The organism is Microbispora sp. KK1-11, from assembly GCF_006874435.1.
Lineage (GTDB): Bacteria > Actinomycetota > Actinomycetes > Streptosporangiales > Streptosporangiaceae > Microbispora > Microbispora catharanthi.
Map to the genome: position 1 here is coordinate 1 of NZ_VIRJ01000047.1, position 52013 is coordinate 52013.

At 66.8% G+C, this 52013-nt stretch carries 58 protein-coding genes and 1 tRNA gene; 33 read left to right on the forward strand and 26 right to left on the reverse strand.

The genetic code is table 11. The features are described 5' to 3' along the window. Positions 1 to 234: 234 nt before the first annotated feature. Both FLW16_RS39960 and FLW16_RS39965 read left to right on the forward strand, forming a co-directional pair. Entirely contained in the window at positions 235 to 672 is a 438-nt protein-coding gene (locus FLW16_RS39960; protein WP_142566195.1) for a VOC family protein, read from the forward strand. Between the two features lie 247 nt (positions 673 to 919). Next, positions 920 to 1351 (forward strand): hypothetical protein, encoded by a 432-nt coding sequence (locus tag FLW16_RS39965; RefSeq protein ID WP_142566196.1) that lies wholly within the window; start codon positions 920 to 922, stop codon positions 1349 to 1351. A gap of 100 nt (positions 1352 to 1451) precedes the next feature. On the opposite strand, the gene FLW16_RS39970 is transcribed toward FLW16_RS39965, so the two are convergent. The 4 genes from FLW16_RS39970 to FLW16_RS39985 form a co-directional block, all read right to left on the reverse strand. Continuing rightward, on the reverse strand, positions 1452 to 2264 hold the full coding sequence (locus tag FLW16_RS39970) for a class I SAM-dependent methyltransferase (RefSeq protein ID WP_142566197.1): 813 nt from the start codon (positions 2262 to 2264) through the stop codon (positions 1452 to 1454). Positions 2265 to 2274: 10 nt separating this feature from the next. Continuing rightward, on the reverse strand, positions 2275 to 2730 hold the full coding sequence (locus tag FLW16_RS39975) for a GbsR/MarR family transcriptional regulator (RefSeq protein ID WP_142566198.1): 456 nt from the start codon (positions 2728 to 2730) through the stop codon (positions 2275 to 2277). A 33-nt stretch (positions 2731 to 2763) separates the two neighbouring features. Then, positions 2764 to 3693: an alpha/beta hydrolase gene (locus FLW16_RS39980; RefSeq protein ID WP_221891531.1), complete on the reverse strand. Its 930-nt coding sequence runs from the start codon at positions 3691 to 3693 to the stop codon at positions 2764 to 2766. A gap of 134 nt (positions 3694 to 3827) precedes the next feature. After that, positions 3828 to 4199 carry a hypothetical protein gene (locus FLW16_RS39985; protein ID WP_142566200.1) on the reverse strand — a complete coding sequence of 124 codons (372 nt, stop codon included), beginning with the start codon at positions 4197 to 4199 and terminating at the stop codon, positions 3828 to 3830. A 6-nt stretch (positions 4200 to 4205) separates the two neighbouring features. On the opposite strand from FLW16_RS39985, the gene FLW16_RS44790 reads away from it, so the two are divergent. Both FLW16_RS44790 and FLW16_RS39995 read left to right on the forward strand, forming a co-directional pair. Next, complete coding sequence (locus FLW16_RS44790; protein WP_221891532.1) at positions 4206 to 4838, forward strand: hypothetical protein; 633 nt, start codon at positions 4206 to 4208, stop codon at positions 4836 to 4838. A 299-nt stretch (positions 4839 to 5137) separates the two neighbouring features. After that, entirely contained in the window at positions 5138 to 5728 is a 591-nt protein-coding gene (locus tag FLW16_RS39995; protein ID WP_142566201.1) for a hypothetical protein, read from the forward strand. Here FLW16_RS39995 and FLW16_RS40000 read toward each other — a convergent pair. Then, positions 5703 to 6371 carry a response regulator transcription factor gene (locus tag FLW16_RS40000; protein WP_142566202.1) on the reverse strand — a complete coding sequence of 223 codons (669 nt, stop codon included), beginning with the start codon at positions 6369 to 6371 and terminating at the stop codon, positions 5703 to 5705. The two genes, FLW16_RS39995 and FLW16_RS40000, sit on opposite strands and share 26 nt — an antisense overlap. Continuing rightward, positions 6368 to 7438: a sensor histidine kinase gene (locus FLW16_RS40005; protein ID WP_142566203.1), complete on the reverse strand. Its 1071-nt coding sequence runs from the start codon at positions 7436 to 7438 to the stop codon at positions 6368 to 6370. The genes FLW16_RS40000 and FLW16_RS40005 overlap by 4 nt, the downstream gene beginning before the upstream one ends. 219 nt (positions 7439 to 7657) lie before the next feature. Between FLW16_RS40005 and FLW16_RS40010 the strand changes: the two genes are divergently transcribed. Then, positions 7658 to 8224 carry a hypothetical protein gene (locus FLW16_RS40010; protein ID WP_142566204.1) on the forward strand — a complete coding sequence of 189 codons (567 nt, stop codon included), beginning with the start codon at positions 7658 to 7660 and terminating at the stop codon, positions 8222 to 8224. Positions 8225 to 8317: 93 nt separating this feature from the next. Here the strand turns inward: FLW16_RS40010 and FLW16_RS40015 are convergent, their stop codons facing one another. The 3 genes from FLW16_RS40015 to FLW16_RS40025 all read right to left on the reverse strand — a co-directional run bounded on the left by FLW16_RS40015 (position 8318) and on the right by FLW16_RS40025 (position 11475). Then, positions 8318 to 9160: a carbohydrate ABC transporter permease gene (locus FLW16_RS40015; RefSeq protein ID WP_142566205.1), complete on the reverse strand. Its 843-nt coding sequence runs from the start codon at positions 9158 to 9160 to the stop codon at positions 8318 to 8320. Between the two features lie 9 nt (positions 9161 to 9169). After that, the gene (locus FLW16_RS40020) at positions 9170 to 10126 is read right to left on the reverse strand and encodes a carbohydrate ABC transporter permease (protein WP_142566206.1); all 957 of its coding nucleotides are present in this window, start codon (positions 10124 to 10126) and stop codon (positions 9170 to 9172) included. A 71-nt stretch (positions 10127 to 10197) separates the two neighbouring features. Further along, on the reverse strand, positions 10198 to 11475 hold the full coding sequence (locus tag FLW16_RS40025; protein ID WP_142566207.1) for an ABC transporter substrate-binding protein: 1278 nt from the start codon (positions 11473 to 11475) through the stop codon (positions 10198 to 10200). Positions 11476 to 11879: 404 nt separating this feature from the next. Between FLW16_RS40025 and FLW16_RS40030 the strand changes: the two genes are divergently transcribed. Together FLW16_RS40030 and FLW16_RS45735 are read left to right on the forward strand one after the other, a co-directional pair. After that, the gene (locus FLW16_RS40030) at positions 11880 to 12845 is read left to right on the forward strand and encodes a PaaX family transcriptional regulator C-terminal domain-containing protein (protein ID WP_142566208.1); all 966 of its coding nucleotides are present in this window, start codon (positions 11880 to 11882) and stop codon (positions 12843 to 12845) included. A gap of 520 nt (positions 12846 to 13365) precedes the next feature. Then, positions 13366 to 14664: an RICIN domain-containing protein gene (locus tag FLW16_RS45735; protein WP_142566209.1), complete on the forward strand. Its 1299-nt coding sequence runs from the start codon at positions 13366 to 13368 to the stop codon at positions 14662 to 14664. Between the two features lie 177 nt (positions 14665 to 14841). On the opposite strand, the gene FLW16_RS40040 is transcribed toward FLW16_RS45735, so the two are convergent. Further along, positions 14842 to 15744, reverse strand: coding sequence for a DUF3626 domain-containing protein (locus FLW16_RS40040; protein WP_142566210.1), 903 nt, complete (start codon positions 15742 to 15744; stop codon positions 14842 to 14844). A gap of 309 nt (positions 15745 to 16053) precedes the next feature. Beyond that, on the reverse strand, positions 16054 to 17310 hold the full coding sequence (locus FLW16_RS40045; protein WP_185949803.1) for an MFS transporter: 1257 nt from the start codon (positions 17308 to 17310) through the stop codon (positions 16054 to 16056). 84 nt (positions 17311 to 17394) lie between these two features. Between FLW16_RS40045 and FLW16_RS40050 the strand changes: the two genes are divergently transcribed. Further along, complete coding sequence (locus FLW16_RS40050) at positions 17395 to 18033, forward strand: FCD domain-containing protein (protein ID WP_312847189.1); 639 nt, start codon at positions 17395 to 17397, stop codon at positions 18031 to 18033. A gap of 379 nt (positions 18034 to 18412) precedes the next feature. Here FLW16_RS40050 and FLW16_RS40055 read toward each other — a convergent pair whose 3' ends face one another. The 3 genes from FLW16_RS40055 to FLW16_RS40065 all read right to left on the reverse strand — a co-directional run bounded on the left by FLW16_RS40055 (position 18413) and on the right by FLW16_RS40065 (position 22557). Next, positions 18413 to 20392, reverse strand: a complete 1980-nt coding sequence (locus FLW16_RS40055; RefSeq protein WP_142566213.1) for an alpha/beta fold hydrolase — start codon at positions 20390 to 20392, stop codon at positions 18413 to 18415. 118 nt (positions 20393 to 20510) lie between these two features. Beyond that, complete coding sequence (locus FLW16_RS40060; RefSeq protein WP_142566214.1) at positions 20511 to 21176, reverse strand: response regulator transcription factor; 666 nt, start codon at positions 21174 to 21176, stop codon at positions 20511 to 20513. After that, the gene (locus FLW16_RS40065) at positions 21154 to 22557 is read right to left on the reverse strand and encodes a sensor histidine kinase (protein WP_142566215.1); all 1404 of its coding nucleotides are present in this window, start codon (positions 22555 to 22557) and stop codon (positions 21154 to 21156) included. The genes FLW16_RS40060 and FLW16_RS40065 overlap by 23 nt, the downstream gene beginning before the upstream one ends. 385 nt (positions 22558 to 22942) lie before the next feature. On the opposite strand from FLW16_RS40065, the gene FLW16_RS40070 reads away from it, so the two are divergent. The 4 genes from FLW16_RS40070 (at position 22943) to FLW16_RS40085 (ending at position 26503) form a co-directional block, all read left to right on the forward strand. Beyond that, the gene (locus FLW16_RS40070) at positions 22943 to 23824 is read left to right on the forward strand and encodes a hypothetical protein (protein ID WP_142566216.1); all 882 of its coding nucleotides are present in this window, start codon (positions 22943 to 22945) and stop codon (positions 23822 to 23824) included. Between the two features lie 138 nt (positions 23825 to 23962). Then, positions 23963 to 24322: an Arc family DNA-binding protein gene (locus FLW16_RS40075; RefSeq protein ID WP_185949804.1), complete on the forward strand. Its 360-nt coding sequence runs from the start codon at positions 23963 to 23965 to the stop codon at positions 24320 to 24322. A 477-nt stretch (positions 24323 to 24799) separates the two neighbouring features. Beyond that, the gene (locus FLW16_RS40080) at positions 24800 to 25414 is read left to right on the forward strand and encodes a DUF4433 domain-containing protein (protein ID WP_260616118.1); all 615 of its coding nucleotides are present in this window, start codon (positions 24800 to 24802) and stop codon (positions 25412 to 25414) included. A 12-nt stretch (positions 25415 to 25426) separates the two neighbouring features. Continuing rightward, positions 25427 to 26503: a macro domain-containing protein gene (locus FLW16_RS40085; protein WP_142566219.1), complete on the forward strand. Its 1077-nt coding sequence runs from the start codon at positions 25427 to 25429 to the stop codon at positions 26501 to 26503. A gap of 138 nt (positions 26504 to 26641) precedes the next feature. Here the strand turns inward: FLW16_RS40085 and FLW16_RS40090 are convergent, their stop codons facing one another. Both FLW16_RS40090 and FLW16_RS40095 read right to left on the reverse strand, forming a co-directional pair. After that, positions 26642 to 27469 (reverse strand): DUF4231 domain-containing protein, encoded by an 828-nt coding sequence (locus tag FLW16_RS40090; protein ID WP_142566220.1) that lies wholly within the window; start codon positions 27467 to 27469, stop codon positions 26642 to 26644. Positions 27470 to 28075: 606 nt separating this feature from the next. Further along, complete coding sequence (locus FLW16_RS40095) at positions 28076 to 29008, reverse strand: hypothetical protein (RefSeq protein WP_142566221.1); 933 nt, start codon at positions 29006 to 29008, stop codon at positions 28076 to 28078. Positions 29009 to 29322: 314 nt separating this feature from the next. On the opposite strand from FLW16_RS40095, the gene FLW16_RS40100 reads away from it, so the two are divergent. The 5 genes from FLW16_RS40100 (at position 29323) to FLW16_RS40120 (ending at position 32772) form a co-directional block, all read left to right on the forward strand. After that, positions 29323 to 30165 carry a Scr1 family TA system antitoxin-like transcriptional regulator gene (locus FLW16_RS40100; protein WP_142566222.1) on the forward strand — a complete coding sequence of 281 codons (843 nt, stop codon included), beginning with the start codon at positions 29323 to 29325 and terminating at the stop codon, positions 30163 to 30165. Between the two features lie 96 nt (positions 30166 to 30261). Beyond that, complete coding sequence (locus FLW16_RS40105) at positions 30262 to 30681, forward strand: ATP-binding protein (protein WP_185949805.1); 420 nt, start codon at positions 30262 to 30264, stop codon at positions 30679 to 30681. Then, on the forward strand, positions 30678 to 30953 hold the full coding sequence (locus FLW16_RS40110; RefSeq protein ID WP_142566224.1) for a hypothetical protein: 276 nt from the start codon (positions 30678 to 30680) through the stop codon (positions 30951 to 30953). Before FLW16_RS40105 ends, FLW16_RS40110 begins: the two co-directional genes overlap by 4 nt. A gap of 146 nt (positions 30954 to 31099) precedes the next feature. Beyond that, positions 31100 to 31942, forward strand: a complete 843-nt coding sequence (locus FLW16_RS40115; protein ID WP_260616121.1) for a sigma factor-like helix-turn-helix DNA-binding protein — start codon at positions 31100 to 31102, stop codon at positions 31940 to 31942. After that, entirely contained in the window at positions 31942 to 32772 is an 831-nt protein-coding gene (locus FLW16_RS40120; RefSeq protein ID WP_142566225.1) for a protein phosphatase 2C domain-containing protein, read from the forward strand. The genes FLW16_RS40115 and FLW16_RS40120 overlap by 1 nt, the downstream gene beginning before the upstream one ends. A 41-nt stretch (positions 32773 to 32813) precedes the next feature. Here the strand turns inward: FLW16_RS40120 and FLW16_RS46390 are convergent, their stop codons facing one another. Beyond that, positions 32814 to 33800: an endonuclease VII domain-containing protein gene (locus tag FLW16_RS46390; RefSeq protein ID WP_142566226.1), complete on the reverse strand. Its 987-nt coding sequence runs from the start codon at positions 33798 to 33800 to the stop codon at positions 32814 to 32816. Positions 33801 to 34089: 289 nt separating this feature from the next. Between FLW16_RS46390 and FLW16_RS40130 the strand changes: the two genes are divergently transcribed. The 8 genes from FLW16_RS40130 to xerC all read left to right on the forward strand — a co-directional run bounded on the left by FLW16_RS40130 (position 34090) and on the right by xerC (position 39805). Further along, entirely contained in the window at positions 34090 to 34503 is a 414-nt protein-coding gene (locus FLW16_RS40130; RefSeq protein WP_142566227.1) for a plasmid replication, integration and excision activator, read from the forward strand. Beyond that, the gene (locus FLW16_RS40135; RefSeq protein WP_142566228.1) at positions 34503 to 34772 is read left to right on the forward strand and encodes a hypothetical protein; all 270 of its coding nucleotides are present in this window, start codon (positions 34503 to 34505) and stop codon (positions 34770 to 34772) included. Before FLW16_RS40130 ends, FLW16_RS40135 begins: the two co-directional genes overlap by 1 nt. Then, positions 34772 to 35074 carry a hypothetical protein gene (locus FLW16_RS40140; RefSeq protein WP_142566229.1) on the forward strand — a complete coding sequence of 101 codons (303 nt, stop codon included), beginning with the start codon at positions 34772 to 34774 and terminating at the stop codon, positions 35072 to 35074. Before FLW16_RS40135 ends, FLW16_RS40140 begins: the two co-directional genes overlap by 1 nt. 85 nt (positions 35075 to 35159) lie before the next feature. After that, a complete protein-coding gene (locus tag FLW16_RS40145; RefSeq protein ID WP_142566230.1) occupies positions 35160 to 36587 on the forward strand; it encodes an FtsK/SpoIIIE domain-containing protein in 1428 nt (475 codons plus the stop codon). Then, positions 36584 to 36739: a hypothetical protein gene (locus FLW16_RS44225; protein ID WP_185949807.1), complete on the forward strand. Its 156-nt coding sequence runs from the start codon at positions 36584 to 36586 to the stop codon at positions 36737 to 36739. Before FLW16_RS40145 ends, FLW16_RS44225 begins: the two co-directional genes overlap by 4 nt. An 89-nt stretch (positions 36740 to 36828) precedes the next feature. Beyond that, complete coding sequence (locus FLW16_RS40150; RefSeq protein ID WP_142566246.1) at positions 36829 to 38403, forward strand: replication initiator; 1575 nt, start codon at positions 36829 to 36831, stop codon at positions 38401 to 38403. Beyond that, positions 38400 to 38645, forward strand: coding sequence for an excisionase family DNA-binding protein (locus FLW16_RS40155; protein ID WP_142566231.1), 246 nt, complete (start codon positions 38400 to 38402; stop codon positions 38643 to 38645). The genes FLW16_RS40150 and FLW16_RS40155 overlap by 4 nt, the downstream gene beginning before the upstream one ends. A gap of 92 nt (positions 38646 to 38737) precedes the next feature. Beyond that, the gene (gene xerC, locus FLW16_RS40160) at positions 38738 to 39805 is read left to right on the forward strand and encodes a tyrosine recombinase XerC (protein ID WP_260616122.1); all 1068 of its coding nucleotides are present in this window, start codon (positions 38738 to 38740) and stop codon (positions 39803 to 39805) included. Positions 39806 to 39864: 59 nt separating this feature from the next. Here xerC and FLW16_RS40165 read toward each other — a convergent pair. The 6 genes from FLW16_RS40165 to FLW16_RS40185 form a co-directional block, all read right to left on the reverse strand. Next, positions 39865 to 39937: transfer RNA gene (locus tag FLW16_RS40165), tRNA-Ala, on the reverse strand. Between the two features lie 137 nt (positions 39938 to 40074). Beyond that, complete coding sequence (locus FLW16_RS40170; protein WP_142566233.1) at positions 40075 to 40791, reverse strand: HAD family hydrolase; 717 nt, start codon at positions 40789 to 40791, stop codon at positions 40075 to 40077. A 39-nt stretch (positions 40792 to 40830) separates the two neighbouring features. Continuing rightward, complete coding sequence (locus tag FLW16_RS44230; RefSeq protein WP_208802288.1) at positions 40831 to 40950, reverse strand: DLW-39 family protein; 120 nt, start codon at positions 40948 to 40950, stop codon at positions 40831 to 40833. 304 nt (positions 40951 to 41254) lie between these two features. Then, on the reverse strand, positions 41255 to 41650 hold the full coding sequence (locus FLW16_RS40175; RefSeq protein ID WP_142566234.1) for an ATP-binding protein: 396 nt from the start codon (positions 41648 to 41650) through the stop codon (positions 41255 to 41257). Positions 41651 to 41791: 141 nt separating this feature from the next. Next, on the reverse strand, positions 41792 to 42697 hold the full coding sequence (locus tag FLW16_RS40180; protein WP_142566235.1) for a helix-turn-helix transcriptional regulator: 906 nt from the start codon (positions 42695 to 42697) through the stop codon (positions 41792 to 41794). Between the two features lie 77 nt (positions 42698 to 42774). Then, positions 42775 to 43023 (reverse strand): DUF397 domain-containing protein, encoded by a 249-nt coding sequence (locus tag FLW16_RS40185; protein ID WP_221891533.1) that lies wholly within the window; start codon positions 43021 to 43023, stop codon positions 42775 to 42777. A gap of 295 nt (positions 43024 to 43318) precedes the next feature. Here FLW16_RS40185 and FLW16_RS40190 point away from each other — a divergent pair, with 295 nt between their 5' ends. From FLW16_RS40190 to FLW16_RS44235, 3 genes are all read left to right on the forward strand, one after another. Further along, on the forward strand, positions 43319 to 43723 hold the full coding sequence (locus FLW16_RS40190) for an ATP-binding protein (RefSeq protein WP_260616126.1): 405 nt from the start codon (positions 43319 to 43321) through the stop codon (positions 43721 to 43723). Between the two features lie 141 nt (positions 43724 to 43864). Further along, complete coding sequence (locus tag FLW16_RS40195) at positions 43865 to 44686, forward strand: SAM-dependent methyltransferase (RefSeq protein ID WP_142566238.1); 822 nt, start codon at positions 43865 to 43867, stop codon at positions 44684 to 44686. A 205-nt stretch (positions 44687 to 44891) separates the two neighbouring features. Next, complete coding sequence (locus FLW16_RS44235) at positions 44892 to 45206, forward strand: STAS domain-containing protein (RefSeq protein ID WP_185949809.1); 315 nt, start codon at positions 44892 to 44894, stop codon at positions 45204 to 45206. A gap of 17 nt (positions 45207 to 45223) precedes the next feature. Here FLW16_RS44235 and FLW16_RS40205 read toward each other — a convergent pair whose 3' ends face one another. Genes FLW16_RS40205 through FLW16_RS40215 form a run of 3 tightly spaced genes read right to left on the reverse strand, consistent with a single transcriptional unit; the run spans position 45224 to position 47401 of the window. Beyond that, positions 45224 to 46096 (reverse strand): SRPBCC family protein, encoded by an 873-nt coding sequence (locus tag FLW16_RS40205; protein ID WP_260616127.1) that lies wholly within the window; start codon positions 46094 to 46096, stop codon positions 45224 to 45226. Further along, the gene (locus FLW16_RS40210; protein WP_142566240.1) at positions 46093 to 46419 is read right to left on the reverse strand and encodes a helix-turn-helix transcriptional regulator; all 327 of its coding nucleotides are present in this window, start codon (positions 46417 to 46419) and stop codon (positions 46093 to 46095) included. Before FLW16_RS40210 ends, FLW16_RS40205 begins: the two co-directional genes overlap by 4 nt. 46 nt (positions 46420 to 46465) lie before the next feature. Next, a complete protein-coding gene (locus FLW16_RS40215; RefSeq protein ID WP_221891536.1) occupies positions 46466 to 47401 on the reverse strand; it encodes an aldo/keto reductase in 936 nt (311 codons plus the stop codon). Positions 47402 to 47512: 111 nt separating this feature from the next. On the opposite strand from FLW16_RS40215, the gene FLW16_RS44240 reads away from it, so the two are divergent. From FLW16_RS44240 to FLW16_RS40240, 5 genes are all read left to right on the forward strand, one after another. Then, the gene (locus FLW16_RS44240; protein WP_221891537.1) at positions 47513 to 48844 is read left to right on the forward strand and encodes an NUDIX domain-containing protein; all 1332 of its coding nucleotides are present in this window, start codon (positions 47513 to 47515) and stop codon (positions 48842 to 48844) included. Positions 48845 to 48963: 119 nt separating this feature from the next. Then, positions 48964 to 49401, forward strand: a complete 438-nt coding sequence (locus FLW16_RS40225) for a CBS domain-containing protein (RefSeq protein WP_142566241.1) — start codon at positions 48964 to 48966, stop codon at positions 49399 to 49401. Continuing rightward, entirely contained in the window at positions 49398 to 50684 is a 1287-nt protein-coding gene (locus tag FLW16_RS40230) for an ArsB/NhaD family transporter (protein WP_142566242.1), read from the forward strand. Before FLW16_RS40225 ends, FLW16_RS40230 begins: the two co-directional genes overlap by 4 nt. A 100-nt stretch (positions 50685 to 50784) precedes the next feature. Beyond that, positions 50785 to 50994, forward strand: coding sequence for a heavy-metal-associated domain-containing protein (locus tag FLW16_RS40235; RefSeq protein WP_142566243.1), 210 nt, complete (start codon positions 50785 to 50787; stop codon positions 50992 to 50994). Between the two features lie 126 nt (positions 50995 to 51120). Then, on the forward strand, positions 51121 to 52013 hold an 893-nt coding region (locus tag FLW16_RS40240; protein WP_142566244.1), incomplete at its 3' end, for a cation-translocating P-type ATPase.

The following is a 52013-nucleotide window of genomic DNA, read 5'->3' on the forward strand; positions in this document are numbered from 1 at the left end:
AAGCCCGCCTACGGGTGATCCCCGGCGACACACCGGACCAGGAACAGCTCCCGGACAGCCTCACCGCATAACCTGCAGAAACGGATCACGCGGTGGCAGCTCGTACACCACTTCCCTGGACGTGACCTCAGGCGTTGCTGACGGCGATGAGGAACGCCCGATCCTCATCCAACGCGAGCCCCTCACCGACGGAACAATGCGAGGACGCCGCTCTCGACTGGAAGAGGAAAAGCCGTGGAGACCAGATGGAGTCTGACGATCGACTGCGCGCAACCGGCGAAGCTGGCGAGGTTCTGGGCACTGGCCTTGGGATATGCCGAGAAGCCGGCCCCGGCGGGCTTTGAGAGGTGGGAGGACTGGTTCGCGCATCACGACATCCCGGAGGAGGAGTGGGATGAGGGCGCGTATCTGTCCGATCCCGATGGGGTGGGTCCTGACGTGTCCTTCCTGCGGGTTCCGGAGTCGAAGGTGGTGAAGAACCGGCTGCACCTCGACATACAGGTCGGCGGAGGCCGTAGCACGCCGTGGGAAGTGCGATGGCCGCGTGTGGCCGAGGCGGTCGAGCGGTTGACCGCCTCGGGCGCGACCGTCATTCGCCAGGACGAACTCCAGGGAAGACCTGATCACGTGGTGATGGCCGACCCGGAGGGAAACGAGTTCTGCCTGGTCTGACGCGAGCGGCCGAACTGCCGACGTCTCTTTCCTGTCCCGGGCCCCGGATGTTGCCGTGAATCCATCACGTCGCGTGCTCCGATACGGAGCCGTAGTTCCAGTGCGCCAGGTCCATCAGTTGGACGTGACCCGCTTGACTCGAATGCGCAGGGATTCTTGCCCTGACTTGTCCGAATACGGCAACCACGTCACAATCAGTTTAGCCTTCAACTATTTGTGAAGGGTCACTGTACGGATGAGAAGAGGCATGAAGCGCACCATCTCCGTTCTCGCCGTCACCACCGGCGTCCTCGGCGCCACGCTCACCGGCATCGGTCCCGCGTCCGCAGCCACCCCTGCCGTCGACTGCTCCACGGGCGGATACACACGGGTTCTGACCAGCTACGTCCCCACCAATGTCCAGCGGCCGGCGGTGGACGGTCACAGCTACAACATCGGCGGTCCGTTGGCGTACACATATGAGGTCTGCCTCGACATCCCGGACACCTCGACATTCACCATCGAGGTACGGATCTGGAACAACGGGACACAGACCGTGTTCGTGGACGACCGGCCCGGAGACAAGGTCTTCCGCTACTCGCTCGACCCCAACAGCTTCTGGCAGGTCTACGGCACGATGACCGGGCCCGACAGCACCTACATCTACTACACCTGGAACGAGAAGCAGATCCAGGCCTGACTCTGAATGGGCCGGCCGCCTCGCTGGGCCGAAGTGGCCGGCCCCACCGCTCTCAAGCGGCTCGGTGCGCAACCGCATTCGCAGCTCGGCCTCCCTGGACTCAGAACCGGTAGCGGAGAACGCGCGCTCCTTGTCGCGACAACGTCGTGCTGCGGGCGGTGAGCCGGGTCAGCGCGCGTAGCGGTTGCGGGAACCGGGCTACGTCCGGTGCGCGGGTGAGGATCTGCTCCTCGATCAGTTCGAGGCCCGCACCCCAGGACTCGGGTTCGTGCGCGTCGTCGAATCCCTGGGCGGCTTTGATGCCGAGTGCCTTGATGGTCGGGTGGTACTTCATAGCCCAGGCGGCGAACCGGGTGTAGCCGTTGATCGCAAGCTCGCCCGAGGGGAAATGGCAGGTCAGCTCGCGGGTCATCCTCTGGAAGGAGTCGCCGGGCATGAAGGGGAGCAGCCCTTCGGCGACGATCATCGCCGGCCGGTCACCCGGGAGCGCGGTAAGCCAGCCGGATGTGGTGAGGTCGGCTCCGACCAGGTGGGAACGGCCGGGCAGGTGTTCGGCTCGCAGGTGCACCACTTCGGGGAAGTCGATGTCATACCAGTCGACGTTCGGCGGGGGATCACAGCGCACCATCCTGGTGTCCAGGCCGCAGCCCAGGTCGAGCACCACGCATCCGGGGTGAGCGGCGACGTACGCGCGGACGACGTCGTCAAGTTTCTTGGCGCGCAGAGCGGTGGTGACGACAAGGTTGGGCTTGACCTTCAGCTTCCGGAAGTCGTAGTCGATGGTGTCGGCCAGGTCGGCGGAGTGCGTGTCGCCGAGGATGGGACTGGGCAGCCGGGCGTCCAGGGCTCTGGCGTGGAGAGTGAGCAGCAGCGTTTCCTGGATCAGCCCGAGCTTGGGTTGCCATTGGTGCATGACGGGTTCCTCAACGGCGTAGCGGATGGCGGGTTGCGAGGCCCTGCAGCCAGGTCAGGGAGTCGTGGGCGGCCTTGATGCGCTCGGTGCGGTGCCCCTCGCCGCCGACGATGTCGAGCCCTTCGTCGGCGATCTCGCCGAACGCGCTCAGGCTCTCGAGCTTGCGCTGGATGACCTTCTGCCAAGCGTCGTCTTCGATGCGGTGGTAGGACGTGCGATCACCGGGCCGTCTCACCTTCTTGACCAGGCCGATGGCCGTGAGGAAGCGCATGTTCGAGGTGAGCGAGGCCCTGCTGGCCCCGATGGCCTCCGCGATCTGACCGGCGGACTGCTCAGCCGGATCGCAGATCATGAGCCACCCGAGGATGCGTCCGGTGATGGGCGGCAGCCCCCACTCCTCCACGCAGAAGGCGGCCACCCGCTCCACCCAGCGCAGCAGCCGGGCCTGCTCTTCCTCAGTGCTCATCGTCGCATCCTCCCTTGTTGATCGCGTGCCGGTTCACTGTGTCATGGCGGCCACCGACTCGTAGGTGGGTGTCGGGGTGATGTCCGCGAGCCGGGTCCTGCGCAGGTAGAGGTCGAACCAGTCGATCGCGAGCGCCATCGCCTCCTCCAGGCCCGGGCCGGTGTAGAGGCCGAGCACGTCGTAGGGCAGCACCGAGAGCCGCTTGGGCTCGCCCGCCTTGGCGAAGGCGCTTTGCGCCTCCTCGAGCATGTGGTACGGGTCCCAGCCGCCGTTGGCGATCATCAGCAGCGGCGTCGGCGCGAGCCGGTGGATGAGGTTCTCCGGTGCGAAGGTGAGCAGGTGCTCGGCTGAGTCGAGGGTCTTCTCGTTGCGGTAGGTGGGAAACAGGCGGGTCGACATGTCCGGGGCGTCCTTCACGCTGTCGCCCTCCAGCGTCAGGTGCGGCACGCGAGCGCTCTGCCCGCCTTCGTAGCGCCGCTGCCAGTCCTGCTGCAGTCGGTCGCGCAGCGCGTGGACACCGGCGCGGCCGAGGAGGCGTTCCATGTACCGCCATCCGTTCCACACGCTGGGGCTCTGCACGACGACGCATTTGATGCGCCGATCGAGCACGGCGGCCTGGGCCGCCACCGAACCGCCGATGCTCACCCCCCACACCCCGATCCGCTCCGGCTGCACTTCGGACCGGGTCTGCAGGTAGGACACGGCGCTGCGGAAGTCCTCCACCTGCCGCTCCGGGTAGTCAAGGCCGCGCGGCTCGCCTTCGCTTGAGCCGACAGTGCGGTAGTCGATGGCCAGCACCGCGAACCCGGCTTTGACGAAGTACGGCGCGAAGAACGCCAGCGCCTCTTTGACCATCACCCCGCTGTGCCCGAGCACCAGCCCGGGGACGGGGCCGCTCGTATCGGGGAGGTACAGATCACCCGCGCAGTGGGTGCCGAGGCTGTTGAAGGTGATGTGTTCCATGGACCGACTCCTTGCCATTGCTAGTTATTTCAATCATGACTGAAATAACTAGCAATGGCAAGATAGAGCGGCGACAGGGTTACGCCAGGCGCCAGACCCGGGCTCCGGCCCGGCCTCGGGCTGCGCCCCTTTGATCAGGTCGCTGCCAGCGCGACCACGACTGCCCACCCGATGTACGCGAGGTTGACCGTCAGCCGGGCGGTGACACCCCACGGTCGCAGCAGCACGCTGGGGTGGCCCGGCCTGGCGTGCCGTACGGCGTCGAGGTGGGAGACCAGGTATCCGCTGATGAGGGCGGCGGCGGTCCATGCGCCGAACGTACGGGTGGCGGGCGCCAGGATCAGCGCGGCGACGGCGAGCTCCACCAGCCCCGTCACGGCCACGATCAGGCGGGCGAGGCCGAGCCAGGCCGGCACGAGAGACCGGAAATAGGCGGGGAACAGGAAGTGCGCGACCCCCGCCGTACAGAGGAAGACCGCCAAGCCGACGGCCGAGATGGTATCCATGCCGCGATGCTGTCTCCCGGCCACGCGTGGACGCTTGAACGAAACGATCGCCGGCTGCTCTTCGCCGTCGCCGGCGAGGCGGCGCTGTTCGGCGAGTCGATGGCGTCCCGGGCCAGCCGTCACCGCCACCCGGTCTGGAAGGTGGTGCTGCCCATCGGCGGCCTCGCCTGGATCGCGCACGCCACCCTCGCTCCCACCGCCGCGCCCGGCCTGATCGTGCCTCCGGAACTGGCCCACGCCTGCGCGGCGACGTCCGCCTATGTCGCGTTGTTCCTCGATCCCACACTGGTACACCCGGAGCTGGGGCTGATACGGCTGGACACCGCGGCTGTGAACAGGCTGCACGCGGCTCTGGGTGTGGACGGCGTCGATGGTTCCTGCGCCACGCCCGACATGGCCGCTGCGTACGGCGAGCTTGTCGCCCTCACGGGAGCAGCCGCCTCCATCGACGCCCGAGTGGCGCATGCCGTACGGCACGGCATGAATTCCCACGAGGACACCATCCCCGCCATCGCCGCCGGCGTGGGCCTGTCGGCGCCGCGGCTGCGCACGCTGGTCAGCGCGTCGGTGGGAGTGCCGCTCGTACGGTTGCGGCGATGGGGGCGGTTGCGAGTGGCGATCGCCGTCCTGCCCGGCTGATCGGTAGCCCAGGCCGCGGCGGATGCGGGCTTCGCCGACCAGGCCCACCTGACCAGCACGGCACGCAGCCTGCTGGGGCGGACACCGGTGTCCCTGAGCTGATGACCGCGACCCGGCCATCCGCGCGGCGGCCTGGCTGACCCGGGTGCTCACGGCCCGACAGCCGACCGACGCCCAGCGGGTCGAAGCGAGAGGAACTCACGGCCTTTGTATCTCCCTCGGGCGAGGGAGGTGAGCAGCGCGGTGATCCACGACAGTCGTAAGGCCAGTTCGGATTGTCGCTCGCTGGAGGAACCGCAATGATCGACATGGTGTCCCGGGCCGCCGGGGTCCTCACGCTCGCCGTCGCCACCGTCGCGGGGGGCCTTTCCCCCGCCCTCCCCGCCACTGCCGATACCGTGTCGGCCGCCGGAACCACCACCGCCTCCATCAAGGGAACGGCGCGGATGTACTTCCCGGCCCCTGGCAACGACATCCGGGTCACCGTCGACGCGCACGGTGAGTACACCAAGGAGAGCCCCGTCTTCCCCACTCGCGCCTGGGGCACGTTCCGCATCTATCACGCCGTCGAGGAGCCGGGGAAGCCGCGCCAGGTGAACTGGGGCGAACTCAAGGTCGACTGCCTGACCACCGGCGGCCCCACGGCGACCGTCACGGGAACGCTCGTCCGGGCCACCCCGGGCGGCCCGTGGGAGGACCTGGTGACGCGCAAGGTCCGCATGGGCGTGAGCTTCTACGTCGCCGCCAAGGGCAGGGGCCCCAGCCGGATCGGCCTGTCCGGGGCGACGTCACCGGGAGAACCGCCGCTGACCAGGTGCATGGCCCCCGCCCCCGACGCGCCGGTCATCGGGGGCGGCTACGTCCTCAGGGACAAGGGCCCGCTCCGATGACGCGCCCCTCGGCGCCGGGGAAGACCAGGCCGAATTCGTAGGCGAGGACCGCGGCCTGGGTGCGGTCGCGAGCACCCAGCTTGTCCAGCACGTGGCGTACGTGCGTCTTGATCGTCTCCACGCTCACGTAGAGGGCCGCCGCGATCTCCGCGTTGTTTCGCCCGAGCGCGATGTGCCGCAGCACATCGTGCTCGCGCGGGGTCAGCCCGACCGGCACGCGCGGCCTCGACGCGCCGTGATGCGGCCCGGCGATGCGGCGCAGCGCGTCGGGGAAGAGCACCGCGTCGCGAGAGTGCACCAGCCGGACAGCGTCCACCAGTTGGCCCGCGGGCGCGCGCTTGAGCACGTAACCGGCGGCGCCGGCGCGCAGCGCGCCCCAGACCAGCTGGTCGTTCTCGAACGTGGTGACGACGATGACCCGCGTCGTGGGGGAGCGGCGGGCCAGCTCCCGGCTGGCGGCCAGACCGTCCATCCGGGGCATGCGGATGTCCATGAGCACGACGTCCGCGCCAATGCCGGCCTCGACGGCCTCGTGGCCGTCGGCCGCCTCGCCCACAACCTCGATGTCGTCCTGAAAAGACAACATGGTGGTCCACCCCGTGCGGATCAGCCTCTCGTCATCGGCCAGGACGACCCGGATCACAGCGGCAGCGTCGCCTGAATGCGCCACGTGCCGTCCACCTCCGTTCTCGTGCACGTACCGCCGGCCAGACGGGCCCGCATGCGCATGCCGGCCAGGCCACGCCCTTCTCCGTCAGGGCGCGGGGCGGCGCCGGCCACCTTGTTCTCCACCATGAGGATCAGGTCGGCGCCGGTGGCGACGTCGATCGTGATCGGCCCGTGGCCGTGACGCAGCGCGTTGGTGAGTGCCTCCCTGACGATCGCGAACGCCGCCCGCGAGGTCGGAGCCGGGACGCGGTCGAGGCGGCCGACACTCGCCCGCACGTCGAGGCCGCGGACCAGCGTGGCGAGCGAGTCCAGGGTGGGCGCCTCGGCCGGGTCGCCGTCGTCGAGCACGCGCAGCAGCACGTCGAGCTCCTGCTGAGCGTCCCGGGCGGTGCTCACCAGATGGTCGAGCGATTCGCCGGCCTCGGGCACGCGCGCCTTCCGCAGCGCCGCCTGCGCGGCCATCCCCTGCACCAGGACGACGCTGAGGGCGTGACCCACCGAGTCGTGCAACTCCAGGGCCAGGCTCTGGCGGCGGCCGAGTTCCTCGATCACGCGGGACGGCTCGGCCCGCAGCAGCCGGCGCGCCGCCCACCGCTGGCCGAACCCGGCCGCGACCATCGCGGCCAGCGTGGCCAGCGTGAGGACGCACACCCCAGCCGGCTCGCCGGGAGCCACGCGCCAGCGAGCGACGTCACCCAGCCGGACCAGCCCGGGAGACAGCAGCAGAACGCCCGCGCCCAGGGTGGCGCCGCCGTACAGGTGCAGGCTCGTCAAGGCGACCAGGTAGAGCCGATCGGCCCTCTCAGGCACATCGACGCCGAGCAGTTCGGCCAACGCGGCCACCTCAAGACGTCGCATCGACGGCACCGCGGCGACCAGCACGGAAGCGGGCAGGCAGGCGGCCCACAGCACGAACACGCGGCCCGGAGTCTGCTCCGCCAGGATCACCAGGCCCAGCACCACCGCCGCCGGAGTCAGCAGCGCGGCCCCCAGCAGCTGGTAGATCCCGGCCCTTACGGCACGAGCGACGAGGCCCTTCACGACGACCGACGTTAGCCTGCCGGCCAACGCTCGGCCTCCCCCGGCCGAGGGATGCGCCGGCGCATGATGCCCGCAGGCGCCTGCGGGCGCCGCTCGCGACGGCGACCGGCGACCCCATCGGTTGTGAGCCGACCTCCCTCGCGAGGGTGATGAGCGCGCTCCGGACAAGGGCGATCCTCGAAGGCGTCCACCCGTCGACGTTCCATCAGAGAGCTTTTCATGACCGTTCGCACCATCTTGAGGAAGGCCCATGGCCGTACCGCGGCCGGCGTGCCGCGCTGGGCCGTCCTGGTCGCCTACGCCATCCCGCTGATCGTGCTGCCCTCCAGCCTGTGGCGTATCGCCGGGTTCGTCTTCCATGTGCCGCTGCTGGAGTTCGGCCCCCTGCCGCCGGGCGGCCACGAAGGGCTGGACGGCGGATGGTGGTACGTCCTTCTGCTCAGCGTGGTGAGCGAGGCGGCGGCCTTCTTCGCCGTCGGGCTGGTCAGCGAGTGGGGAGAGATGTGGCCGGGCTGGGTGCCGGTTCTTGGCGGCCGCCGGGTGCCGGTCATGGCCGCGGTCATCCCCGCCGGTCTGGGCGCGCTCGCGCTATTGATCTTTCCGTACGCGATGACGAGGATCAGTCTCGGGCTGGCGATCGACGACGCCCCCCTGAGGCTGGTCACACACGGGTGGCAGACCGTGATCTTCCACGTCATGTACTGGCCGCTGGCCACGTGGAGCCCCTTGCTGGTCCTGCTGACCGTGCACTACCACCGGCGCCGCACCAAGAAGTCCTTCGGGTAGACCGAAAGGTTCGATGAGCCGGTGGACCGCCCACGTCCTCCTCGTAGCCGCCGGACTCCCCTGCCGCCGAGGCCCCCGTTCGCGGCGGCGGCCTCAGCCCTTGAAGGCGCCGTTCATGATCCCGGCCACCATGCGCCGCCCGACGAAGACGAACAGGACGAGCAGCGGGAGAGTGGCGAGGAAGGAGCCGGACATGGCGAGCCCGAGGTCGATGTTGAAGCTGTTCTGCAGCGCTTTGATCGCGATCTGGACGGTGTACATCTCCGGCGACTTCAGCACCACGAACGGCCACAGGAAGTCGTTCCACGCGGTGACGAAGCCCAGCAGACCGAGCACGAAGGCGGCGGGGCGTACCAGCGGGAACGCGACACGCCAGAAGATCTGCCAGGTCGTCGCCCCGTCGATGCGGGCCGCCTGGAGGAGCTCGTCGCTGATGGTGGACGCGATGTGCTGGCGCATCCAGAAGATGCCGAAGGCGTTGGCCAGGCCGGGGACGATCAGCGCCTGCAGCGTGTCCACCCAGCCCAGCGACGAGATGATCATGTACTGGGGGACGATGGCGAGCTGGGTCGGCACGGTCATCGTCAGGACGACGAACAGGAACAGCGCGTTGCGGCCGCGGAAGCGCATCTTGGCGAACGCGAAGCCTGCCAGCGCGCACAGCACCGCCTGGCCCACGCCGATCGACCCGGCCACGATCAGGCTGTTGACGATCGACCGGACGAACGGCACGGTCGAGAACACCAGGCCTGCGAGGTGGAAGAAGTTGCCGCCCGGCACGATCTCGGGCGGCAGCTTGATCGCCGTCGCGGTGTCGGTGGTGGCGACGATGAACATCCAGTACAGGGGGAACAGGCAGGCGAAGGCGGCGAGCGCCAGCAGCGTGTAGACCCACCATCGGACGCGATCGCCGGAGCGTGGTCTCGTCGTGCGCATGATCGCCCCTCAGCCCTTGACCGGGCGGATCCGAGTGGACAGGAAGTAGTTGAGGCCGGCGAGCGCGACGACCATCACGAACAGCGCCACGCCGATCGCCGCGGCGTAACCGAACTTGAACTGGATGAACCCCTGCTCGAACAGGAAGAGAGTGAGCGTCTGGCACTGACGGATCGGCCCGCAGGTATTGGCCGCGCCGCGGTTCACGAGCAGGGCCTCGGTGAAGATCTGCAGTCCGCCGATCGTCGAGGTCACGATCGTGAACACGATGACCGGCCGCAACGAGGGGAGGGAGATGTGCAGGAACTGCCGCGCACCTCCGGCTCCGTCGACGGCGGCCGCCTCGTAGATCGCCCGGGGAACGGCCTGCAGGGAAGCCAGATAGAGGAGCGTCGTGTAGCCGAACCACCGCCAGGTCACCATGACGGCGATCAGCACATGGCTGCCCATCACCGACTGGGTGAAGTCGATGTGCTCGAAGCCCACCAGACCGAGCAGCCAGTTCAGCAACCCGTAGTCGCGGTCGAACATCTGGCTGAACACGATGGCGGTGGCGGCCACCGAGGTGATGTACGGCACGAGCATCGTCATGCGGAAGAACACAGCGAGGCGCAGCCGTACGTGGTTGAGCAGGTGCGCGAGCAGGAGCGCGACCAGCAGCTGCGGCACGGTGGACAGCAGCCAGATGCTCACGGTGTTGCCCGCCGCGTTCCAGAACCGCACGTCCCCGACCAGCCGGTGGAAGTTGTCCAGACCGACGAACACGTGCTCGCCGATCGGATTCCAGTCGAACAGCGCCACGTAGAAGGTGAACAGCAGCGGGATGAGGCCGAACACCGCGAAGAGCACGAAGAACGGGGCGATGTAGGCGTAGGGGGCGACGATCTCGATGAAACCGCGCCGCACCGCCTCCACCGGCGGGGCGGTGGGCGTGCCCGCCTTGGTGGGGCTGATGCTCGTCGTCACGGTCTGCTCACTTCCCCGCCGCCCGGGCGGGCCGTGGGGACGGCCCGCGCCGGCGGCGCACGTGAAAGGTCCTAACCGCCGATCGCGGTCTTGATGTTGGTCACCGCCGCGTCCCACGCCTTCGCGGGATCACCCTTGCCCTGCTCGACGTTGGTGATGGCGTTCGTGAACTCCGTGCCGATCGTGGTGCTGTCCGGCCCGATGAGGAACGGCTTGAGGCCGAGCAGCGAGTTGGTGTAGATCGTGCCGATGGGCGCGCCGGAGAAGAACGGGTCCTTGACCGAGGTGAGCTTCGGGTCCTGGTAGACCGACGGGGTCGAGGGCAGTGACCTGGCCTGAGAGAAGTGGTCGAGCTGGCCCTGCGGCGACTGCGTGGCGGCGATGTAGTCCCAGGCGGCCTTCGGGTTCTTGGCGCCCTTGGGGATGGCGAGGAAGCTGCCGCCCCAGTTGCCCGAGCCGCCGGGGATCGTAGCGATGTCCCAATTGCCCTTGGTGTCGGGGGCGTTGTCGCGGATGGAGCCGAGCATCCAGACCGGTGCGGCGATGACGGCGAAGTCCCCCCTCTTCATCGCGGCGCTCCAGCCCTCGGTGAACGTGCTCTGCTTGGCGGTGATCCCGGCGGCCACGGCCTTGAGCGCCAGGTCGAAGGCGGCCTTGACCTGGGGGCTCCGTTCGTACACCAGATTGCCCGCGGGGTCGTAGTACTTCTCCTGCCCCTGGTTGACCACCTGCGAGTACACGCTCCCGCCGGCGTTGTCGACGAACGCCTTGCCGGTGGCCGCCTTGTACTTCTTGCCGGTCTCGATGAAGGCGTCCCAGGTGGGCCAGAGCTTGCTGACCTCCTCGCGGTCCGTCGGCAGCCCGGCCTTCTTGAACAGGTCGGTCCGGTAGGCGATGGCCATGCCGCCGACGTCGGTCGGGATGCCGATGATCGCGCCGTCCTTGGTCGTGGACTGGCTGATCACCCAGTCGAGGTAGTCGCCCTTGATCTTGTCGGCGCCCATCGTGCGCAGGTCGACGAAGTTCTGCGGCTGCTGGACGAACTTGGGCAAGTCGTCGCCCTGGATCAGCACCAGGTCGGGCACTTTGCCGCCGGCGAGCGCGGTGGTGAGCGCCTGCGCCGTCTCCTGTGCGTTCCCCACCTCGGTCAGCTTGATCTGCACGTCCGGCTTTATCTTCTTGTACTCCTCGGCGGACCCCTTCGCGTTGATCCCGGTGAACGACCAGAACTCGAACGACTTGCCGTCGGACCCGCCGGAGGAAGTCCCGGACGACGAGCCTGAGCACGCTGCCATGCTGAGGGCCGCGGTAGCGGCGAGCACGACCGCTGAGACGTTGCGGAGCTTCACGGCGACCTCTTTTCGCTTGCTGTGGTCAGGGATGTGATGTGCGGCCCGGCGCCGGGACAATGCGCTGCGCTCGCCGGACGCCTCCTACGCGTGCAGGACGGCGACGGCGCCGTGCCACTTCAGGCTTCGGTTCGCACGTGCCCAGACAGGTTCAGCACCGCCATGCCGACCTGGTCTTTCGTTTACAGAGCCTTCTGACATCACCCTTGAGTATGAAACTTTCGGAATGTCATGTGGATCATTGCTCCAGGACACTAGGCCTCCGTTGACCTGAGCGTCAATATTTTCCTGGCAATGTGTCTGAAACAATCGGCTTGGCGGTTTTATGTTTCGGGAGCCCACCGCGCCCCCACGCGATCGCGTACCCGTGCGGCAAGGGCGTTGTCGTGAGGCAAGCTGATGACGTGAGCGTCCACGCACCTCGCGACGATGTCGGAGCCCCACGGGCGCAGGTCGGTCCCAACCCGCAGCACCTGCTGACGACCTTGCTCGGTGAGTACCTCGACTCCGCCGACGCGAGCCTTCCCTCGATGGCGGTGGTCGCGATGCTCAGGGAGTTCGGCATCAGCGAGCCCAGCGCACGGGCCGCGCTGTCCCGGCTGACCAAGCGAGGACTGATCGCCGTACGGGGATCAGGACGGCCACCCGTCTACCACCTCACGCCTCAGGCGATCGCCAGGCATCGCGTCCGGATGGATCATTTCCTGAGCTTCGGCGCACGCCCGCCGCGATGGACCGGCGACTGGGTGACGGTCTCCTTCTCGATCCCCCAATCCAGGCAGGCACAATCCGACCAGGCACAGTCCGGCCAGGCCCCACGGCACGCGGTCCGCAAGGCTCTGGGGGCGCTGGGTTTCGCACGGCTGTACGACAGCGTGTGGATCCGGCCCGGAACCGACTCAGGTCCGGTGACACAGGCGCTGCGTGACATCCTCGACGACGTCGACGGCGCTCGATGGTCGGTGATGAACACGCGGTTCGCCGAGGAGGCCGGCCCGCACGGTCCGGCCGCCGCCTACGATCTGGCCGGCCTCGCCTCGGCCTACGAGGCTTTCATCGCGCAATACTCGGACCTGCGGATGGCCGTCCGCAACGGGGAGATCGACGCGACCCGGGCGCTGGTGGCCCGGACCTCCGTCATGGACTCCTGGCGGAAATTCCCGGACATCGACCCGAACCTCCCCGAGCACCTCCTGCCGACGCCGTGGCCCCGCCAAGCGGCCAGGGAACTCATGCTGGAGATCCATTCCGCTCTGGGCTCGCTCGCCGAGGCGCGGCTCATCGAGGTCGCGACGCCGCACTGGCCGGACGCCGCGTCATGGATCACCCACTTCCACGCATCGGAGAACCCCGTCGGCGGGAGCGGCTGAAGAAACTTTCACGCGCTCGAACGGCCGCCGGGCCGCCGGAGCGCGTTTCGTGCCCGCTGCGGCGCGTGGCTCCCGCCTGGGCCGCCACTCGTGAGATCCCACCGCAGCGTCAGGCCGGCCGGGCATCGTGACCTGGGTCGGAGTCGCCGGCACCGGTCCGTCCTCCCGGCGCCGAGTAGGGACCGGTCGCGCCGTGCCGATGGCCGGTCGGCCCCCGCCCGGACCCGGATGAGCCAGAGGCGTCACCGGTCCGTACGCCTACCACTCGACCGACCGAATGCCGTTGCTTGACACTTTTTATTACCACAGTGATAGTAACTGCACGCTGCTCTCATCGGCTCGTTTCGCCCGAGACGGGCGGAACGTGCAGTCGATTGTTCGCCACATCGATCTCCAGATTCGGTCGGTGCCCACCAGCCTGGCCGCGGTGGGAGCTGTCGTTCCGTTGTCGGGCTCCCTCGGCGTGCGCCGCGTATGCCACATCCGGCGAAGCGCCGTCGTGACACTGTCGGAGGGCGAAATGAGAAAACGCTCGATCATCAGCGCATTAGTGGTGGCCGCGGTCGCCCCGGTCTGCGCCGGAATAGTGGCGTTGACCACGACGCCGGCCGCCGCGGCGGCCGGCGGCTCGGGCCCTTACCCGGCTGATTACGAGACCTCCAGCAGCCTGCCCAATCACACCATCTATCGGCCCAACACCCTCCCGTCCGAAAAACTCCCCATTTTCGTATGGGGCAACGGAGGCTGCTCCGCCGACGGGACGGGGCAGCTGCCCTTCCTCCGCGAGATCGCCTCGCACGGGTTCCTGGTCATCGCGAGCGGCAGCCCGAACGGTTCCGGATCGACGACATCCCAGATGCTCACCCAGTCCATCGACTGGGCAGTCGCGGAGAACGGCCGCCAGGGCAGCAAATACAACGGCAGGATCGACACCAGCAAGATCGCCGTAGGAGGCTGGTCCTGCGGCGGGCTGGAGGCCTACGCCGTTTCCAACGACTCACGTATCACCACGACCACCATCTTCAGCAGCGGATTGCTGAACGACTCCGACGACTACCAGCTCCGCCGGCTGACGAAGCCGATCGCCTACTTCATCGGCGGTCCCAGTGACATCGCCTACCCGAACGCCCTCGACGACTGGGGCAAGTTGCCGGCGGGGCTGCCCGCGTTCATGGGCAACCTGAACGTCGGGCACGGTGGCACCTACACCCAGACCAACGGCGGCGAGTTCGGCCGCGTGGCGGTGCTGTACCTCAAGTGGCGGCTGAAGAGCGACACAACGGCCGGCACCAACTTCGTCGGCCCCAACTGTGGCCTGTGCAACACCCAGTGGCAGGTCCAGCAGAAGAACCTCACGCTCGGTGACAGCAGCCCCTCCCCATCACCCAGCGGCAGCCCGACCCCCAGCCCGACCGTGTCTCCGACCCCTGGTGGCGGCAGCGGGCCGGTCAAGGGAGTGGCCTCCGGCCGCTGCCTGGACGTGCCCGGCGCGAGCACCGCCGACGGCACCCAGGTGCAGCTGTGGGACTGCAACGGCCAGACCAACCAGACCTGGACCTCCACCTCCGCCGGCGAGATCCGCGTGTACGGCAACAAGTGCCTCGACGCGGCCGGCACCGGCAACGGCGCCAAGGTGCAGATCTACTCCTGCTGGGGCGGCGACAACCAGAAGTGGCGCCTCAACTCCGACGGCTCCATCCAGGGCGTCCAGTCCGGGCTGTGCCTCGACGCCGTCGGAGCCGGCACCGCCAACGGCACCAAGATCCAGCTGTATTCCTGCCACGGCGGCACCAACCAGAAGTGGACCTGGAACAGCTAGCCGGCACCTGCGGCCTGCGGTGCGCCCCACCCAGCCGCACCGCAGGCCACGACGGCCGTCCCTCGCCCCCCGCCGTACCGTTGACGCCGGCGCCATCGAGGCCGCGCCCTGCTGCGGGACTGCGTCGCGCGGGTCGTGGCGCCCTGATCCGGCCGCTCAGGGGCGGGGAATACGCTGTCACCGGCCTCCCAGCCGAGAAGGACAGCACACGGTGATCGGGCCTGGAATCCCATCGGTCAGGGGCAGAGGCGAGCCGAAGCGCGCCACGCAGTGCCAGACCTTCTTCAGTGCCTGCACGTCGTAACGCCCGGTGCGGGCAGCGTCTCCGATGATCCGCGGATCGAGCAGGCCGTCGACCGCGATCTCGGCGCCGAGCGCTAGGTACTCCTGTCCCCGGTAGTTCGGGTGGCGCCGCAGATGTTCGACCGTGAGGCGGAATCCGGGATGCCACTCCACCGGGCATGGAAGCCGGCGGGCCGCGGCCTCCACGGCCGTGCCGCGATAGCTGGGATCGAGGACCAGGGCCTCCACGTCCCGGTCGAGCCTGACCGGCCCGTGCACCTGCGCCTCGATGTAGTCGTCCAGGAGGTCCGGGTCGTCAGCCTCGGCCAGCTCGATCAGCGCCATGCGGGACGCGACGCCGAACGCCGAAGGCTCGAAAAAGCTATCCGGGTAGCAAAATGTGGCTCGGCGAAGAGTCTCGGCCGTCAGCCTGAAGTGGGCGGAGCCGAACCGTGGCGCGGCGCCGATGGACCTGCGTCGGAAGTTCAGCGCACCGTAGACGGGGCGCTCCTCTGCAGGTGCCTGGTCGTACGCTCCGCCGAAGATCCTGCTTTCCCAGCGCCACCGGTCGCCGCCGGGGTGAGCCGTGAGTCCCCCGTTGCTTGTTCCGGTGACGAACTGCGACAGGTAGACGCCGTCGTCGGCCAGCCGGAGCAGGATCTGCCGGCCGCCGGCCAGGCGGTCGGGGTGGAAGTTGAGGGTCACACGCAACCGGGGGTCGAGCGGATCCCCTGACGACAGGGCCTCGACATGGCGGAGGGCTTGCTCCTGCGGCGATGTGGGAGTGTCCGCGCTCATCCGCGCAGTCTGCCTGAGCGCGATCTGTCGTCGCACCCGAATAGACTCCGGGCTTCGGCCCGGCTGTCTTCCCCCCATTGCGACTGGTTTCGTAGTGGGTGCTGTGCTCCGTTGCCGTACGAGATCGCAAAGGCCACCTCCGGATCATGGGAGGTGGCCTTTGAATGGGCGGAGCCCAGCCGTCGTGTCTTATCTCTGCCGAGCATCTACAGGCGATGCCTGACGATGAAATCGCGCATCTTGCGCCAAATTGCTACTCGGTGGCGTGCGGCCGCTGACACGAATTCGGATCTGTTCGACGCATGACTCTCATCGTCGCGGCTGCTGGTCAGCGTCGCGCTTCGCCGGCTGTGGCGCGGAGTCCTCCACGAAGCGAGGACGGCAAGCGAACCAGCCGGCGATCATCCCTGGGATGGCGGTCGCGGCGAGCACCAGAAGCGGAATCGACCATGATCCGGTCGCCTCGCGCAGCAGGCCCAAACCGATCGGGCCGAAGCACGCCAGCCCATAGCCGATGCCTTGAACGAAGCCCGACACGGCAGAGGCTGTCTGCGGGCTCCTGGTTCGACGGTTGATGAGGGTCATGCAGAGCGGGAAGGTGCTCACCCCGATTCCCAGCGCGCACATCCACATCAGCGTGCCGTCGAGCGGGGACAGGAGCAGGCCCAGGTATCCCGCTACCAGGAAGATCGCGCACCCGACGACCACGATGAACGGGTTCGTCATGCGCGTGGCAAGGTGTGGAACCACCAAGGCCGCGAGCATGCCCCATGCCGAGTAGAGCGCGACCATGGAGCCACCCAGGGCCGCGCTGCCTCCTGCGTCGGTGAGCACTGCCGGGACCCAGGTGATGATCCCGTAGTTGGACAGCGACAACATCGCGAAGAGGATCACCAGGCCCCAGACGGTCGACGATCGGCTGATCCTCGGTCCCGCACCGGTCGCCGTCACGGCCGCGGGCGCGTGGTGATCGGCGGGCAGCCTGACTGTCAGGACGAGCCAGACCACACCAGCCACAGCAGCTGGTCCCGCCCAGATACCTACCGAGAGCCGCCACGTCGCCGCTTCTGCTACCGGGACCGCGAGGAGCGGGGCGATGAACTGGCCCGCCTGCATGAGGATCAGGTAAAGCGAGGTCCACAGGGCCAGTCGATCGCCGGACCAGGCCTTCACCAACGGAACGACCACGACGTTCGCGGCTCCGATTCCGGCCAGTGCCAGCACGGTCGAAAGCACCAGCAACGAGGGCGTCGGAGAGAAGGCGCGCATCAGGAGCGACAGAGCCGTCAGGCCCAGCGCGACGGTGGCCGTGCGCTCGAGTCCGAACTTCCTCGTCACCGCTGGGGCGAGAAACCCGAAGATGCCGAAGGACGCCGCCGGCACAGTGCCGAGCAGACCGGCCAGCGCCACCCCGAAGCCGAGATCGGATCCGATGATCTCCAGGAGCGGAGTGAACCCGGTCACGGCCGTTCGCAGGTTGACCGCTGTCAGGGCGATGGCGAACCCGGCCCACAAGGTCAGGCGCCCACGGCGTAACGGAACGAGCGGTGGGGAGACCGATGTCACGTTATACTCCAGTGTAAGGTCAGCAGATGATGGGATTATGGGATGACTCACGAAGAGTCTGGCACGCGACAGCCGATGCGTCGAGTGGGACTCATCGATCAGGCTGCCGAGCGCTTCCGCGAGGAGGTGGCCTCCGGACGCTGGCCGGTCGGTGAGCGGATACCGACCGAGGCCGCACTGGTATCGGAGTTCGGGATCGGCCGGAACACGGTGCGCGAGGCGGTGCAGTCGCTGGTGCACGCAGGTCTGCTGCGCCGTGAGCAGGGCCGCGGCACCTTCGTCATCTCCAGCTCCGAGCTGACAGGCACTCTTGAACGTCAGCTCGCCGGTGGCACCCGTCGCCACTACCTGGAACTACGCCTTGCCCTTGACAGCGCTGCAGCGTCACTGGCCGCATTGAACCGCTCAGATGCCGACGTCGAACTGCTGCGCGAGCTGCGCGACCGTCGAGAAGCGAGCTGGTCGACCGATGATCCCGACCAGCGAGCGAGCGCGGACCTCGCCCTGCACCGCGCGATCGTGGCAGCGACGCACAACCCTCTCTACGTCAAGCTGTATTCCAGCATGCTCGACATCTTCGCTGCCCACATGCGCGACGAGAAGAGCGAGGACGAGGACGCGGCACACCGCCACCACCACGAGCTGGTCGAGGCGATCGCGGACGGGGACGCCGACCGTGCTGCCGCGAAGGTGGTTTCCATCTTCACACCCTTCATGCACTGACGGGACATACCGGCCAAGGACAAGGTGACCGGTTTGTCGAGCCGGCTGCTGTACGGCGCGCGCCTTCAGTCATCCCGTGTGGAGACGATGGCAGCATTCGGGCGGGACAATGGGATGCTGTCGGCCGGCCGATCGAAGTAGACCTCGATCGGCCGGAATTATGTCGATGCCCGCGGGCGGGCGCCGGGTGTTGGCCTCGGTGGGCTTCGGCATGCTTCATCACGTACCGCGCGAAGAGCGGCCACGCCTGGGCACGATTCACCTGCGCCAACTGCGCTCGAGACTCGCAAACCGCGAGGTGGCCGGACGCTCCCCGTTTTTCATCGGTGAGGCAAGTGGTAGACCTCAGCGAATCTTGCTTCCTGTTGCCCGGGCTCCCTCATAACTGGGGGATCGCCCCGGTGAAAGGGCGTTCTGCGAGTGTGCCGGTGACAGTGATGTCGTCGGTGGCGTGAAAGGCCTTCCATGAGAAGCGCACCGGATGGGATCCGTCCGTGCTGGTGATGTCCAGCTTGGCCGTGGCCTCATCGCCTGGATGGCCAGATCCATTGAGATGGATCTCACCGTTGACGGTGAGATCATCCACGAAGCGGACATCTCGTAGTCGAATAGTGGCTGCCTTGTCATCGAATGTAAGCATGCCGCCACGCAGTCCCGCCTCCCTGGTCAGCCAAAGTGGGGACCTGAGGGGATTGCGCCTGGCCGTGGCGTCGGCGACCGTGGCGAATGCGGCCGCTAGGATCCGCCGCTCGCCTGCGGCCAGGCCAGTGCCGCGCGCTGGGGGCACCTCCTTCACGACCCGGGGGAAGGAGCCGGTAGCGCGATAGTTCGCTTGATCGCAGCGCGGCGTGCCGTGCAACGCGTTCAGATCGATGAGGAACGTGCGCATCGTGGCACGGACGCACTCGTCCATGGGCAGGCCCGTGGTGAGATTGTGGCCGGCGAAGCGGACCCGGCTGAAGACGGCGCCAGGGAAGCGCCGGGTCACCTCTGCCGCCTCGGCGGGCGTGGTGGAGTCGAAGTCTCCGGCCAGGGTCAGGGTCGGCACCCGGGGATATTTCGCGCCCGGCGGCACTGGGGGGCTGGGGCGGTAGGTGGGCCAACCTACGCAAGCCTCTTGAAGCCCGAAAACAGATCCACCCAGGTCAGCGATAGTGAATGGCTGAAACGGGCGCTTTTGGGCGTAGAAGCGGTCAAGCTGTCTCCGCCGCTCGGCGGGTGAAGCCGCACGCTCGAACGGGAAGGCCGAGTCACCACACACATAGGCGAGAAAACCCGCCAGCTGCGCCGCTCGCAGCGGCATGGTCGGAGCTGCGTCGATCGCTTGCACGAGTCGGCGCAGCGGGAGCGGGTCACCGTCGGAATAGGCGGCCACTGACGCGTTTACCTCGCGACCGACCATCGGGAGGGAAAGGCTGCTTGTCAGGCTCATGAGAGACAGCGGACGGATGTGCGGATCGGGATGGGCGCGCAGGTGACGCACCAGCCGGGCGAAGGCGTCGGGGGGATCACCCTGCAGACGTCGGCAGGCTTGTGAGGGCTGACATGCCACACGGAGCCGGTCGGTCTCGGTTCGAATCGGCCTGGTGACGTAACCACCTTCGCCCGTGGGCATGACGCTGTCGAGCAGTAGCCCGGACAGGTGCCGTGGGTAGCGGGTGGCGTACGCCTGGGCGAAGACCGTGCCATATGAGATGCCGTAGAACGTCACCTTCGGCACGCCCAAGGCCTCCCGAACGGCGTCCATGTCGGCTACGGCCTGATCGGCGGTGAAGAGACCTGCGCGGGGGCCTAGGTGTGCGGCACAGGCCGAGACGCTCTCCTGATGCTCCAAATCGAGCTCCGGGCAGAGCAGAGGGCTGGACTTCCCCAGCCCCCGCGGCTCGACCACGAGAAGGTTCTGCCTGTCGAGCACCGGTCCCAGCGCTTCGGCCAGGGACGGCACGTTGGGAAGCGCCGCCAGCGGCCCGCCCGGATTGGCAAGTACGGTCCCTTCTGCGGGACGAGAGAGGTCCTTTCTGGGAAGCCAGGCGAACGCCACCGTTATCCGTTCCGAGGCTGGATCACCCCAGTCGAGCGGTACCTCCAGCTCTCCGTCGCAGCGAGCTTTCGCCGAGGCACACGAGTGTCGAACCCACTCTTTCTCGCCGTTGCGGTCCCAGGTCCTGCTGTCCGTCACGGATCCGCCTGGCGCGCGGCCAGGGAACGTGCCCGCAATGCGGGCGGTGGTATGAGTGACGTCATGGGTGCGGGCTTCGGCCGGAGAGACGCCGAGAAGGGTCCCGCAGGTTACTACCGTGACCAGTGTGGTCACGGCACGGCGTACGAGGGATTGTCGGTTGACATACATGATCTCCATGCTGGTCCGTGCTCGTGCCTTGGTCCTCGTCCCCGTGCACGGTATTCCGCCTGGGAACCTGGCACCGGCCGTCTTCCCATCTGGGAGCACGGTCCCAGGCGCGGACCGATGGAGTGGGTCAACCCTTAGGGCCTGGCGTCACGAAACCCGTCTCGTAGGCGACGATCACGGCCTGTGCCCGGTCTCGCACGCCCAGTTTGGCGAACAGGCTGGTCACATGGTTCTTCACGGTGGAGGCCGCCATGTCGAGCATTTTGGCGATCTCCGCATTCGACTGCCCGCGCGCGATGAGGGTCAGCACCTCCCGTTCGCGACCGGTCAGGCCGACCAGCTCCGGTGGCACCGTCGCCGGCCTCAGCTGAGAGGCCTGGACGAATGTGCCGATCAACCGGGTCAGTAAGCGAGGGGCGACGACGGAGTCGCCCCGGTGCACTACACGTACCGCCTCCACCACTTCCTCGGGCGAGACATCCTTGGGCAGAAAGCCGGACGCCCCGGCCCGCAACGCTTCGATCACGTATTCGTCCAGGTCGAAGGTACTCAACATGAGCACGCGAACGCCACGCAGCTCGGCGGTGATCTGCATGGTGGCGGTGACACCGTCGGCCGCCAGCATGTGCAGGTCCATCAGCACCACGTCGGGGAGCAACTCACGAGCGAGAGCGAGCGCCTCGTCGCCGTCCCCCGCCTCGCCTACGACGCAAAGGTCATCCTCAGCGTTCAGGATCATCCGGAACCCGGCGCGGACGACTGCATGGTCATCAGCGAGTACCACCCTGATCATGTCGGCCTCCTTCTTCGGCGGACTTCCGCTCGCCCGGCTTCCGTGCTGCCGGCCACGGTTGGGGTGCATCCGTAACCGGCAGGGGGAAGTGAGCGTGCACGCTGAAACCCCCGCCCGGCAAAGGGCCTGTTTCCAATCGGCCACCGCACAGTGCCACGCGCTCGGCCATACCACTCAACCCAAAACCGTTCCCGAGAGGGGTCCTGTGCCTCCTCGCATCGTGAGCCGCATCGGCTTCTTCATTGACCACCTTCACTTCCACCATGGTCGGCCCGTAATCGATGCTGACTCTCACCGGCACATCTCCGGCATGCTTGCGAGCGTTGGTCAGCGACTCCTGCACGATCCGGTGAATCGCGTGGTCGATCGCCGCGGGCAGCCGGCGGGAACGGCCGCTCACTTCCAGGGACACGGGCTGACCCGCCTCACGGGCCCGGCTCACCAACGCTGGCACGGCGTTGGCCCTGTAAGCAGGATTGTGGGGTTGCATGTGTACCAGCGAGCCTGGCTCCTGACCCGAGGCGGATGTCTTGCCTGCGGGGCCGTCCCTCATTTGATCGGCCGTTTCGTTGAGCTCATCGGCGCGTAGCACGTGCAGCAACTGCCGCATCTCCGCCATCGCCTCTCGTCCGGCTTTTTCGGCGCTGAGCAAGGCCGCCTCGGCGTCTGACAGATTGCGGGTCATGGTGATGCGCGCCGCGCCTATAAGGACCTGCATCGTGGTGATGTTGTGGGCGACCACGTCATGAAGCTCGCGGGCAATGTGGCGGCGCTCCGTCCGCACGACCTCCTCCGCGATCTCATCCTGCCTCCTGCGGGTGGTCTCCGCGCGCAGGTGCATCAACCTGCCCGCCCCGACGAGCAACAGCGGAACGAACCATCCCAGCGAACCGGAGTCACGAGAAACCATTCCGGTGACCGAATAAACGGCCAGTGCGGTCGCCGGATAGAACAGCCCCACCACCACGGCCGCCAGCCAGGCATGCCATACCCGGCCATGCCTGCCCGCTGCGTAGAGGGCAAACATCGCCTGCAGGCCGTACCCCTTCCAGCCCGTCATCACGACGATTATGCAATCGCAGGCGACGGTAACCGTCACGACGGCGACGGGGTGGGTTCGCCGCCACAGCAGGGCCGCGGACGAGACGGTGAAGAATGTCAGCGCCAGGACGGAGAACCCCTGGGAGGAGAGTCTGTCCTGCAGGACTGCTAAGGCGAGGTACACCGCCCACGTACCCAGCGCGAGAAGCCCGTCGATGAAATGCCACGGGGTTCTCGGCAGCCGCACCCTCCCGAGCGACGGACGCCTGCCTCCGAGCCACGTCCGTATCCTCCTGAACGCCGACCACATATGTAGAGTGAAATTCACCATCACCGGCATTCGCGACGCTCCCCTGCGCGAGGCCGGGCGTCCGGCACCAAGGGGGAGAAAAGCCCAGCGCCAGCCGCACGCACCGCCCAGATATCGGAGGCAGCGGTCGCTCCAGTACCCATAGAAAACCAGAATTGCAGATCAAGGCATGATCCGGTGTATCGGTATTGTGCGGCAGTCCATCACAGACATCGGCGCAAGCGGCTCAGCAGGCCGCTTAGCCCAGCGAAGACGCCGTCCCCGGAGGTTGCTGAGCTGTCATCGCGGCCATCCGTGGCCTGACCCACTTCGAAGCGACGGAAGGCGCTGATCTACCAGCACGCCACGCGCGACGCCGATCAGAGGATCGCCGATGCGCTGAGCGCTCGTGTCGAGGCTGAGCGAAGAAGGCGGGATGGCGGCGAAGCAGGAACGCTTGCAGAGAGCTAATCACCCAAACGCCGCTTCCGTGTATCAGGAGAGCGGCGTTCTACCTGATGGAGCAGGGGAGATCGGCGACAACCATACTTTGAAGGTGGCGATCAAGGATATGACCGGTTCTCCATTTGATCCGCTTGCACTGATCGAGGAAACCGATTGGGCCTCGCTCGAGCACGCCTTGGGGCCGGCTGCGGACACCCGTGCCGCGCTGGCGGACCTTCTTAACGGCACCCCAGACGCCCAGGCCAGAGCTCTCGATCACCTCAACGACCCGGTGCACCATCAAAACTCCCTGTACACGGCGACAGCCCCGGCGGCTCTGTACGTCGCCGCGATTCTCAGCGATCCACGCACCGACACCGCGGTTCCATTCGGCGGCGAGGGCCGGCGATATCCACTGCGTCAAGCACTCCTGGACTGGCTGGGATCCGTGGCCCGCGAGGTCGACAAGGAAGCAGAAGCGACACTCCTGCGCCTGGGTTTCTCCCTGGAGGACTACCCAGGATTCACCGAGGTCCGAGCCATCCGCCCCGCCCTCTTCCAGGGCGTGTCCTCACTTCTCCATGGTCCGGATCCCGCCATCCGGGAAGCGGCTCTCGCCGCTGCCGTCCGGCTCCTGGACGCCCCCGAGCTCACCCATCATCGAGCCGTTCTCGCTCCGATGGTGCGCGACTTCCTGGCTGCCAGTTCCAACCGCGTCTATCGGGCCACTGCGATAGACGGGCTCGACGCATGGGGCCAGGAGACCACATCGCTGGTCAGTCCGGCAGAGAAAACAGCGAGGAGGCACCGCATCGGGCAGGCGCATGCCATGCATGTTGTCCGATCTGGGCCCCCAGTGATCGTGCCTGGCTAGAGACCCGACGTTGGAGGATCGATGGGTCTGGATCGGCCCCGACGATCGGGGCATAGAGCTGGAGGTGATCGGCATCCTCACCGACAAAGCTCTAGTGATCATCCACGTGATGCCGACCGCGCTACGGAGAAGGACGCCATGACTGAGCACGGGGCAGCCTGGCCACCCGAAGACATCGAACTGGCCCTGGACCACGACTCCGATATCGACAGCGACTCCGAAGAGATCTACGACGCCAAAGGCAACCTGATCACGGACGAGTATGTACGGGACGCAATCGGCGACGTCCACCGTGCGATCGACGAAGGCCGCGTACCCGTGCCTACCAGTCGCCCCGGACGTCCATCGCTCACAGGCGAGAGCACACATTCCCCAAGGGTCTCCTTCAGACTCCCCGAGGAGTTGCGCGAACGCGCGAGGGCCCGCGCCGAGCAAGAGGGCAAGAGTGTGTCCGCGCTGGCACGGGAAGCCTTTGAACAGTTCCTCCGGGCGGGATGAGCACACGACGGACACGGATCGGGCGTGCAAGACCGCCAAGCCGAATAACGATCAAAGCCCAGGCGGGGAAAACGGTCCCTGGCCTGGGCTTTTGAGTGGGTGGAGCCTAGGGGATTCGAACCCCTGACTTCCTGCTTGCAAATCGGCCTGATCACCAGGGACAACGGCTGCAACCTGGGCGAGGGGCAGTCCGCGAGTGACCCTGAGTACCCCCTGTTGACCGCCCTTAATGGCCCGCTAATGGCCCGGCGACCTTCCTCCCAGGAGGGCGGCATGACGAAGGCCTGCTGCCGGACGTCCACACCCTCCCGCTGCTCGTTAGGCCCTCACCGCCCGTGCGCTAGCGTGTACCGAAGCGCGGCCAACGGGCGGAGGACGGCACACTGGAGGACCAAGGTGGAGCTTCGATACGTTCCCGACTCAGGGTTCGCTGCACGGGGTGCCGACGGCCCCCGACGAGATGCTCCGCGAGATTGGGTGGTGTGGCACTTCACACACATCGACAATCTTCAGGCGATCGTCGACGAAGGGCGGATCCTTGCTGGCTCCGCAGTTCGACCTGTCCGTGATGTAGCCAACGCAAGTGTGAAATCCCGCCGAGCTGAACGAATAGTGGATCCTGACGAAAACTATCCCGTTTCATACGTCAACGATCACGTCCCGTTCTATATAGCGGCAAAGTCGCCAATGCTTTATGTGATGGCACGAGGCCACGAGACCTACAGCGGGGGTTGCGAGCCGTTGATATTCCTCGGCGTTGCCCTTGGAGATATCATCGAGTCAGGCGCCACTTGGTGCGTCAGCGACTCCAATGCCGCCACAAACTATGTAGAGTTTTCCAGAAATGTGAACGAACTTGGTTCATTCGTGGACTTTGATCTCTTGCGTCAACGCGACTGGTACAACACCCCTGACGACACAGATCGTAAGAGCCGGCGCGCGGCCGAGGTCCTCGTCTTACGTGAAGTACCTCTGAGCTTAGTCTCGGTGATCGTTGCAAAGAGCGAACGCATGCTCGCGAGAGCTCGGAGTATCCTCGATGGTGTCAGTGGCACACGTCAGTATCGTGTCGTAGCTGGTCTGTACTACTAGGGCGGACACGTCATGATCATTCTCGCACAGGGCGATCTGCTAGCCGCCGAGGTCGATGCTCTGGTCAACACAGTAAATTGTGTTGGCGTCATGGGCAAAGGAATCGCCTTGCAGTTCAAACGGCGGTATCCGAACGTTTTCCTGGCATACGAGAAGGCCTGTCGGCGGGGGGACGTCGAGATCGGCCGGATGTTTGTGGTGCCGACAGAACAACTTGCTGGTCCACGATTCGTCATCAACTTCCCCACGAAGACTCACTGGCGATCACCATCCCGGCTAGAGTACATCGACGCGGGACTCGCCGATCTGAGAGAAGTCGTAAGAAATTACGGACTCAAGTCGCTTGCAATTCCCCCGCTGGGAGCTGGCAATGGAGGACTTAACTGGAACGACGTTGAGCCCCGCATACGTACAGCGTTTGCAGACATGCCTGATGTCGTCGTCCATATATACGCGCCTGCAACGGGCCATCGTGAGGTAGACCCACCAGTTAAGCTCCGCATGACCTGGGGACGTGCCCTACTCCTGGATCTACTACGCAAATATGTGAGGCAACGTCAAGCTACTGAGCCCTGGGAAGATCCCCACGGGGCGTCTCACCTTGAGATACAAAAGCTAATGTACTTCGCAAACACGGTGGAGCCGAAGCTATCGCTAGACTTTCAACCTGGTCGATACGGACCGTATAGCGAGAAAGTTCGTCATCTCATTCAGAATATGGAGGGCGCCTACCTAAAGGGCTTTGGAGACGGCTCGGACAGAGTCCTCGACCATACGCCAATCGCTTTAACCGAACACGCTAGCGCCGAGCTCGATCGGTACCTCAATCAGCGTGATTCAAGTAATGAGGAAGCGGTAGTCAATACAGTACTAGCCTTCATAGAAGGATTCGAAGGTCCTTACGGGGTGGAGCTCCTCGCTAGCACGCATTGGGTTGCCGTCAGAGAGCAGGCCTGGGAACCACACTATGCGGCACAAGCTGTGAGATCATGGACGAAACGTAAGGGACGAATCTATACCGACAGTCGAGTTAAATGCGCCCTGGAGCATCTACTGTCGCCTGCTGGGCGGAAGCTACGTGATTCGTGAAAACGAAATTATCCTGACCCCACTCTCCTCGTCGCCTGCAGATACCGGGGAGGGCCTCGCGACAAGGGTCCGGGAGAAGTTATTTTGCATCATGCCGCAAACCTTTAGTGGACGGTCCTTCTAGGCTGACACTACTCATTAACCAGGATCCTTGTTGGTGGACTCCTCTAGTTGCAATTCCCGCTTACGCTGCTCGTCCTTTAATTCTTCCATAGTCTGGGCAAATTTCTTCAATACCAGCTCCTCGTCTTCTTCGTCGTACTCGTTGATGCGCAGCTCAATGGCTTTCAAATGCCTCTTCATCGCATCAGCAGTCTGCTGCTGAGTCGTACGGCGCTCACGAAATTTGAAGAATCCAGCTGCTGCCGCAGCTACGCTAACAAGACCACTAGAGATGGCCGTGATAAGGCGAACCCGGGGGTCGTCGCCGCCGCCCACCGCGATGCCGGCAAGGCTTGTGGAAGTGACAGAACCAAGGATGACTATCCATTGTAGAATATTAGCGTAGCGTTGATTGCGCCGAGCATTGCGGCTCAACTCCTCAATATCATTAGAAGCGATAAGGCGATAGATGCGAAGGGCGGAGATTGGATTAGCCTCCTCCCTCGCAGCCAAGTGGAGTTGTTCGGTCTCCAGCGTCCGAAGCTGGTGTACGTTGTCAGAGATTCGAGGTCGAAGCTTGATGATATAACCAGCAGCCAGTGCCGTAGAGATCGCGGCAGCAGCAAACCCTATAAGGGTAAAAGGCGTCCGATAGTTAGTCCAGATCCCAATAAACATAGCACTGCCTAGAAACGTGGCAGCCACCATGCTCGCGATAAGCCATATAGCTTGAAGAAGCCTTGTGGTGCGCAAGTTGCGCAAGACGGATTGCTGTTGGACGATTTTTCGTTCAGATTCACGTCTCTCGCTGTCGAGATCCGTCCTAGAAGTATTCTCGCCACGATCTGGCACGAAATCACTCACAGGCTTACTCCTACTTCACGATCTCAGTGTACGCAGAGGCACGCTTCCACTAGTCCATCGTTGCAGGACGCGCGTTTGTAACATGCTCTGCGCGCACTCATATCAAGTGACCGGCGCCCCGGGCACGAGCTGCTGAGAAGTAGGAACAGGAAGCCACTCGCCCAGAAGAGCTAAGATGGGCATCAAGAGCTGAGCCTGCACTTCCACGACCTTCGGCACCCGGCAGCGAACAGTCGAGCGCGAGCCTCACCGACCTCAAGGCCGGATGGCCACGACAGCTACCGGACGCTCATCTACCAGCACGTCAGGCGCACCGCTGAGCGGAAGACTGCCGATGACCTCAAACACTCGGGAGCCGGGGCGGAGTGCAATGCCTTCCACTTTGAAGATCGCTTGATCGGGCACGGCTCGGCCCACGGCGGGAGGCCTGTCCCCTGGTTCACTCCCGTCCTCCTCGTAGCTGCCGACCCCCAGGACGGGACCGCCGTGTCAAGGGTCAGCGAAGCTGATCGCGAAGCGACGCCGAAGGCGCCCTTGACTCGGCGGGCTCGTCCGGGACACTTGAGCAGCGAGGAGGACGCAGCTAGAGGCGTCCAGTAGAGACCATCACGAGTTATCAACCCGTTCATCTTGAGCCTCTCTAACGAGCTGATCGATTTGCATCGTCAGATATTTCTCTCCCATCCCGGGATCCCAAGTGATTACACAAATGCTTTTTTCCTTATTTATGACATACAAGCCTTCTGCCAATTTGCGAGGGAGTTCGACATTTGAGATAATCAGGACTTTAGAGAACGGTGCGCGACGCGCGCTCGAGAGCGCCGATTTGATTAGTGCACGAGGTGCATCGGATTTAGGTTTGAAATATTTTATAACTAAGCCTATCGAACGATGGCCCGTTATGATCGCAGCATCATAACCACTATCGAGCCTCTGCTCATAGATCAGTCCAGGATATCTTGAAGTTAAGATGCTCAATATTCGACGCTCGTACTCATGACTTGCAATATACGCACCGCCTCGGTCCTTGGAAGTTCTGGAATTTCGCTCAGTAGAGACATGGGGAACTCCGTCCAGACCCCACTGCACCGTAAGCATCGGCGGCTCGCCCTCTCCTGCCTGAGCCCACTCCCAGCCGAGCCGGGCTCCCTCTGAGAGCACACGTTCAAGGGCAATTCTGCGAGCTTCCTCTTTGTTCAGTTGAGCCTCTAGCGCCGCTATATGGCCTGACAGTTTGGCAGTTTCATACGAATTGGATACATGCAAGCTCTTCGTTTCAATTCTGGGGTTAGCATCTTCATCACCGATGACCTCAGCATCGCTATCAGGGGATGCAAGATGCGTTGCTTCTTCTAGCGCAGCCTCGGCGGCTTCCTCAGCGCGACCAACCCGGACCCTAACGCCCGCCGCCTCGGCTTCAAGGTCCCGTCGCAGTAGTCCGGAAATCTGTTTTTTTAGCACGACCGCGATAGCCAAGGTGATCACAGGCCAGCCGAGGACGGCTTTGAGATATTCAAGGCCGAGTTTCCACCACTCCATGCACGCCAGCATGCCCCATAACATGCGTCTTGTCTTGCAAAGACAGATACCACCTGAGCAGGACCTTCGTTTGCTCTAAGACGTACCTCCCAGGAATCACCAATGGTGAGCTACCAGAGTCTTGTGCCAGGTTCCGAGCTAGCCCCGAGCCGCCGGCGGCCGGGACCGGCCCCCAGGCCGCATGCCCGGCCGCCGAGCCGGCGTAAGGCCGCGAGGCGGCGCGGAGCGCCGCCCTTGATCCCTATGAGCACAATTCAGCAGAGTTCCGACTGACCCTGGGCCATCTGGTCGGGTGCCGGTGGTAGAACGCCAGCATGGAGGAGCGGCGGGATCGGTTGCGGGAGCTGGGAGAGCTGCTGCGGCGGCTGCGTAAGGATGCGGGGTTGACGGGTAAGGAGCTGGCGCAGCGCGCTGGGGTGGCTCAGCCGACGATCTCGCGGATGGAGACGGGGCGGCTACTACCGACGCCGGAGACGGTTGAGCGAGTGTCCGCGGCTCTCCAACTCGATGACGACGCTCGCTCTGAGTTGGACGCGCTGCTCGTGCGGCTGCGTGACGAGGTATCGCGGCTCAAAGGTGGGCTTGTTGGCCGGGAGGCGGCGAACGCGGCGCGGGTGCGCTCGTCGAAGTGGATGGCGGTCTTCTCCGCGGCGATGATTCCGGCGCTGTTGCAGACGGCGGAGTATGCGCGGCTAGCGGTGGCGGTCGGCCGGGATGTCGACGAGGACGATGCGGCCAAGGCCGCCGCGGTACGGGTCGATGCTCAAGCGGTGCTGTTTGAGGAGGGCCGGCGGTTCGCCTTCGTGCTGAGCGAGGGCGCGGTACGTACCTGGCCGGGGTCGCCGTCGTTGATGTTGGCGCAGCTCGATCGGTTGGCCCAGGTGTCGACGTTGCCACATGTTCGGCTCGGGGTCGTGCCGTGGAAGGTAGAGGCACCGGCCTTCCCGCTGCATGGGTTCACCATCTTCGACGGATCTGTGAGTGTGGTGGAGAGCCTGACCGGTGACCTCACGCTGACCGAGGCGGCCGAGATCGGCGCTCATGAAGAGGCGTTCGAGGCGTTCGCGGGCGCGGCCGTGTACGGGGAGGAGCTGCGGGCGCTGCTGGGCGAGATCGCAGCGGACTTCCGCGAGTTGGCGAAGCAGCTCGACACCTGACGCATTTATGCGTCGTATTCCTTGAGATACTTCTAGCGTTGGTCATACGCTCCAGTCGAAGGCATGTCTAGCCCCCTATACGACGGAGCGTGTCCCATGCCCCCATGGCGCCTATCCCGGCACTTCCTCGGCCGTCCCGCCTCGGTCACCGAAGCCCGCCGATTCATCACCGCCTCCCTCGGAGCCTGGCCGGTCGTCGAGTCGGCCGAACTCATCGTGAGCGAACTGGCGACCAACGCCGTCCGGCACACCGCCTCGGCCCGATTCGGCGGCCGGTTCATCGTCAGCATCCAGGCCGAACCCGATCAGATCTGGATCGGCGTCACCGACGAAGGCGGCCCCGGCGTCCCTCGGCTCGTCCGGCCCACCGATGACGAGGGGGGCCGCGGCCTGCTGCTGGTCGCCAACCTGGCCGACAACTGGGGCGTGTACGGCAGTCAGGCTGGCCGTACGGTCTGGGCGCTGCTCAAGGTCGACCCGATCGCAGCCGCCGCAGCAGCGACGTGCCGGTCATGACCTGCGTGAGCCCGCACGTTCCCGATCGCCGGCAACCTGGGTGCACGAAGCTGGCCTGGTTCGAGCCCTCGGACGGAGCGCGGGTGCGCGTGCTCGCCTGGACCTGCGACTGCCTGGCTTTGGTCTATGAGCTGTGCCAGGCGGGCGGGCAGGGGTTCATCCGGCGCACTCTCCAGAACGAGGACGCACCCGAGATCCGCGAGACCCACCGCTGGCCCCTCACCCAGGCCCGTGAGGTCTGGGCGGCCCTGCTGACGGGAATGGCGCGGTGAGCCCGCGCGGTGTCCCCAACCGGCGCTCGGCGATCCGGGCCGTTGACCCAGCAACCGGCAAACCCGCCAAAACCGTACTGTCAAGAGGGATAGACGGCATTTCGTCTAGGGCCCTAGACTCGGGTGTGCTACACCTAGGAGGAAGTGTGCCACCGAGCGACCTGGACAAAATCGCCGCCATCGACGATCCCTACCTGCTGCTCCGGGTCGCCACCGAACGACTCAACGCCGCCCAGCAGGAAGTCACCGAACTGGCCCGGCTGCGCCGCCGCGTCATCCAGGAACTCCACGCCCAGGGCATGTCGTACGCGCAGATCGCCGAGAAGGCCGGCCTGTCCCGCGGGCGTATCCACCAGATCCGCCACACCGGCCCCGCCCCCGAAGGCGCGTTCCTCGGCATCGGGACCGTCACCGTCGTGACCCCACTGCGGCACGACGCCGCAACCGGACGCTCCATGGTCGCCCTGGACGACATGCGCGCCGGCAAGCGCCTGGAAGACCTCGCCCGGACCTTCGGCCTCACCGTCGCAACCGACAACGTCGCCGTTGATGGCCAGATCGACCTCAACCGGCCCGGCCTGCTCGTTATCTGCGGCCCCCGCATGTCCGATGCCATGCGTGCCGCATACGACGCCGACCCGGTCATCCACTGGGACCGCGACGACACCGGCTGGAAGCTCCTCGACACCCGCACCGGCCGCGAGTACCGCTCCGGCTCCCAGCTCGACCCGCAGCAGCCGACCGACTCAGCCTTCCTCGGCCGGCTGCCCCGCCCAGACGGCAACGGGTCATTCCTGGCCATCGCCGGGATCCACCCCAACGGCTCCCTCGGCGTCATCCACCTACTCGCCAACGAGATCGCCACGTTGTGGGGGCAGGTCGGCGATCACCGCTTCTCCTGCGTGGTCGGCGTCGAATACGACCCGCAAACCGGGGAACCAATGCGGGCGGAACTGGCCAGCCCGCTCTACCGGCACGAGGACACCTGATGCGCGTCGCCTTCGCCAGCGAACCCGCCTACCCCGACCGGCCCAACGAAGACTTCATCGCCGCCACCGCCAACGCCGTCGTCCTCCTCGACGGCGCCAGCATCCCCCCAGGTGTCACCTCGGCCTGCTCGCACAGCGTGCGCTGGTACTCCCACACCCTCGGCTCCACCCTGCTCGCCGAGATGACCCAAAGCGCCGGCCCCCTGCCCGAACTCCTCACCCAGGGCATCAAACACGTCACCTCACTACACGACTTCACCTGCGACCTGACCCACGGCGGCTCCCCCTCCGCCACCGTCATCATGCTCCGCCAAACCGCCGACCACCTCGACTGGCTCGTCCTCGGCGACAGCACCCTCATCCTCGACACCGGCACGACCGAGCCGATGGTGATCTGCGATGACCGGCTAGAACAGGTCGCCGCACCCCACCGCGCACGGCTCGACAGCCTGCGCGGCGGTACACCCGAACACGCCGAAGCCCGCCGCGAGTACGTCGAAACCCTCGGCCAATACCGCAACCGCGACGGCGGCTTCTGGGTCGCCTCCACCGACCCCCTCGCCGCCGACCAAGCCCTCACCGGCACCATCCCCACCGACCAGGTACACGCCGCAGCGCTGCTAACCGACGGGGCCGCCGACGCCGTCAACCGCTACCACCTCACCACCTGGCCGGAACTCCTCACCACCCTGGCCCAAGACGGCCCGGCCGAACTGATCCGCCAAGTCCGCGAAGTCGAGCAATCCGACCTTCACGGTGATCGTTGGCCGCGAAGCAAGCCCCACGACGACGCGACGGTTTTTATTGTAATTCAAGCTAAGCAAGAATGAATGCCCGGAGCACAAGGTCTATCACTGAAGCATGAGAATCTCTACGCTCTATGTCCTCGTCGGACATACTCCGCAGCACGGGAAATGATATCCGGATCGTCCTGCAGCAAACCAATGCCTTGGTTACAGCGGTGGCAGAGAAGACCACGAACTATGCCTGTGACATGATCATGGTCCACCACTGCCTGATCTAAATGCTCTTCCTCTGCCCCGATTTCACGGGAGCATATTTTACAGCGACTCCCTTGTTCTTCTAGCATGGCGTTGAACTCTTCGGGAGTGATGCCATACAGTTTTCTTAGATTAGTCTTACGAGAAGTGACGGCTCGACATTTTTTGCAGACTCGAGTCCCCTCGGCGGTCACATAGTAACTCCCTTCCACGAAGGGGTGCCCTTTACCGCACTCAGTGAGACTGCGGTTATGGGGTCTGCGCGTTCGGGTGCTCGGGTCGATCCCGCGACTGCGCATACTTGATTCCCACGCACACTGGCGGCAGCTTCGATACCCTGACTTGGGATTTATATAAAGGTTATCTGCAATCGTTAGATCATGCCCCTTTCGACACATGTCGCTTGGGGTACGGGTCGGCTCTTCCTGTGCTTTAGACGGGCGATTTTTTCTATCGCCGGGCGCCGACAGACACTCTAGGCGAACACAGAGCTTCTTCCCGCAGGCTGAAATAACGCGGCGATTTTTTGGAATCTCTCCATATGCCTGCTCGTAGACCCATCGCCGTACGTAAACCAGGGCAGGCAACCCCTCCGCGTGCCGCTTGCTGTCGTAATAGCGAGGGAATCCATCACGATCGACACTCTCCTTCCAGATGAGACAGCCGTCTTCATCAGGAGCCGAGAGACTGGCAACGACTTCGGGACTTATCGGCGGCTTTGGTGCTCCGGTGTTTGAGAGTGTTCCTCGCAGAGACTTGCGGTAGCAGTTCTGACACATGCCCTTGCGAGTCGCCACACCATGGGATGAATCAATCTTGCACTTTGGCCGCGACTTGGGGCCGTCTTCCTGAGGCATGAGATATATCCAAACATCCGATACCGCGCTATGTCAAATAATCCCCACATATGTACCTGCAGAATCCTTCACAGATAGAAGCATTGGCGCTTCTGTGAAGCTTGTCAGCAAATAGGTGATTTGATGACGCAAAGGGGGTTTTGTGTCGCACGCCGAGCTTAGAACTCTGACTACCCCCCTAGACAGAGCGGTGTCAGATGAAGTACGGTCATCCGCATAGCCCCCTAGACAGTTCTCGTCGCGGACCGACCGCCACCGTCTAGGGGGGTGGACAAGGAGGTGGTGAACGATGGCATTGCAAGGACCCATCCCGATCAGCTTCGAGCTGCTGTTCCCGCACGGCTGCTACGTCGTGGGCGAGGTGACCGCGGCGAAGGACTTCGACGCCAAGCGGGACACCCAGGCCAAGGACAAGGTGACCGGTCTGCCGGTCTGGCAGGTCCCGGTGATGGACGCCGACCCCTCGCTCAAGGCCGCGCAGAAGACGGTGACCGTGAAGATCCTCGCCGAGGTTCCGCCGGTCGTCCCGCCCGCACTGCCGGGCGTTCCGCTGGCCCCGGCCGAGTTCGACGGGCTGGAGGTCAAGCCGTACGTGCACCAGGCGACGGGGCGGCTGGCCTACTCGATCTCGGCTCGGGTGATGCGAGCTCCCCGCACGGGCGCCGCCGGCAAGACCGCCAACGCTGCGAAGGACGCGGCGTGATGGGGCGGCGCACGGTGCGGCCCTCGGCCGTGATCAGCCTCAACACCGGAGGCGGGGCCTCGGCCAAGACCATGCCGTACCCGGCGCGGACCCCGGTGCTGGCGCTGGACTTCGGCTCGACCTCAGTACTGCTGACCACATCGGACAGCGACCAGGTCAGCCCGGCCGATGTCGAGTTCGCCCGGCAGCTCGCCCGCGAGGCAGCCTCGTTCGCCCGGTCGGTCGAGCGGCGGTTTCACGGCCTGGCCAACGGTCGCGGGGTGGCCTGATGACGCACGGTCCCTACACCCACGTGTCGATGTCGATCGACCCCGGTCAGCGGCCCCGCATCGGCATCTCGTTCTACGCCTCGATCACCCGGGCGCGTGCTCGGGTGCTGGAGTCCGGGCGTCCGTACCTGGTCCTGGAGTCCGACGAGGCGGACGTGACGGTCTCGACCACCGGGGCCGGACCGGTCACCGCCGACGACCTGGACAACGCGCGAGAGATCTTCAACGCCGCCGCGCGGTACCTGGCCGACTGCGAACGCATGCACTCCGACCACACCCAGGCCACCGACTCGGCGGCCTAACTCAAGCGGGGCCGCTGGAAGCGGCAACTTCCGGCGGCCCCTCGGTCTCTCCCTGACTGCGCATCACAAGAGAGGAGTTCAGCTTATGCTCAAGCGCCTTCCCAGTGGCGAGGTCCGCAACCTCGTGTCCACCACTCCAGACACGGCGGTCGTGTTCAAACCGGCCGTCGTCCAGACCCCGGCGATCCTCACCATCCTGGTCTTCCTCGGCCGCCTGGTCGCCGGTCTCGTCCGGACCCTCCTCATCCACCCCATCGCCGTGGCGGTGCTCGCCCTGCCCGGGGTGATCTGGGTCCGGTACGGCTGGCCCGTCGCGGTCGCCGCCGTCACCGTTCCCGGCTCGTTGCTGTTCGGCTGGGTGCTGGCCGACCGGGCATCGTTCGCCCGCCGGGTCGGCTGGCGGCTGCTGGCCTTCTGGCGCCGGTTCTGGATCTACCGGCGGCACTGGCAACCCGTGATGATCGTGTCCGGGCTCGGCCGCCATCTCCAGAGCCGCGACTACCTGCCCCGCCTGCTCCGGGTCGAGTGCGACGGCTGGGCCGACCGCATCACCGTACGCATGCTGTCCGGGCAGGCCGTCAAGGACTGGGCCGACCGCACTGACCACCTCGCCCACGGCTTCGGCGCCCCCTCCTGCCGCGTCGCCGTCGCCAAGGCCGGGCGGCTCGTGCTCACCTTCCCCCGGCGCGACCCACTCGCCGAACCCCTGCCCGCCGTACCCATTCCCGAGTCAGCGGAGGTCGGGGCGGTGGAAGTGGGGCGTTGCGAGGATGGCACGCCGTACGGGCTCAAGGTCCACGGCACGCACGTCCTGATCGCGGGCGCGACCGGGGCCGGTAAGGGCTCGTGGCTGTGGTCGACCATCCGCGGTCTGCTCCCCGCGATGCGGGCGGGCCTGGTTCAGGTGTGGGCGCTCGATCCCAAGCGGATGGAACTGTCCTTCGGCCGTGCGCTGTTCGGCGCCCGATACGCGGCAGACCCGAAAGAGTGCGCCGACCTGCTCGACGAGGCCGTGAGCGTGATGCAGGAGCGGGCCGACCGGTTCGCCGGCCTCCAGCGCTCACACACACCGACCGTCGCCGACCCCTTCGTCCTGGTGCTCGTCGACGAGGTCGCCTTCCTCACCGCCTACCAGTCCGACAAGCAACTCCGTCAGCGCATCACGGCGGCCCTGGCCACCCTGACCACCCAGGGGCGTGCGGTAGGCGTCGGCGTCATGGCCGCACTCCAGGACCCACGCAAGGAGGTCATGAACGTCCGCAACCTGTTCCCCGACAAGATCGCACTTCGGCTCGACGAGTCGGAACAGGTGGACATGGTCCTCGGCGACGGCGCACGCGACCGGGGCGCACTGGCCGATCACATCTCACCTATTCCAGAGCTTGGCGCGGGCGTCGGATACGTCCGGCTGGAGACCTCCCCCGATCCGATCCGGGTCCGGGCCGCGTACGTCTCCGACGCCGACATCCGGCAGATGGTCGCCGAGTACGGCGCGCGAAGCGAGGCCGCATGAACGGCCTGGCGCACTTCCTCGACGGGCTGCGCTGCTCCATCTGCGGCGCACTCAACGTCCTATGGCTCGACCCCATCCGCGGCCTGGTCGAGTGCCACGAATGCGGCCAGACCGCCCTCACCATCCCCGAGACCACAGAGGAGGACAGTTGATCGACCTCACCGACGCCCACCAGGCCGGGGGCGACCAGCCGACCTCCCCCGCTCGGCCCAACGACCGCTCCACTCCCCGCGCCGTCCGCATGGCTCAACCGCTGGCGCGTGAGGTCGTGGAAGAGATCGCCAAGCAGTACGGGGTGTGCATCCGGCCGGTTCCTCTGCGGCGGCAGGACATCGTCACCGGACAGGTTGAGGTCATCGACGTGCCCTGCGGGGCCACCTTGGAGAGCAAGTGCCCGCCCTGCGCCAAGCGCAACCGGCAACTCCGCCGCGCACAGTGCCGGGAGGGCTGGCACCTCGACCACGAGCCGGTGAACCTGCCCGACAACGCCGACGAGTATCAGCGTCACCTCGTCGAGCTGCGGGCCGACGCCCAAGCCTGGCGGGATGAAGTGGAAAAGGCCGGCGGCGACACCACCGACCTCGACGCCGCCATTGAGGACCTGGACGAGGAGATCAACCGGGCGGGTATGCGCGGCAACGTTCTCGGCCGCACTTCGGGCAAGCGGTCACGGTCGACCAAGCGGCGGCAGGACGCGCCGGACCTGCCCAAGCGGCAGATGACCAAGACCACGCTCGGGCGGACCTTCACCGGCTCGGACGGCAAGACCTACCGGCCCTCGATGTTCGTCACGCTCACGCTCCCCTCCTACGGACGGGTGCTGGAGGGCGCGCCCCTCGACCCGAACCGGTACGACTACGCACGGGCGGCCCGCGACGCGCTGCACTTCTCCAAGCTCGTGGACCGCTTCGTGCAGAACCTCCGCCGCGTGGCGGGCTATGACGTGCAGTACTTCGCCACCGTCGAGCCACAAAAGCGGCTCGCACCACACCTGCATATGGCCATCCGCGGCACCCTTCCGCGTGCGGAGCTGCGGCAGATCATCGCGGCCACGTATCACCAGGTGTGGTGGCCTCCGGCCGATGTCGTGCGGTTCGAGGGTGACCACCTGCCCGTGTGGGAGGACGGGGCCGGCTACCTCGACCCGACCACCGGGGAAGTTCTGTCGACCTGGGAACAGGCCCTCGACCGGCTCGACGCCGAAGAGGACGCCGAACCGCTTCACGTGCTCCGCTTCGGTGACCAGCTCGACATACAGAGCGTCCTCGCCGGAACCCCGGACGCCGACCAGCTCATCCAGTACCTCTCGAAGTACCTGACCAAGTCCCTCGGCGACGCCCTCGGCACCGACGACCCCCGCCGGAAGGCACACGCGGAACGACTGCTGGAGGCGCTGCGGTTCGAGCCGTGCTCGCCGACCTGCCCGAACTGGCTCCGGTACGGCGTGCAGCCCAAGGGCGCCAAGCCCGGCATGGCGCCGGGGCGGTGCAAGGGCAAGGCCCACAAGCCCGACCACCTCGGCTACGCGGGTCGCCGCGTCCTGGTGTCGCGGAAGTGGTCGAACAAGACGCTGACCGAGCACAAGCAGGACCGCCGCACCTGGGTCCTGGAAGCCCTCGGCATCCGAGACGAGCCGGTCGACCCACACCGCTACATCTGGCGACCGGTCAAGCCCGGAGATCCTGAGCTCGCCCCGATCGGCGTGCGCCTCCTGCGCTCGGTCCACGAACGCCAGCGCTGGCGCAACCACATGAACCAACTCGAAGCCCGGGCAGACGGCAGAGATTTTTCGGCAACTGAAGGGAGGGCAGCATGACGAATACGACCTCGCCGACCACGCCACTCCCGCCAGAGGCCCAAGGTCGTCTTCTTCGCGTCGAAGAGGCGGCCGAACGGCTGAACACCTCGGTTCGCTTTCCGCGTCGGCTGATCGCCGAACGCCGTATCTTCTTCGTCCGCGTCGGCCGGGGCGTTCGCATTCCCGAAGCCGCTCTCGAAGCGTTCATCGCGGCCGGGCTCGTCGAGCCGATGAAGGCCCCAAAGGGACGGGCGGCCTGATGGCGAACAGAGACGGTCACCGGCGTTTCGGCAATATCCGCAAGCGAGAGTCCGGCCGCTTTCAGATTCGCTATCCCGGCCCAGATGGGCGGATGCATACCGGCCCCACGACCTTCGCCACGCGGACGGAAGCGGACCGTGCGCTGACCCTGATCGAAGCGCAGATGATTTCAGGGGAGTGGACGGACCCCGATCGCGGGAAAGTCCTGCTCGGCGACTACGCCCGGACGTGGATCAAGGAGCGTCCTGGCCTGCGGCCCAAGACAGTTGAGCTGTATACCTGGCTGCTGGACCGGCACATCGTCCCTGGCCTGGGCGGCGTGGCCGTGGGCAAGCTGACGACGCAGATGATCCGGTCGTGGCGGGCCAAGCTCATCGACAAAGGCGTCTCGGTGTCCACCGCGGCCAAGGCGTATCGCCTGCTGCGGGCCGTGCTGATGACGGCCGTCGAAGAGGACAAGCTGCTCAGCCGGAACCCCTGCCGGATCAAGGGCGCGGACAACGAGCAGACTCCGGAGCGGCCCATCCTCACCGTCGCCCAGGTCTTCGAGCTGGCCGACAAGATGGCCGACCGGCGCTTCCGCGCGTTGATCCTGCTGACCACGTTCGCCAGCCTGCGATGGGGCGAGGTCATCGCGTTGCGGCGGTCGGACATCGACCTCAAGGCGCGGACGGTACGCGTACGGGAACAGCTCATCGAGCTGGACGGGGGCGACATGGTGCTCGCGCCGCCCAAGTCGCGGGCCGGCAAGCGCACCGTCAGCATCCCCTCGGCGATCGTTCCGGCGCTGACCGAGCACCTGGCCGAGTTCGTCGACCAGCCCGACGAGGCGTTCGTCTTCCTCGGCAAGCGAGGCGGTTACCTGCGCGGCGGCAACTTCCGGCGTGAGGCCAAGTGGGCGGAAGCGCTCAAGGAGATGGGCGTCAAGGGCCTGCACTTCCACGACCTCCGGCACACCGGGAACACACTCGCCGCCCAGTCGGGCGCGAGCCTGGCCGACCTCAAGGCCCGGATGGGCCACGATAGCGACCGAGCGGCGCTGATCTACCAGCACGCGACACGCGACGCCGACCAGAGGATCGCCGATGCATTGAGCGCCCGTGTGGAGGCCGACCGGACGACGGCCAACGGCAAGCAGGAGAGCAGTGCTGAGAGCTAATGGCCCGTTAATGGCCCGGACACCGCTTCCCAAGATCAGGGAGGCGGTGTTTTGCGAGGTGGAGCCTAGGGGATTCGAACCCCTGACTTCCTGCTTGCAAAGCAGGCGCTCTGCCAGCTGAGCTAAGGCCCCTTAGCGGGCGCGAACTGCGCGAACACGCAGATCCACAGGCCGCCGGTGCGTACACCGTAGCAACAGCCCCCACCCGAGCGCCACTCGATACCGCACCGTGCCGCCCACGTGGCCCTCGGCACGGGACGAGCCGGCGATCAGGAGGCCGAGGTGGCCACCGGCGACGCGCCGACCTCGTTGCCGAGGACGAGCCCGGGGAAGTCGGCGATGGACTCGATGATGTGAGTGGCACCGCCGCCGAGCAGACGGTCCTTGCTGTGAACGCCGGTGAGCACTCCGGCGACGATCGAGGCACCTGCGCGCCGGCCGCACAGCATGTCGCTCTCGGAGTCGCCCGCCACGGCGACCTGCCGTACGTCGTCGATGCCGGAACGCAGGACGGCGGTGAGCACCATGTCCGGGTAAGGACGGCCGCGTCCGGCATCTTCCGGGCACAGCGCGAGATCCAGCATGTCGACCCAGGTGAGGGTGCTCAGCACCCGTCCCAGGGTCGCGCGGCTGAATCCGGTGATCAGAGCGATCTTCAGGCCCGCGTCGCGCAGTTTCGCGATGGCCTCGACGGCCCCCGGCAGCGGCACGAGACCCGTCCGTTCGATGGCTCCCTCATAGGAGCGCTCGAAGGTCAGGTTCGCGGCCTGTGCTTGGGCCTCGTTGCCGGGGAAGATGCCCCGGAAGACCTCGATTTTGGGACATCCCCGGGACCTGTGCACATGCACCATGGCACGGGCATAGGCGCTGGTCCCGGGGACGATGCCCTGCGTGGCGATCGCCTCGGCGAACGCCCGTTCCACCATCTCGATGTCACCGATCGTGGTCCCGGCCAAGTCAAGACAGGCCAGCTTCACGGGGCTCATTCCCGTACCCTTGCCACGATCAAGCACCATCCCTGGTGGTCAGTTCTCGCTGCCGGTGGCCTCGGTCCACAGATCGAGCTCGGCGCGGTCGGCCTGCACCTTACGCCAGACCAGAAGTCCGCCGACGGCGACCAGAGCGAGAACAAGCAGCTTCTTCACGGTGTGACCCCACTTCTCGACGGTCTCACCTGCCGGGTGAGACAACGCCCGGTTCTACGGTTCCCTGCAGCCTAGCAAGGCTTCGGCGCCCGACCCGGATTGCCCGAAATTTCGGTGCACCAAAATCATGATTACGGCTTGCCCGCCTGGCCTGCCGTCCGATCCTGGCGGCGGAGCGGCGAGATCAGAAGTGCCCAGCTCACAGCGGCGCTAACCATGCCCGCAGGCGGTGTTCGGGGAGACGGGGAAGCCCGGTTTCGGTCAGACGGTCCGCGCTCCGCTCTCAGCGGAAGTCAGATGTCGATCAGGGAAGCGTCACGCAGAGGCGGATCGTCGTTCCCTCGGCCCCCGTACGCACGACGAGGTCGGCCAGTCGATTCATGAGCCACAGTCCACGGCCACCGAAGTCGAACCGCGTCACCGTCTCCTCGCGCTCCAGCGCCTCGTCAGGAATGCCGGGACCTTTGTCGGTGATCTCAGCCACCAGCACCCCCGCCTCACGCCACATGGCGATTCCCCGCGGCGGGGAGCCGTATCGGACGGCGTTGGTGACCGCCTCGTGCACCGCGAGCACGAAGTCCTCCAGGGCCACGCCCTCGAGTCCGGCCTCCTGCGCCGACACCATGACGAGATGCCGCACCCTGGTGACCGAACTTCGGTCGAACTCCAGGCTGAGCAGGCTGCCCGCCAAGGTTCTCACCGCCCTCCTGCTTGCCCCACGGTGTGGTAGTACTCCATTTACCGCTCACACGCACCTGACACGTATTTTCGGGTACGGCTTGCGCCACCGTCTCCTGCGGCGTGCGGCAGCGGAGGTCGCGCACGTGACGCTAGCGCATCGTCACAGCTCCGTCATGAGCTGCCGTAGCATCCGCTTGGTCTCCGACGCCGGTTTGGCCTGGAGGCACAGGCGTTCCATGACTGCGAGATAGCGGTCGATGTCTTCCCGTTTCTCCAGGTAGATGGCGCTGGTGAGCTGTTCGAGGTAGACGATGTCCGGCAGCCCGACCCCCGCGAAGCGCAGGATGCTGAACGGCCCGCCGGCGGCCGCGTGCCCGCCGGCGCTGAACGGGATGATTTGGAGCGTTACACGAGGCAGGGAGATCATCTCGAGCAGGTGCTCGATCTGGGCCCGCATCACCTCGGCCCCGCCCACCGGACGCCGCAGCACGGCCTCGTCGATCACCGCCCACAGAATGGGCGGGTCCGGGCGGACCAGCACCTCCTGGCGGTCCATCCGCAGCCGGACGCGGCGCTCGATCTCCTCGTCCGACGCGTCGGGATGGCCGAGTCGCACGACCGCTTCTGCGTACCCGGGGGCCTGCAGCAGCCCGGGCACGAACTGCACCTCGTAGCAGCGGATGGCGCTCGCGGCCTGCTCCAGGCCGACGTACGCCTCGAACCAGGAGGGCAGGACGTCGTCGTACTTGTGCCACCAGCCGGGGGCGTTGGCCTGGGCGACGAGCGAGAGCAGCGCCTCGCGCTCGCTCTCGTCGGTGACGCCGTACAGGGTGAGGAGGTCGGCGACGTCGCGGCGGCGGAACCCGACACGCCCGAGTTCCATCCGGCTGATCTTCGAGTGGGAGGCGCGAATGGCGTGGCCGGCCTCCTCCAGGCGGATGTGCCTGCTCTCGCGGAGCCGTCGCAGTTGGGTGCCGAGCAGAATGCGCAGGACGGTGGGGCTGCGGCGCGACCGTGCCGCCAGGTCGAGCGGGTGAGGCACACCCTCAGTAGGGGCCGCAGTCATATGGGGTCCTTTGAGGTGCACCGATGTTTACGCCACGTTCACGATACTCGTCACGTCGGCCCGCGCAAGTGGCGAGATCATTTCTCCACTTCGCCAAGAAGGTCGTCGAATTCGCCCTCCTTGGCGGCGCGGAGGAATGCGGCCATGTCCTGAAGAGGAACGACCAGCGCGGGCCCGGACGGGTGCCGGGAGTTGCGCAGGGCCACCCGGCCGTCGGGCAGCGCGGCGATCTCGACGCAGTTGCCGCTCGGATTGCTGTGCCGGCTCTTGCGCCAGGCCTGCCGCCCCAGGTGAGATGAGGGCATTCCGTTGTAGATCACGGACACGGGGCACCTCGTTTCGGAATCCGAGCCCAACCGACGACATTCGTGCGTTTGCACGTGCATCTGTACTTGCACAGGAGCATCAATGGGAGCAGTATGACTTACTGAGTCATCCCGCCACATGGTCGACACCAACCTCATAAGGCTCTCAATGACTGGTTATCGGACAGACCGCGCTTCCCTCGCAGAAGCCGATAGCGTTGCCCGGGATCCCTGGCTGGGCACACTTGAGCAGGTCTTTCCGGATGGCAAGCGCTGGCCTTGGACCTGCGGCGAAGAGCCCTGCGGTGTCCCCCAGGTGGCCGTGCACGAGTTCCACCGTGAGAGTCTCGCCGCGCGCACCGCGCGGCACTTCACCGCCGGGGTGCTGCGGACCTGGTCCATGGAGGACGTCGCCGACGACGCCGCGCTCGCGGTCTGCGAACTGGTCACCAACGCGCTGCGCCACGGCCTGCGGCACCAGGCCATCCATCCCCTGCCGGTGCGCCTGTTGATGTTCCGTTCGTCCCGCGCGCTGCTGTGCATGGTCACCGACCCCAGCACAGACGCGCCGGTGCTGCGCGAGCCCGACTACGTATCGGAGACCGGGCGCGGCCTGCAGGTCGTCGCGGGGGTCAGCCGCATGTGGGGCTGGGCGCGGCTACGCCCTGTGGGCAAGGCCGTCTGGGCCGGCTTCACGGCCGAGGCCGCCAGCTACCGCTGACTCCCTCAACCCGACAAGGCCGCCCCGCGAAGGCCCGGAGGACGGCCCCTTCGGTGGTCCCTAATCGCGAAACGCGCACGAATCCTCACTTAGGCCCGTCTTGCACCGGTAATATCGGTCATCAGGGCTGAACGGAGGATCATGCCGGGTTTCCCCCCGGTCGAGCCTGTGGGTTTCGACCCGTCCGTCCCGAACGAGGCCCGGGTCTACGACTACTGGCTCGGCGGGAAGGACAATTTCGCCGCGGACCGCGAGGCCGCAGAGGCGGCGCTGCTGATCGCGCCAGAGCTTCCCCTGATGTGCCGCGAGGGGCGCAAGTTCCTGCGCAGGACCGTACGGTTCCTGGCCGCTGCCGGGATCCGCCAGTTCATCGACATCGGCTGCGGCCTGCCGACCCAGGGCAACGTGCACGAGATCGCACGGGAGTGCGCCCCCGACGCCCGCGTGGTCTACGTGGACAAGGACCCTGTCGTGGTGAACCACGGCCAGGCGCTGGTGGAGGACGACGAGCACGTCGCGGTGATCCAGGGCGATGTACGCGACCCCGACTCGATCCTCACGCATCCGCGGCTGCGGGAGCTCGTCGACCTCGGCGAGCCCGTGGGCGTCCTGCTCGTCTCGGTCCTGGCGGCGATCAACGACGACGACCTGACGATGGCCATCACCGCACGCCTGCGCGAGGCGATCGCGCCCGGCAGCTATATGGTCATCAGCCACGCGATCTCCGACCTCCGGCCGGAGGTGACGGACAAGCTCGCCCTGCTTTTCGCCGGCGAATGGGCGGTCAAGGACGACGGCCGCCTGCGGCTGCCCACCCAGGCCGAAATCCTGCCGCTGTTCGGCGACCTGGAAATGGTGGAGCCCGGCCTGGTCCAGGTGCCCGAATGGCGGCCGGAACCCGACGAGCTGCGACCGCCGAAGGACACGGTCTGGGCGGTCGGCGGCGTCGGCCGCAAGCGCTGAAAGCGCCCAGATCTTTGATCTTCGTTGAATATTAACTGGGCTAACCGTTGACAGATGCGCTGTCGGGCGGCCACGCTCAGTGAGTATTTCACTTCCAGCGAGGAGGTGGGACCGTGACGACGTTCGCCGTGTCCTGCTCCGAAAATATCCGCCCAAGACGGGCGGACATCGCGTCGTACACCGGTTCGCCGTGCCGGTGCGTCTCGTGAATCCAACCGATGGTCACTGCGGCGTTCTCTACACGGACACCTACCTCAGCGTCAGGTGGTCCGCCGCGGACTCCTCGGTGATCCTCGACGGCGAGGTCGACGTCTCGAACAGCGCCGCCCTGGCGACCGCGCTCGCCGAGGCGAGGAGCGAGCGCGGCGAGATCACCGTCGACGCGGGCGCTCTGCGGTTCATCGACCTGGCGGGACTGCGGGCGCTGCTGGTTCCGGCGTCCCCCGCGGCGGGCGACGCCGTACGGCTGCGCAACGTGCCGCCCTACCTGCGCCGCCTTCTGGAGATGCTCGACGCGTGACGGCCCCGCCCGCCGGCTCAGGCGAGCAGCCGCCGCGCCAGGGTCTCTATCCGGTCCCGCCATGCCTTCAGGGCCCCGGCGGGGTCGGGCAGGCCGGTCTCGGTGACGACCAGCCGGGCGCCGTGACCCGTGCCCTGCGACAGTTCCCAGCGCACGTGCCTGCCCTGCTGGCCTGACTCCACGTACGCGGGAAGCTCGGCAGCGGGTTCCCTGACAGCCGCGACGGTCCCCTCGCCGATGTCGCCGGGCACCGGCTCACCGGGTGTCGCGGCCGGTGCGCCGGCGGCGGCCCAGACCTCCTCGACCGGCCGGGTGAGCTGGCGCTCGAAGCGCACCCGCCAGCCGCCGCCCGCCTGCTCGCCCAGCCGCTCGCCCAGCCGCTCGGCCACGCCCTCGGCCAGCCCGAACGCCTCCACGTACGCCTCATGAAGGTGGGCGAAGTTCCCCTCGGGCCACTCGGCGGGCCGTCCGCCGGCGATCGCCTCCATGGCGTCGAGGCAGACCTGCCAGCCGGACGCGTAGCTCGCCGCGGCCGGCCGGTCGTCGAAGACCTGGGTGAAGACGAGCAGGCAGCCGCCCTCCTCGGGCAGCAGCTCGAAGCGCAGGATGTTGTCGCCCTCGCGCGGCATCTCTCGCGGCGAGTGCTGGAGGAAGGCGAACAGTCGGGGCGGGTCGAGCTCGGTGATCTCGGCGTCCATCGTCATGCCGCCGCCGTCGAACGTGATCTTTCCGCCCACCCGCAGGTCCATCTGGACGACCGTGAACGGGAACCACTGGCCGAGCCGGTCGGGCTCGGTGACCGCCCGCCAGACCTTCTCCGGAGGGTGGGCCAGCCTGCGCTCCATGCGCAGCGACGGCCTTCCGTCGAACATGCCGAGCGTCGCGTTCACGGTGTCTCCTCTGAATGGTCGGGCATCGTGTCCAGGTGCCGTTCCAGCGCGTCGAAGCTGTCCGACCACAGCCGCCGGTAGGGCGCGAGCCAGGCGTCGATCTCGGCGAGCGGCTCGGGGCACAGTTCGTACCACCGGCGCTGGGCGTCCCTGCGCACACGGACCAGCCCGGCCTCCCGCAGCACCTTGAGGTGTTTGGAAGTGCCGGGCTGGGTCAGGCCGAGCCGCTCGGTGAGCTCCCCGACCAGGCGGGGACGTTCGAGCAGCAGGTCGAGGATGCGCCGCCTGGCGGGCTCGGCGAGTACGTCGAAGGTCGCTGACACGCCTCCGAACATATCCGATCAGCTATATAGCCACAAGTGCATATAGTCAGCTCGCGATCTCGTTCAGCTCTTTCAGCGCCGCCTCGTCCGGTCGCCACGCCGCCGCCGCGACGTTGGCCTTGATCTGCTCGGGCCGGGTCGCGCCCGCGATCACGGACGAGACGGCCGGCTGCGCGAGCAGGCCGCCGATCGCGACGTCCAGCAGGGTCACGCCCTGCCGCTCGGCGAACTCCCGCAGCCGCTCCACCACCTCGAACCGCGCGTCGGTCAGATACTGCGGCCGGCCCGCGAGACGGGTGCCCGCCGGCGGCTCCTCCCCGCGCCGGTACTTGCCGGTGAGCAGGCCGTTGGCCAGCGGGAAGTACGGCAGCAGGCCGACGCCGTGGTGCAGCAGCGCCGGGACGAGCTCCTTCTCCACCTGCCGGTCGAGCAGGCTGTACTCGTTCTGCGCGCTCACGAAACGCTCGAAGCCGCCGGTGCGGGCGATCCAGTCAGCATCGGTGACCTGCCAGGACGCGAAGTTGGACGAGCCCACGTAGCGGACCTTGCCCTCCCGCACCAGGTCCGTCAGCACCGACAGGGTCTCCTCGATCGGGGTGGACGGGTCGGGGAAGTGCAGCTGGTAGAGGTCTATCCAGTCGGTCTTGAGGCGGCGCAGCGAGCGCTCGACCGCCAAGCGGACGTACCGCCGCGAGGCCCGCGCACCCCAGTCGGGCCCGTTGGCGCCGTTCACGTCCCCGCCGAACTTGGTGGCGATGACGACCTGGTCACGCCGCCCCTTCAGCACCTCGCCGAGCAGCGCCTCCGACTCGCCGTAGATGTCGGCGGTGTCGATCAGCGTGACGCCGGCGTCGAGCGCCGCGTCGACCACGGCGCGCGTGGCGTCGAGGTCGATCCTGCGGCCGAAGTTGTTGCCGCCGAGGCCGAGAGCCGAGACGACGAGTCCCGAGTCGCCCAGCCGCCGGTAGGTCATTTCAGTCATGCCCCTGCATCCCTTTCTCACGGAGCCCCTCCCTGCGGGGAGAGCTCTCCTCACCGTATTTCGGCCCCCTTCGGCGGCGGACGTCGGACCGTCCGCGAGAGGATGCCGGACATGACCTCCGTACGGCACAGCGTCAGGGCCATCCTGTTCGACGGCGACGACGTCGTCCTGTTCCGGCGCGTACGGGCGGGGCGGGAGCCGTACTGGATCACGCCGGGCGGCGGGGTGGAGCCCAGCGACGCCACTCCCGAGGCGGCGCTGCGCCGCGAGCTCGACGAGGAGCTCGGGGCGACGGCGGGACCGGCGCTGCACGTGTTCACCCTCGCCGAGCCCGGCCGCCTGAGCACGGTCTTCGCCTGCCGTCTCGTGTCGCTCGACCTGTCGCGCCGCAGCGGCCCCGAGTTCCTCGAACCGGACATCGGCCTGCACCAGGTGCGGCGCGTACGCCCGGAGGACGTGCGCACGCTGAACATGGTCCCGCCCGAGCTGGGGGAGTTCGTCTCCGCGAACGCCGCGACTCTGCCCGCGCTGCTCGACGCCGCGACGTACGCCCCTGGCCGCTACCGGCCGGTCGTCGACGTGCACCTGCTGCTTACCGACGGCGAGAAGGTGCTGCTCGGCCGCCGCCAGGGCACCGGCTACGCCGACGGGGAGTGGCAGATCATGCCGTCCGGGCACCTGGAGGAGGGGGAGTCGGTGGTGGACACCGCCGTGCGGGAGGCCCGCGAGGAGCTCGGCATCGAGGTGGACGGCTGCGAGGTGGTCCACGTGATGCACCACCGCAACGCGGGCGGGACGGCCCGCATCGGGATGTTCCTCGTGCCGCGCTCCATCACCGGCACACCGGTCAACGCCGAGCCGCACAAGTGTGCCGAGCTGGCCTGGTTTCCGCTGGACCGGCTGCCCGAGCAGACCGTGCCGTACGCGCGGGCGGGCCTCGAGGCCGTGCGGCGGGCACTCGCCTCGACCCCGCCGGGCCTCCCCGCGGCCGCCGGCGCCGCCCCGGTCGCTTCCGGGTCGCCGGTCTTCTCGCTGCACGGATGGGACGTCCCGGACTCCGCCGATCTGGCGGCCGAGGCCGTACGCGCCGGGTTCGAGGAGGTCACGGTCTGCCTGGCCGGCCGGCTCGACGGCGCGGTGCTCGTCCACTCCGACGACGAGACCGACCGCCTGCCCGCCACGGTCGTACGGCCGGGCGAGGAAGTGACGGCGGCGCTGGCGCGGCTCGCCCCAGTGGGGGAGGTGACCTTCGCAGGCGCGGACGACTACGTCTCGCCCCGGGGACTCACCGGCCGTCGTCTCGCCTTCTCCGCCCGGCTGACCGAGGCGCCCGAGGGCATGGTCCCGCTCCCGGCCGGGTCGCTCGGGCGCCTGCCGTACGCGGAGGGGGTATTCGTCCGCCGCGCCTCTTCGGGACTTTTGTACGGCCTGTCCGGTCGATAGCCTGTTGCGGGGCGTGCCGGGAAGTCTGGTCGGCGAAGGGGTCTCCCATACCCGGGAGACCGTACCGGCGACCGGAAGGCAGACGTGAGCACAGCCGCACGTGGCAGGCAGGTGAGATCATGCGCGCCCGGGATCTCGTAGCACCTTTCCCCACCGTGGAGCTCGACTCCCCCGTGACCGACGCCGCTCGCCTCATGGCCGAGCGCGAACTGCCCGGGCTGATCGTGCTGGACGAGCGCGGGGCGCCGGTGTCGATCCTGCCGGGCACGCAGGTGCTGCGCCTGGCCGTGCCCCGCTACTGCCAGGACGACCCCGCGCTGGCCCGGGTGATCGACGAGGCGCACGCCGACGCGTTCGTCCGCGCGCTGGGCGAGCGCACGGTCCGTCAGGCGCTGCCGGAACGGCCGCGTGAGCTCCCGGTGACCGATCCCGACGCCACGCTCCTGGAGGTCGCCGCGCTGATGGCGCGCACCCGCAGCCCCCTGGTCGCGGTGCTCGACGGCGACCGCCTGCTGGGCGCGGTCACGCTCTCCGCGCTGCTCAAGCGGCTCACATGACGGTGACCGCATGGGCGGCGGCGATCGTCTTCGTCGCCACCTACGTCCTCATCGCCAGTGAGAAGGTCCACCGGGTCAAGGCCGCCCTGGGCGGCGCGGCGATCCTGCTGCTGGTCCACGCGACCACGGCCGGCTCGGCGTTCTTCTCGCAGGAGTCCGGCGTGGACTGGAACGTCGTCTTCCTGCTGCTGGGCATGATGATCATCGTCGGTGTGCTGCGGCAGACCGGGGTGTTCGAATACCTCGCCATCTGGGCGGCCAAACGGGCCAGGGGACGGCCGTTCCGGCTCATGGCGCTGCTTCTGGTGATCACGGCCATGGCGTCGGCGCTGCTGGACAACGTCACGACCGTGCTGCTGATCGCGCCGGTCACGTTCCTCGTCTGCGAACGCCTCGCGCTGCCGGTCGCGCCGTTCCTGATCGCCGAGGCGATGGCGTCCAACATCGGCGGCACCGCGACCCTCGTCGGCGATCCGCCGAACATCATCATCGCCTCCCGCGCCGGGCTGACCTTCAACGACTTCCTCGTCCACCTCACGCCGCTGGTGATCGTCCTGACGGCGGTCTTCATCGGGCTGTGCCGGCTGCTGTTCCGCAAGGCGTTCCGGTACGACCCCGAGCGGGCGGCCGAGATCATGCAACTGGACGAGCGGGCGGCCATCCAGGACAAGGTCATGCTCGTGCAGAGCCTGTCCGTGCTCGGCGTGGTCATCGCGGCGTTCGTGCTGCATCCGGTGCTGCACTACGAGCCGTCGGTCGTGGCGCTGCTCGGGGCGGGGCTGCTCGTGCTGGTCACCAAGATCACCACCGACGACGCGCTGCGCGAGGTGGAGTGGCCGACGCTGGTGTTCTTCGCCGGGCTGTTCGTGATGGTCGGCGCGCTCGTCGAGACCGGCGTGATCACACAGGTGTCGCGCGCGGCGGCGGAGGCGACGGCCGGGCGGCCCGGAGTGACCGCCATGGTCCTGCTGTGGGCGTCGGCCGGGCTGTCCGCGATCGTGGACAACATCCCTTATGTCGCCACGATGAGCCCGATCGTGGCCGATCTCGCACAGCACGTGCCCGGCGACCACAAGGTGCTGTGGTGGGCGCTCGCGCTCGGCGCCGACCTCGGCGGCAACGCCACCGCCGTGGGCGCGTCCGCCAACGTCGTCATCCTCGGCATCGCCGAGCGCAACGGCACGCGGATCAGCTTCTGGCAGTTCACCAAATATGGCCTGGTGGTCACCGTCGTCACGGTGGCCCTGTGCGTGCCGTACCTCTGGCTGCGCTACCTCCTGTAGGCCCGGCGGGCCCCCGAAAGGGGGCCCTTTTTGACGCGGAAATACGGTAGGGGGGTATGGTGTTCTCGTCAGTGAGGCACGAGTTATCGGAGTGATCGTTATGACCAGCACCTACACCGTCACCGGCATGACCTGCGGCCACTGCGTCAGCTCGGTCAGCGAGGAGGTCGGCGCGGTCGCCGGCGTGACCGACGTCCGGGTGGATCTCGCCTCCGGCCTGTTGACGGTCGAGACCGACGGCGGCGTCGACGACGCGGCCATCGTGGCGGCCGTCCGGGAGGCCGGATATGACGTGGCGAGTGCCTCGTGAACACCACGGAGCCACGGTGACGATGCGGACGACCTCGCACCGGGCCAGGTCAGTACGCTCGGGTTCACGCAGAGCGATCGGCGGGGCACAGCCGTTGACGGCACGACGCGAGAGGAGGGAGTGGTGATGCCGGCGACAACCGGTGACCGGCCGTCTGGCGCGGTCGAGCTTTCGATAGGCGGCATGACCTGCGCGTCGTGCGCCAACCGGATCGAGCGCAAGCTCAACAAGCTGGAGGGCGTGTCCGCGACGGTGAACTACGCCACGGAGAAGGCCAAGGTGACCTTCCCCGAGGGCCTGGACCCCGACCTGCTTGTGGCGGAGGTGGAGAAGGCCGGATACACCGCCAAGCTGCCCGAGCCGCCCAAACCCGAGCAGGCTGCCGGGGAGCCGCAAGACGAGCTAGGTCCCCTGCGGACCCGGCTGCTGGTCTCCGTCGTGCTCGCCGTACCGGTGATCGCGCTGGCGATGATCCCGGCGTTGCAGTTCACCTACTGGCAGTGGTTGTCGCTGACGCTCGCGGCCCCGGTCGTGGTCTACGGCGGGCTGCCGTTCCACCGGGCGGCGTGGACGAACCTGCGGCATGGCACCGCGACGATGGACACCCTCGTGTCGTTGGGCACGATCGCGGCGTTGGGCTGGTCGCTGTGGGCCCTGTTCTTGGGGGACGCGGGCACACCGGGGATGACTCACGGGTTCGATCTGACGATCTCCCGCAGTGACGGCTCGGGCAACATCTACCTGGAGGCCGCGGCGGGGGTGACCGCGTTCATCCTGGCCGGGCGGTATTTCGAGGCTCGGTCAAAGCGGCGGGCGGGTGCGGCGTTGCGTGCCCTGCTGGAGCTGGGCGCCAAGGACGTCGCCGTGCTGCGCGACGGCCGGGAGGTTCGCGTCCCGGTCGAGGAGCTGGCGGTGGGTGACCGTTTCGTGGTCCGGCCGGGGGAGAAGATCGCCACCGATGGGGTGATCGAGGAGGGCAGCTCGGCGGTCGACGCTTCGATGCTCACCGGTGAGTCGGT

Bases quoted from the DNA above. Each gene is read 5' to 3' on its own strand.
- FLW16_RS39965 (WP_142566196.1), top strand. From the start codon at position 920: ATGAAGCGCACCATCTCCGTTCTCGCCGTCACCACCGGCGTCCTCGGC.
- FLW16_RS39970 (WP_142566197.1), bottom strand. From the start codon at position 2,264: ATGCACCAATGGCAACCCAAGCTCGGGCTGATCCAGGAAACGCTGCTG.
- FLW16_RS39975 (WP_142566198.1), bottom strand. From the start codon at position 2,730: ATGAGCACTGAGGAAGAGCAGGCCCGGCTGCTGCGCTGGGTGGAGCGG.
- FLW16_RS39980 (WP_221891531.1), bottom strand. From the start codon at position 3,693: ATGGAACACATCACCTTCAACAGCCTCGGCACCCACTGCGCGGGTGAT.
- FLW16_RS39985 (WP_142566200.1), bottom strand. From the start codon at position 4,199: ATGGATACCATCTCGGCCGTCGGCTTGGCGGTCTTCCTCTGTACGGCG.
- FLW16_RS44790 (WP_221891532.1), top strand. From the start codon at position 4,206: ATGCTGTCTCCCGGCCACGCGTGGACGCTTGAACGAAACGATCGCCGG.
- FLW16_RS39995 (WP_142566201.1), top strand. From the start codon at position 5,138: ATGATCGACATGGTGTCCCGGGCCGCCGGGGTCCTCACGCTCGCCGTC.
- FLW16_RS40010 (WP_142566204.1), top strand. From the start codon at position 7,658: ATGACCGTTCGCACCATCTTGAGGAAGGCCCATGGCCGTACCGCGGCC.
- FLW16_RS40015 (WP_142566205.1), bottom strand. From the start codon at position 9,160: ATGCGCACGACGAGACCACGCTCCGGCGATCGCGTCCGATGGTGGGTC.
- FLW16_RS45735 (WP_142566209.1), top strand. From the start codon at position 13,366: ATGAGAAAACGCTCGATCATCAGCGCATTAGTGGTGGCCGCGGTCGCC.
- FLW16_RS40040 (WP_142566210.1), bottom strand. From the start codon at position 15,744: ATGAGCGCGGACACTCCCACATCGCCGCAGGAGCAAGCCCTCCGCCAT.
- FLW16_RS40055 (WP_142566213.1), bottom strand. From the start codon at position 20,392: ATGGAGATCATGTATGTCAACCGACAATCCCTCGTACGCCGTGCCGTG.
- FLW16_RS40060 (WP_142566214.1), bottom strand. From the start codon at position 21,176: ATGATCAGGGTGGTACTCGCTGATGACCATGCAGTCGTCCGCGCCGGG.
- FLW16_RS40065 (WP_142566215.1), bottom strand. From the start codon at position 22,557: ATGCCGGTGATGGTGAATTTCACTCTACATATGTGGTCGGCGTTCAGG.
- FLW16_RS40070 (WP_142566216.1), top strand. From the start codon at position 22,943: ATGGCGGCGAAGCAGGAACGCTTGCAGAGAGCTAATCACCCAAACGCC.
- FLW16_RS40075 (WP_185949804.1), top strand. From the start codon at position 23,963: ATGACTGAGCACGGGGCAGCCTGGCCACCCGAAGACATCGAACTGGCC.
- FLW16_RS40085 (WP_142566219.1), top strand. From the start codon at position 25,427: ATGATCATTCTCGCACAGGGCGATCTGCTAGCCGCCGAGGTCGATGCT.
- FLW16_RS40095 (WP_142566221.1), bottom strand. From the start codon at position 29,008: ATGGAGTGGTGGAAACTCGGCCTTGAATATCTCAAAGCCGTCCTCGGC.
- FLW16_RS40100 (WP_142566222.1), top strand. From the start codon at position 29,323: ATGGAGGAGCGGCGGGATCGGTTGCGGGAGCTGGGAGAGCTGCTGCGG.
- FLW16_RS40105 (WP_185949805.1), top strand. From the start codon at position 30,262: ATGCCCCCATGGCGCCTATCCCGGCACTTCCTCGGCCGTCCCGCCTCG.
- FLW16_RS40110 (WP_142566224.1), top strand. From the start codon at position 30,678: ATGACCTGCGTGAGCCCGCACGTTCCCGATCGCCGGCAACCTGGGTGC.
- FLW16_RS40120 (WP_142566225.1), top strand. From the start codon at position 31,942: ATGCGCGTCGCCTTCGCCAGCGAACCCGCCTACCCCGACCGGCCCAAC.
- FLW16_RS46390 (WP_142566226.1), bottom strand. From the start codon at position 33,800: ATGCCTCAGGAAGACGGCCCCAAGTCGCGGCCAAAGTGCAAGATTGAT.
- FLW16_RS40130 (WP_142566227.1), top strand. From the start codon at position 34,090: ATGGCATTGCAAGGACCCATCCCGATCAGCTTCGAGCTGCTGTTCCCG.
- FLW16_RS40135 (WP_142566228.1), top strand. From the start codon at position 34,503: ATGGGGCGGCGCACGGTGCGGCCCTCGGCCGTGATCAGCCTCAACACC.
- FLW16_RS40140 (WP_142566229.1), top strand. From the start codon at position 34,772: ATGACGCACGGTCCCTACACCCACGTGTCGATGTCGATCGACCCCGGT.
- FLW16_RS40145 (WP_142566230.1), top strand. From the start codon at position 35,160: ATGCTCAAGCGCCTTCCCAGTGGCGAGGTCCGCAACCTCGTGTCCACC.
- FLW16_RS44225 (WP_185949807.1), top strand. From the start codon at position 36,584: ATGAACGGCCTGGCGCACTTCCTCGACGGGCTGCGCTGCTCCATCTGC.
- FLW16_RS40150 (WP_142566246.1), top strand. From the start codon at position 36,829: ATGGCTCAACCGCTGGCGCGTGAGGTCGTGGAAGAGATCGCCAAGCAG.
- FLW16_RS40155 (WP_142566231.1), top strand. From the start codon at position 38,400: ATGACGAATACGACCTCGCCGACCACGCCACTCCCGCCAGAGGCCCAA.
- xerC (WP_260616122.1), top strand. From the start codon at position 38,738: ATGCATACCGGCCCCACGACCTTCGCCACGCGGACGGAAGCGGACCGT.
- FLW16_RS40170 (WP_142566233.1), bottom strand. From the start codon at position 40,791: ATGAGCCCCGTGAAGCTGGCCTGTCTTGACTTGGCCGGGACCACGATC.
- FLW16_RS40180 (WP_142566235.1), bottom strand. From the start codon at position 42,697: ATGACTGCGGCCCCTACTGAGGGTGTGCCTCACCCGCTCGACCTGGCG.
- FLW16_RS40195 (WP_142566238.1), top strand. From the start codon at position 43,865: ATGCCGGGTTTCCCCCCGGTCGAGCCTGTGGGTTTCGACCCGTCCGTC.
- FLW16_RS40215 (WP_221891536.1), bottom strand. From the start codon at position 47,401: ATGACTGAAATGACCTACCGGCGGCTGGGCGACTCGGGACTCGTCGTC.
- FLW16_RS44240 (WP_221891537.1), top strand. From the start codon at position 47,513: ATGACCTCCGTACGGCACAGCGTCAGGGCCATCCTGTTCGACGGCGAC.
- FLW16_RS40225 (WP_142566241.1), top strand. From the start codon at position 48,964: ATGCGCGCCCGGGATCTCGTAGCACCTTTCCCCACCGTGGAGCTCGAC.
- FLW16_RS40230 (WP_142566242.1), top strand. From the start codon at position 49,398: ATGACGGTGACCGCATGGGCGGCGGCGATCGTCTTCGTCGCCACCTAC.
- FLW16_RS40235 (WP_142566243.1), top strand. From the start codon at position 50,785: ATGACCAGCACCTACACCGTCACCGGCATGACCTGCGGCCACTGCGTC.